Source organism: Pedococcus sp. P2_E2, from assembly GCF_056403955.1.
In genome coordinates this window covers 172124-228992 of sequence record NZ_JBFUEM010000002.1, presented here as the reverse complement: position 1 = coordinate 228992, position 56869 = coordinate 172124, and the positions used below count along the sequence as shown (strand labels likewise).

Annotated in this window: 52 protein-coding genes (2 of these 52 cut by a window edge); 22 read left to right on the top strand and 30 right to left on the bottom strand. The window is 67.8% G+C overall.

What is annotated here, in order from left to right; genetic code table 11:
• The 10 genes from AC1DWR_RS06595 to AC1DWR_RS06550 all read right to left on the bottom strand — a co-directional run.
• Nucleotides 1-21, bottom strand: partial view of a nuclear transport factor 2 family protein gene (locus AC1DWR_RS06595; protein ID WP_477623990.1) — the 5' portion only. The gene continues 759 nt to the left of window position 1, outside the view; only the first 21 of its 780 coding nucleotides appear in the window; the start codon lies at nucleotides 19-21; its stop codon lies off the left edge, out of view.
• Nucleotides 18-1565 (bottom strand): GMC oxidoreductase, encoded by a 1548-nt coding sequence (locus AC1DWR_RS06590; protein WP_477623989.1) that lies wholly within the window; start codon nucleotides 1563-1565, stop codon nucleotides 18-20. Before AC1DWR_RS06590 ends, AC1DWR_RS06595 begins: the two co-directional genes overlap by 4 nt.
• Entirely contained in the window at nucleotides 1562-1759 is a 198-nt protein-coding gene (locus AC1DWR_RS06585; protein ID WP_477623988.1) for a hypothetical protein, read from the bottom strand. The genes AC1DWR_RS06590 and AC1DWR_RS06585 overlap by 4 nt, the downstream gene beginning before the upstream one ends.
• 2 nt (nucleotides 1760-1761) lie before the next feature.
• Nucleotides 1762-2769, bottom strand: coding sequence for a sugar phosphate isomerase/epimerase family protein (locus AC1DWR_RS06580; RefSeq protein ID WP_477623987.1), 1008 nt, complete (start codon nucleotides 2767-2769; stop codon nucleotides 1762-1764).
• A 17-nt stretch (nucleotides 2770-2786) separates the two neighbouring features.
• The gene (locus AC1DWR_RS06575) at nucleotides 2787-3929 is read right to left on the bottom strand and encodes a Gfo/Idh/MocA family protein (RefSeq protein WP_477624235.1); all 1143 of its coding nucleotides are present in this window, start codon (nucleotides 3927-3929) and stop codon (nucleotides 2787-2789) included.
• 35 nt (nucleotides 3930-3964) lie between these two features.
• A complete protein-coding gene (locus AC1DWR_RS06570) occupies nucleotides 3965-5482 on the bottom strand; it encodes a GMC oxidoreductase (protein ID WP_477623986.1) in 1518 nt (505 codons plus the stop codon).
• A gap of 22 nt (nucleotides 5483-5504) precedes the next feature.
• The gene (locus AC1DWR_RS06565) at nucleotides 5505-6419 is read right to left on the bottom strand and encodes a thioredoxin family protein (protein WP_477623985.1); all 915 of its coding nucleotides are present in this window, start codon (nucleotides 6417-6419) and stop codon (nucleotides 5505-5507) included.
• A 120-nt stretch (nucleotides 6420-6539) separates the two neighbouring features.
• Nucleotides 6540-7181, bottom strand: a complete 642-nt coding sequence (locus AC1DWR_RS06560; RefSeq protein WP_477623984.1) for a TetR/AcrR family transcriptional regulator — start codon at nucleotides 7179-7181, stop codon at nucleotides 6540-6542.
• Between the two features lie 9 nt (nucleotides 7182-7190).
• The gene (locus AC1DWR_RS06555; RefSeq protein ID WP_477623983.1) at nucleotides 7191-8300 is read right to left on the bottom strand and encodes a sugar phosphate isomerase/epimerase family protein; all 1110 of its coding nucleotides are present in this window, start codon (nucleotides 8298-8300) and stop codon (nucleotides 7191-7193) included.
• Nucleotides 8293-8628, bottom strand: a complete 336-nt coding sequence (locus tag AC1DWR_RS06550) for a C-glycoside deglycosidase beta subunit domain-containing protein (protein WP_477623982.1) — start codon at nucleotides 8626-8628, stop codon at nucleotides 8293-8295. Before AC1DWR_RS06550 ends, AC1DWR_RS06555 begins: the two co-directional genes overlap by 8 nt.
• 364 nt (nucleotides 8629-8992) lie before the next feature.
• Between AC1DWR_RS06550 and AC1DWR_RS06545 the strand changes: the two genes are divergently transcribed.
• The 4 genes from AC1DWR_RS06545 to AC1DWR_RS06530 all read left to right on the top strand — a co-directional run bounded on the left by AC1DWR_RS06545 (nucleotide 8993) and on the right by AC1DWR_RS06530 (nucleotide 14470).
• A complete protein-coding gene (locus AC1DWR_RS06545) occupies nucleotides 8993-10351 on the top strand; it encodes an MFS transporter (RefSeq protein ID WP_477623981.1) in 1359 nt (452 codons plus the stop codon).
• Between the two features lie 132 nt (nucleotides 10352-10483).
• The gene (gene xylA / locus AC1DWR_RS06540) at nucleotides 10484-11662 is read left to right on the top strand and encodes a xylose isomerase (protein ID WP_477623980.1); all 1179 of its coding nucleotides are present in this window, start codon (nucleotides 10484-10486) and stop codon (nucleotides 11660-11662) included.
• 3 nt (nucleotides 11663-11665) lie between these two features.
• Nucleotides 11666-13156, top strand: coding sequence for a xylulokinase (locus AC1DWR_RS06535; protein WP_477623979.1), 1491 nt, complete (start codon nucleotides 11666-11668; stop codon nucleotides 13154-13156).
• A 66-nt stretch (nucleotides 13157-13222) separates the two neighbouring features.
• A complete protein-coding gene (locus tag AC1DWR_RS06530; RefSeq protein ID WP_477623978.1) occupies nucleotides 13223-14470 on the top strand; it encodes an FAD-binding protein in 1248 nt (415 codons plus the stop codon).
• A 58-nt stretch (nucleotides 14471-14528) separates the two neighbouring features.
• Here the strand turns inward: AC1DWR_RS06530 and AC1DWR_RS06525 are convergent, their stop codons facing one another.
• The 5 genes from AC1DWR_RS06525 to AC1DWR_RS06505 form a co-directional block, all read right to left on the bottom strand.
• Nucleotides 14529-15338: an SDR family NAD(P)-dependent oxidoreductase gene (locus AC1DWR_RS06525; protein WP_477623977.1), complete on the bottom strand. Its 810-nt coding sequence runs from the start codon at nucleotides 15336-15338 to the stop codon at nucleotides 14529-14531.
• Complete coding sequence (locus tag AC1DWR_RS06520; RefSeq protein WP_477623976.1) at nucleotides 15335-16324, bottom strand: cyclase family protein; 990 nt, start codon at nucleotides 16322-16324, stop codon at nucleotides 15335-15337. The genes AC1DWR_RS06525 and AC1DWR_RS06520 overlap by 4 nt, the downstream gene beginning before the upstream one ends.
• 23 nt (nucleotides 16325-16347) lie before the next feature.
• Nucleotides 16348-17127, bottom strand: coding sequence for an SDR family NAD(P)-dependent oxidoreductase (locus AC1DWR_RS06515; RefSeq protein ID WP_477623975.1), 780 nt, complete (start codon nucleotides 17125-17127; stop codon nucleotides 16348-16350).
• The gene (locus AC1DWR_RS06510; RefSeq protein WP_477623974.1) at nucleotides 17124-18170 is read right to left on the bottom strand and encodes a Gfo/Idh/MocA family protein; all 1047 of its coding nucleotides are present in this window, start codon (nucleotides 18168-18170) and stop codon (nucleotides 17124-17126) included. Before AC1DWR_RS06510 ends, AC1DWR_RS06515 begins: the two co-directional genes overlap by 4 nt.
• A 319-nt stretch (nucleotides 18171-18489) precedes the next feature.
• The gene (locus AC1DWR_RS06505) at nucleotides 18490-19410 is read right to left on the bottom strand and encodes a helix-turn-helix transcriptional regulator (protein WP_477623973.1); all 921 of its coding nucleotides are present in this window, start codon (nucleotides 19408-19410) and stop codon (nucleotides 18490-18492) included.
• 152 nt (nucleotides 19411-19562) lie between these two features.
• Between AC1DWR_RS06505 and AC1DWR_RS06500 the strand changes: the two genes are divergently transcribed.
• The 4 genes from AC1DWR_RS06500 to AC1DWR_RS06485 all read left to right on the top strand — a co-directional run bounded on the left by AC1DWR_RS06500 (nucleotide 19563) and on the right by AC1DWR_RS06485 (nucleotide 22484).
• The gene (locus tag AC1DWR_RS06500) at nucleotides 19563-20465 is read left to right on the top strand and encodes an SDR family oxidoreductase (protein WP_477623972.1); all 903 of its coding nucleotides are present in this window, start codon (nucleotides 19563-19565) and stop codon (nucleotides 20463-20465) included.
• Between the two features lie 113 nt (nucleotides 20466-20578).
• Nucleotides 20579-20746 carry a hypothetical protein gene (locus AC1DWR_RS06495; protein WP_477623971.1) on the top strand — a complete coding sequence of 56 codons (168 nt, stop codon included), beginning with the start codon at nucleotides 20579-20581 and terminating at the stop codon, nucleotides 20744-20746.
• Nucleotides 20747-21195: 449 nt separating this feature from the next.
• Nucleotides 21196-22323, top strand: coding sequence for a glycosyltransferase family 2 protein (locus AC1DWR_RS06490; protein WP_477624234.1), 1128 nt, complete (start codon nucleotides 21196-21198; stop codon nucleotides 22321-22323).
• Nucleotides 22324-22328: 5 nt separating this feature from the next.
• Complete coding sequence (locus AC1DWR_RS06485; protein ID WP_477623970.1) at nucleotides 22329-22484, top strand: hypothetical protein; 156 nt, start codon at nucleotides 22329-22331, stop codon at nucleotides 22482-22484.
• 66 nt (nucleotides 22485-22550) lie between these two features.
• Here the strand turns inward: AC1DWR_RS06485 and AC1DWR_RS06480 are convergent, their stop codons facing one another.
• Complete coding sequence (locus AC1DWR_RS06480; RefSeq protein ID WP_477623969.1) at nucleotides 22551-23399, bottom strand: glycoside hydrolase family 26 protein; 849 nt, start codon at nucleotides 23397-23399, stop codon at nucleotides 22551-22553.
• 769 nt (nucleotides 23400-24168) lie between these two features.
• Between AC1DWR_RS06480 and AC1DWR_RS06475 the strand changes: the two genes are divergently transcribed.
• The gene (locus AC1DWR_RS06475; RefSeq protein ID WP_477624233.1) at nucleotides 24169-24321 is read left to right on the top strand and encodes a DUF3263 domain-containing protein; all 153 of its coding nucleotides are present in this window, start codon (nucleotides 24169-24171) and stop codon (nucleotides 24319-24321) included.
• A 97-nt stretch (nucleotides 24322-24418) separates the two neighbouring features.
• On the opposite strand, the gene AC1DWR_RS06470 is transcribed toward AC1DWR_RS06475, so the two are convergent.
• The 4 genes from AC1DWR_RS06470 to AC1DWR_RS06455 form a co-directional block, all read right to left on the bottom strand.
• On the bottom strand, nucleotides 24419-26119 hold the full coding sequence (locus AC1DWR_RS06470) for a mannitol dehydrogenase family protein (RefSeq protein WP_477623968.1): 1701 nt from the start codon (nucleotides 26117-26119) through the stop codon (nucleotides 24419-24421).
• Nucleotides 26120-26152: 33 nt separating this feature from the next.
• Nucleotides 26153-26968 carry a carbohydrate ABC transporter permease gene (locus AC1DWR_RS06465; protein WP_477623967.1) on the bottom strand — a complete coding sequence of 272 codons (816 nt, stop codon included), beginning with the start codon at nucleotides 26966-26968 and terminating at the stop codon, nucleotides 26153-26155.
• Nucleotides 26965-27903, bottom strand: coding sequence for a carbohydrate ABC transporter permease (locus tag AC1DWR_RS06460; protein WP_477623966.1), 939 nt, complete (start codon nucleotides 27901-27903; stop codon nucleotides 26965-26967). Before AC1DWR_RS06460 ends, AC1DWR_RS06465 begins: the two co-directional genes overlap by 4 nt.
• A 146-nt stretch (nucleotides 27904-28049) precedes the next feature.
• On the bottom strand, nucleotides 28050-29405 hold the full coding sequence (locus AC1DWR_RS06455) for an ABC transporter substrate-binding protein (RefSeq protein WP_477623965.1): 1356 nt from the start codon (nucleotides 29403-29405) through the stop codon (nucleotides 28050-28052).
• A gap of 261 nt (nucleotides 29406-29666) precedes the next feature.
• Here AC1DWR_RS06455 and AC1DWR_RS06450 point away from each other — a divergent pair, with 261 nt between their 5' ends.
• A complete protein-coding gene (locus tag AC1DWR_RS06450; RefSeq protein WP_477623964.1) occupies nucleotides 29667-30707 on the top strand; it encodes a helix-turn-helix domain-containing protein in 1041 nt (346 codons plus the stop codon).
• 132 nt (nucleotides 30708-30839) lie between these two features.
• Here the strand turns inward: AC1DWR_RS06450 and AC1DWR_RS06445 are convergent, their stop codons facing one another.
• Entirely contained in the window at nucleotides 30840-31073 is a 234-nt protein-coding gene (locus tag AC1DWR_RS06445; RefSeq protein WP_477623963.1) for an LmrA/YxaF family transcription factor, read from the bottom strand.
• A 48-nt stretch (nucleotides 31074-31121) separates the two neighbouring features.
• Between AC1DWR_RS06445 and AC1DWR_RS06440 the strand changes: the two genes are divergently transcribed.
• The 3 genes from AC1DWR_RS06440 to AC1DWR_RS06430 all read left to right on the top strand — a co-directional run bounded on the left by AC1DWR_RS06440 (nucleotide 31122) and on the right by AC1DWR_RS06430 (nucleotide 33343).
• A complete protein-coding gene (locus AC1DWR_RS06440; protein WP_477623962.1) occupies nucleotides 31122-31583 on the top strand; it encodes a MarR family winged helix-turn-helix transcriptional regulator in 462 nt (153 codons plus the stop codon).
• 193 nt (nucleotides 31584-31776) lie between these two features.
• Nucleotides 31777-32352: an NADPH-dependent FMN reductase gene (locus AC1DWR_RS06435; protein WP_477623961.1), complete on the top strand. Its 576-nt coding sequence runs from the start codon at nucleotides 31777-31779 to the stop codon at nucleotides 32350-32352.
• A gap of 58 nt (nucleotides 32353-32410) precedes the next feature.
• A complete protein-coding gene (locus AC1DWR_RS06430; RefSeq protein WP_477623960.1) occupies nucleotides 32411-33343 on the top strand; it encodes an oxidoreductase in 933 nt (310 codons plus the stop codon).
• Nucleotides 33344-33350: 7 nt separating this feature from the next.
• Here AC1DWR_RS06430 and AC1DWR_RS06425 read toward each other — a convergent pair whose 3' ends face one another.
• Nucleotides 33351-34370: an NADPH:quinone reductase gene (locus AC1DWR_RS06425; protein WP_477623959.1), complete on the bottom strand. Its 1020-nt coding sequence runs from the start codon at nucleotides 34368-34370 to the stop codon at nucleotides 33351-33353.
• 250 nt (nucleotides 34371-34620) lie between these two features.
• Between AC1DWR_RS06425 and AC1DWR_RS06420 the strand changes: the two genes are divergently transcribed.
• A complete protein-coding gene (locus AC1DWR_RS06420) occupies nucleotides 34621-35208 on the top strand; it encodes a hypothetical protein (protein ID WP_477623958.1) in 588 nt (195 codons plus the stop codon).
• Nucleotides 35209-35275: 67 nt separating this feature from the next.
• Here the strand turns inward: AC1DWR_RS06420 and AC1DWR_RS06415 are convergent, their stop codons facing one another.
• From AC1DWR_RS06415 to AC1DWR_RS06400, 4 genes are all read right to left on the bottom strand, one after another.
• Nucleotides 35276-36127 carry an alpha/beta fold hydrolase gene (locus tag AC1DWR_RS06415; RefSeq protein ID WP_477623957.1) on the bottom strand — a complete coding sequence of 284 codons (852 nt, stop codon included), beginning with the start codon at nucleotides 36125-36127 and terminating at the stop codon, nucleotides 35276-35278.
• Nucleotides 36128-36162: 35 nt separating this feature from the next.
• Nucleotides 36163-36867: an alpha/beta fold hydrolase gene (locus AC1DWR_RS06410; RefSeq protein ID WP_477623956.1), complete on the bottom strand. Its 705-nt coding sequence runs from the start codon at nucleotides 36865-36867 to the stop codon at nucleotides 36163-36165.
• 114 nt (nucleotides 36868-36981) lie between these two features.
• The gene (locus tag AC1DWR_RS06405) at nucleotides 36982-39783 is read right to left on the bottom strand and encodes an ATP-binding protein (protein WP_477623955.1); all 2802 of its coding nucleotides are present in this window, start codon (nucleotides 39781-39783) and stop codon (nucleotides 36982-36984) included.
• 229 nt (nucleotides 39784-40012) lie between these two features.
• Nucleotides 40013-40894, bottom strand: a complete 882-nt coding sequence (locus tag AC1DWR_RS06400; RefSeq protein ID WP_477623954.1) for a LysR family transcriptional regulator — start codon at nucleotides 40892-40894, stop codon at nucleotides 40013-40015.
• A 112-nt stretch (nucleotides 40895-41006) separates the two neighbouring features.
• Between AC1DWR_RS06400 and AC1DWR_RS06395 the strand changes: the two genes are divergently transcribed.
• Both AC1DWR_RS06395 and AC1DWR_RS06390 read left to right on the top strand, forming a co-directional pair.
• Nucleotides 41007-41237, top strand: a complete 231-nt coding sequence (locus tag AC1DWR_RS06395) for a hypothetical protein (RefSeq protein WP_477623953.1) — start codon at nucleotides 41007-41009, stop codon at nucleotides 41235-41237.
• A 42-nt stretch (nucleotides 41238-41279) separates the two neighbouring features.
• Entirely contained in the window at nucleotides 41280-42140 is an 861-nt protein-coding gene (locus AC1DWR_RS06390; protein ID WP_477623952.1) for an aldo/keto reductase, read from the top strand.
• Between the two features lie 135 nt (nucleotides 42141-42275).
• Here AC1DWR_RS06390 and AC1DWR_RS06385 read toward each other — a convergent pair whose 3' ends face one another.
• The 4 genes from AC1DWR_RS06385 to AC1DWR_RS06370 all read right to left on the bottom strand — a co-directional run bounded on the left by AC1DWR_RS06385 (nucleotide 42276) and on the right by AC1DWR_RS06370 (nucleotide 47416).
• Nucleotides 42276-43058: an alpha/beta fold hydrolase gene (locus AC1DWR_RS06385; protein ID WP_477623951.1), complete on the bottom strand. Its 783-nt coding sequence runs from the start codon at nucleotides 43056-43058 to the stop codon at nucleotides 42276-42278.
• 668 nt (nucleotides 43059-43726) lie between these two features.
• Nucleotides 43727-45109: a glycoside hydrolase family 130 protein gene (locus tag AC1DWR_RS06380; RefSeq protein WP_477623950.1), complete on the bottom strand. Its 1383-nt coding sequence runs from the start codon at nucleotides 45107-45109 to the stop codon at nucleotides 43727-43729.
• Between the two features lie 32 nt (nucleotides 45110-45141).
• Entirely contained in the window at nucleotides 45142-46272 is a 1131-nt protein-coding gene (locus tag AC1DWR_RS06375) for a glycosyltransferase (RefSeq protein ID WP_477623949.1), read from the bottom strand.
• A 1-nt stretch (nucleotide 46273) separates the two neighbouring features.
• A complete protein-coding gene (locus tag AC1DWR_RS06370; protein ID WP_477623948.1) occupies nucleotides 46274-47416 on the bottom strand; it encodes a glycosyltransferase in 1143 nt (380 codons plus the stop codon).
• Between the two features lie 348 nt (nucleotides 47417-47764).
• Here AC1DWR_RS06370 and AC1DWR_RS06365 point away from each other — a divergent pair, with 348 nt between their 5' ends.
• The 6 genes from AC1DWR_RS06365 to narI form a co-directional block, all read left to right on the top strand.
• A complete protein-coding gene (locus AC1DWR_RS06365) occupies nucleotides 47765-48901 on the top strand; it encodes a glycosyltransferase family 4 protein (protein ID WP_477623947.1) in 1137 nt (378 codons plus the stop codon).
• 253 nt (nucleotides 48902-49154) lie between these two features.
• Nucleotides 49155-50405 (top strand): MFS transporter, encoded by a 1251-nt coding sequence (locus AC1DWR_RS06360; RefSeq protein WP_477623946.1) that lies wholly within the window; start codon nucleotides 49155-49157, stop codon nucleotides 50403-50405.
• Between the two features lie 35 nt (nucleotides 50406-50440).
• A complete protein-coding gene (locus AC1DWR_RS06355) occupies nucleotides 50441-54157 on the top strand; it encodes a nitrate reductase subunit alpha (protein ID WP_477624232.1) in 3717 nt (1238 codons plus the stop codon).
• Nucleotides 54157-55806, top strand: coding sequence for a nitrate reductase subunit beta (gene narH / locus AC1DWR_RS06350; protein ID WP_477623945.1), 1650 nt, complete (start codon nucleotides 54157-54159; stop codon nucleotides 55804-55806). The genes AC1DWR_RS06355 and narH overlap by 1 nt, the downstream gene beginning before the upstream one ends.
• Nucleotides 55803-56510 carry a nitrate reductase molybdenum cofactor assembly chaperone gene (gene narJ, locus AC1DWR_RS06345; protein WP_477623944.1) on the top strand — a complete coding sequence of 236 codons (708 nt, stop codon included), beginning with the start codon at nucleotides 55803-55805 and terminating at the stop codon, nucleotides 56508-56510. The genes narH and narJ overlap by 4 nt, the downstream gene beginning before the upstream one ends.
• Nucleotides 56507-56869: the 5' end (the start) of a respiratory nitrate reductase subunit gamma gene (gene narI, locus AC1DWR_RS06340; protein WP_477623943.1), read on the top strand. It continues 366 nt past the right edge of the window; 363 of the gene's 729 nt are visible here — the first part of the coding sequence; it begins with the start codon at nucleotides 56507-56509; its stop codon lies beyond the right edge, outside the window. Before narJ ends, narI begins: the two co-directional genes overlap by 4 nt.

Genomic DNA, 56869 nt, shown 5'->3' with positions numbered 1-56869 from the left:
GGTGTCGTCAATGGTGGTCATCGTGTCTCTTCCGTCGGTGCCGGGTCTGGGGTGCTGGCAAGGCGCTCGATCAGCGCATCGGCCCCGCGCACAGCGAGGGCAACGCTGGTGAGCGTCGGGTTGCAGGAGTTCGCCGTGGGAATCAGGCCGTTGCCGGCGAGGACGAGCCCCGGCACCCCCCACACCCGGGAGTCGGGGTCGCAGACGCTGGTGCCGTCGTCGAGGGGCCCCATCCGAACGGTGCCCATGTAGTGCAGGGAGCTTCCGGGTGGCATCACGACGGGCATCCCGTCGATGAAGGTTCCCAAGGCGGCTGCAGCGCGGGCCAGGAACTCCCGCGCGTGGTCGAGTTCCGCCTCCTCGCGCTCGGTGACCTCGTAGGCGATCCTGATCCCTGGCAGCTGGTTCTCGTCGGGATCATCGTCAGCGAACAGGAGTCGGTCCTCGGCGCGCGGCCACTTCCTGACCCCCCAGCCCATGCCGACGTAGCCTCCGACGTTGCCGATGAAGGGGCTGTCCGGTGGGAGCGGGATCGGGCAGACCGGGCTGTAGATGAGCTGTGCGTGGAAGGGGTGAAGGTCCTGGTCGAACCGGATCCCCACCACCACGCGAACGGGGTCGATCGGAGCATCCGTGGCAGCGACGGGCGGGAGCAGTCCTTCCTTCACTGCCACGACACCGAAGATGAGCGGGTGTTCGGTCAGGTACCGACCCAGCGCCTGGGGCCTGATCCCCGATGCCCACAGCAGCTGTGGGGTACGCAGGGCGTCTGCCGCCACGACCACTTCGTCAGCCCTCTCCTGGGATTCGTCTCCAGTGGCGAGGTCCCGCAGGACGGCACCCACGACGTTGCCGTCCTCGACAAGGAGGCGCACGGCAAGGGTTCCCGTCCGGAGTTCGAAGCGACCCGCCTTCGCACCCGGTGTAGAGAGCTCCCCCAGCACGACATCCGTGCCAGACCAACGCATCGAGCCGTCGGCCCGGGGATCGCCGGCAACGGGGAGCGGCTGGACGAGCAGGCCGTCGTCAGCGAACTCGTCTGCGACGAGTCCCAGAAGTGCCGCCGCCTGCGGGGCCCCGCTGAACGCTTCATGCGTGGTGTGCAGGAGTCGCTCGGCCTCGTCGAGCAGCCCGTCCAGCTCCGCGTCGAGGAAGTCGATGCGCTCGGTTCCTATCGGCCGGGGGGTTGCGCACGTCCAGTGGGCCCCTTGACCTCCGACACACGTCGCAGCCGCAGCTGCCGGCATACCTGTGCTTCCCTCAGCAGCGCGACCAACCAGGTGGGTTCCCTGCCGTGCCGTGACCGTGCCCTCCATGCCCCCCGTGGGGATACCGGCCAGCCCGGCGCGACCAGCTGCGGGCCCTTGCGATGCGAGCTTGGCTGCCGTCTGCTCCGCCTTGTCTTCGATGTTGCGCACGTTCATGCCGAGGGGGTCACTGAGCGCGGGACCGGCCTCGACCATCAGCACCGAGACGGATTCGCTTCGCTCCATTAGACGACGGGCGTACACGGCTCCCGTTGGTCCGGATCCGATGACGATGACCTTGCGGTGGTCGCTGCTCATGCGCGGCTCTCCCTAGCCCCCGCCAGCCAGCTGCGGAGCTCCTTTCGATCACGGCGGATGCAGCTGACGATGTTGCCGATGACGACTCCGAGCGCGGCAGGTCCCGCGGACGGGCCGGCGTTGACGAGCAGTGAGGTGAGCTGGCGTTCGTCGAACTCTGCGGTCAGGACTGCCTGCCGGATGGTGGAGATCATGGTCACTCCCCCGACGAGAAGGCTGCGTCGAACGAGGCTGAAGGCGCGTCGAAGGCGAGCCGGCGCACGAAGTCCAGTGCCTCGGGAGCACCGACGAGGCGGTCCATACCGGCGTCCTCCCACTCGACGGAGATCGGTCCGTCGTAGCCGATGGTGTTGAGCATGCGGAAGCACTGCTCCCACGGCACGTCACCGTGACCGGTGGACACGAAGTCCCAGCCGCGGCGGGGGTCTGCCCAGGGGAGGTGGGACCCGAGGCGTCCGTTGCGGCCGTTGCCCACCAGCCGCTTGGCGTCCTTGCAGTCGACGTGGTAGATGCGGTCCTTGAAGTCCCACAGGAAGCCCACGGGGTCGAGGTCCTGCCACACGAAGTGACTGGGGTCCCAGTTGAGTCCGAACGCCTCACGGTGGCCGATGGCCTCGAGGGTGCGGACTGTGGTCCAGTAGTCGTAGGCGATCTCCGACGGGTGCACCTCGTGGGCAAACCGAACGCCGCACTCGTCGAAGACGTCGAGGATCGGGTTCCACCGGTCGGCGAAGTCCTGGTAGCCGGCGTCCACCATCTCGGTGGACGCGGGCGGGAACATCGCGACGTACTTCCAGATCGCCGAACCGGTGAATCCGATGACGGTGGAGACCCCGAGTCGCTGAGCCGCGCGGGCCGTCATCTTCATCTCCTCGGCAGCGCGTTGGCGGACGCCCTCGGCGTCACCATCGCCCCAGATTCGGGACGAGAGAATGCCCTGATGACGGGCGTCGATCGGGTCGTCGCAGACGGCCTGCCCTGTGAGGTGGTTGGAGATCGCAAACACCTTCAGGTCGTACCGGGCCAACAGGTCCAGCTTGGCCTGGACGTACTCGTCGTCCTCGGCGGCCTTCCACGGGTCGAGGTGGTCCCCCCAACAGGCGATCTCCAGTCCGTCGTAACCCCATTCGGAGGCGAGTCGGGCGACCTCTTCGAAGGGCAGGTCGGCCCATTGACCGGTAAAGAGGGTGACAGGGCGAGTCATGGTTGTTCCTTACGTCTTCAGGCGGGGACGGTCTGCCAGGCCCGCGAAGCGGAGCTGGTCTCGACCGCATCGAGGACACGCTGTACTTGGAGGCCGTCGTCGAACGAGGGCGTGGGGTCATCACCGGCGGCGATGGCTGACACCAGGTCGACCACCTGGTGACTGAAGCCGTGCTCGTAACCCAGGCCGTGCCCCGCCGGCCACCACGCGGCGACGTACGGATGCTCCGGCTCGGTGACGAGGATGCGGCGAAAGCCCGCCGTGTCCGAGGACTCGGCTGCGTCGTAGAACTCGAGGACATTCATGTCCTCGAAGTCGAAGGCGAGGCTTCCCTTGGACCCGTTGACCTCGATGCGTAGTGCGTTCTTGCGCCCGTAGGCGAAGCGCGTCGCTTCGAACACACCCATGGCGCCGCCGGCGAACTGGGCCAGGAAGCTCGCTGCATCGTCGACGGTCACCGGTCCCCGCTCGGACCCTGCTGTGCCCGCCAGGCCCGCGTGGTCGCTCGCGATGGGGCGTTCGGTGACGAAGGTCCGCAGGTTTCCCGAGACGTCCGTGACGGTGTCGCCCGTCAGAAACTGGGCGAGGTCCAGCGCGTGCGCTCCGATGTCTCCCAGCGCCCCCGAACCAGCCTTCTCCTTGTCGAGCCGCCAGGAGAGGGGTGCTTCGGGATCCGCGATCCAGTCCTGGAGGTACTGAGCCCGAACGTGGCGCACCTGGCCGATGCGCCCCTGATCGACAAGTCGCTTGGCGAGCGCGATCGCCGGCACCCGGCGATACGTGAAGCCGACCATCGACCGCACACCACGTTCGCGCGCCACTCGAGCTGCGTCAGCCATCCGTTCTGCCTCGTCGACGGAGTTCGCCAACGGCTTCTCGCAGAGGACGTGCTTGCCGGCCTGCAGCGCAGCGATGGCGATCTCGGCGTGGGTGTCACCGGGCGTACAGATGTCGATGAGGTCGACGTCGTCCCGTTCGACCACGCGGCGCCAGTCGGTCTCGGTGGTTGCCCAGCCCATCCTCCGGGCCGCGGCGGCGACGCGGTGCTCATCACGGCCGACGAGGACGGACATCTGGGGAGCGAGTGGGAGGTCGAACATCCGGGGCGCGGTCCGCCAGGCCTGCGAGTGCGCGGTACCCATGAAGGCATAGCCCACCATGGCCACGCGGAGGGGTCTCTGGGTCGGGTGCTCCGTCACGGGACGGTTCCTTCCTGCTTCGGATAGGTGCTGGCGATGTCGCGAGCACCTGCCACGGCCAGCGCGACCGAGGTCAGGGTGGGATTGCATGCCGTGGACGTGGGGATCAACCCGTTCCCGGCCACCCTGAGGCCGTCGACACCCCAGACCCGGGACAGCGGGTCGCACACCGAGGTGCCGTCGTCGGTGGTCCCCATGCGCACGGTGCCCTGGTAGTGCAAGGACGCGCCGGAAGGCAGCGTGATCGGGTCTGCGTCGAGAGGTTCACCGAGCGCCTCAGCCGCCTTTCGAACGAGCTGGCGGGCCTGTTCGAGCGCTGCCAGGTCCTTGTCCGTGAGCGTGTAATGGACACGGATGGCCGGCATTCCGAATGCATCCGTGCTGTCATCGTCGAACTCGAGTCGGTCTGTCTCCTGGAGGTCCTTGGCACAGAACCAGCCCAGGCCGACGATGCTGCCGGGCTCGACCACGTCATCGGCCGCGAGCGGCACGGGTGAGGCGTCCAGCTGCATGACCTGGCCGTGGAACGGCTCCGCATCCGTGAAGGGAACCCAGCTGACACCGCTTTGACGGGCGATTCTGGGCTTCTGCGAGTCGCCGCCCTGCAACGCGTCCCCAGCGACCACATCGCGGAGCCGTGCCGCGAAGATGACCTGGGCCTGGTCGTTGAGGTAGCGGCCCAGAGCCGGCGGACGGATACCCGACGCCCACAGCAGCTGCGGGGTACGGACCGCATCAGCCGCCACGACGACCTGGCCGACCGCCACCTGGTGCTCGGTCCCGTCCTGGAGGTCGCGGACCACGACGCTTGACACGCCACCGTCCTCCAGCCGGAGCACACGAACCTGCGCTTCGGGGAAGAGGATGTGTCGCGGGTTGGACCGCGTGGCCTCGCCGTAGACCACGTCGGATCCCGACCAGGTCACCCGGCCGTCACCGTGCGTCTGTACCGCCAGGGGCATCGGCTGGACCTTGCGACCCCCAGGGCGTGAGTCGTTGAAGACAGTGCCAAGCCGGGCTCGCACTTCGTCCGTGAAAGGAGCCCCATCGAAGGCGTGGGTTGACACACCGAGGAGGCGCTCTGCTTCATCGAGGAGCTCGTCGAGGTTGTCGACGAACCCGATGACCTCGCTGTCGCCTGGCCGCGGACACGCCGCGGTCCAGTGCGCGCCCATGCCGCCGACATTGCTCGACATCGCGAGCGACGGTATGCCGTCCTCGCCCGGCTGTTGGAAGCCGTCGGGAAGCAGGTGGGTGCCAGGTCGCCGGAGCCGCCGGTCCTCAGAGTCCGCGCCGACGAGGCCTTCTGAGCGGCGCTGCGCGGACGTCCTCTCCTCCGCATCGATGATGTTCTTGACATGGATCCCGGGCGGGTCTGCCAACAGCGGTCCCACCTCGAAGGTGACGAGGTCAAGGTCTGGGCGCAGCTCGCTGAGGACGCGCGCGTAGGCAGCACCGGTGGGACCACTTCCGACGATGGCGACATCCACGCGTGAGGGGAACTTCCGCGACATTGGGGATTCCTCGATGGTGGGCTCAGGCGCCCGCGGTGGAGCTGGAGGCGGCGCGGAAGTCGCGCCAGCCGGGCAGATCCCACGGTCGGGCGAGCGAGTCCCGAAGGTGGGCGACGAGTTCGTCCTTGGCCGGGAGGGGAGAGATTCGTCCGTCCGGGTGGCGGTAGGTCCGACAGGCGAGCGCGGAGGGAGCTTCGACGGTGAAGAGGTCGCTGCCGCCAACCTGGAAGGTGGGGGAGCCAGGGAAGGACCGACTGGCTGCCTGCTCAGGGCTGCTGACCTGGACCCGCTCCACACGGACGTCTGTGCGGCCGATCTCGGCGAGGCAATTGGTCAACAGGATCTCGGCGGCTCCGTGGCTGGGGCAGCCGTCGTACCAGAGCAGCTCGACCCGCCACTTGACCGAGCAACCCGCCGGCGAGGTGGTGGGTCGCTGCACCGGCTCGCCCGCCAGCACGCTTTCGAGGGCGTCGCGGACGAACCGGGCGTTCTGGGTGGGGTCGTCGTGGTCCCCGTCAGGTGCGCCGTGGTAGCGAATCACTCCATCGGCGTCCACCACAAAGACCTCGGGGGTCGCCGTGGCACCGAAGGACGCGGTGACCGACTGCTGAACATCCTTCAGGTAGGCGCCGGCGACCTCACCCGCGGCGACGCGTGCCTGCATTCCTTCGAGAGAGTCCTTCGGCTGGAGCTCCTCGTCGTTGCTCACGATCTGGACGAGCTGGACGCCACGCCCCGCGTAGTCGGCGGCGATCTTCTGGATGCGGTCGTGCCACGCGAGGGCATAGGGGCAACCGTTCGAGGTGAAGACCACGACGGTGGCCGAGTTCGCGGAGTAGTCCGCGCTGACGGTCTGTCCCTGGGAGTCCGGGAGGCTGATGCTGGGGGCACCATCCCCGGCAGTCCTCCTGCGGACCTTCGTGGTCGTGTCGGACACCGGGTCTCCTCTCGACGTCCCACCACTGCGGTGGGCACTCGTGGAGAGTCTTCATCCTCCGGAACTAAAACAACAGTTCTAGTTCGTGATGCGGGGCATCGCTGGGAACGATGCCCCGCATCAACCCGGGCTCAGATATGCAGCCACCATCTCGACGAGGACGGCCAACAGTTCTTCCCACGGTTGATCCATGGCCGCTTCTGGGTCACTGCCCAGGCCCAACTGCCTGGCGAGGACGCTGTAGACCACCGTGCAGGACCACGTGACGGCCGCCTCCGGATCCGGGCGGGTGATGGCATCGCCGGCGGACAGCAGCGCCTTGGAGAAGGCCGACACCATGTCCTCGTGCGCGATCTTGCCTCCCGCGGCGATCACCGGGTCGTTGTGGGCGAGCCGCATGAAGGGTGCCAGCTCATCGGCGTGCCTGCGCAACAGCTCCGCGAGCGCGCGAACCGCGCGCCCCACCAAGGCATGCAACGTCTCCTGGGACGAGGCATCCAAGCTCAGGGCGCGATGGGTCTCGATCGCGAGGCGTTCCATCAGCCGTGCATGGGCAACCCGAATGAGGTCGTCCTTGCTGGCGACGCGAGCGTAGATGGAGCCGGTGGAGACCCCCGAGCGCGCGGCGACCTCGGCAACCGTGATCGCGCCAGAGCGCCGCTCCACCATCAGCGACATGGCACCCTCGACCGCCCGGTCGAAGGACTGACGGCTGCGCTCCTGCTTGGGTTTCTTGACGAGTTCGCCACCAGGGGGCGTCATGCGCCGAGCCTACTGAACCGCGCCCCGCACCGATCCGTGATGGGCGTTCAGCTGCTCACGGGCCTCGGCTGCGGACGTGACCATGCGCGATCCAGCGAACTCGGCCGCCGACCGCTGAACGGCCTGTTCCCCGGCGACGATCGGGAACGCGTCGTCCCAGTGGTTCCAGTGCCAGCCTTCGTACTCGGTGGAGATGGCGCCCTTGTACCCGGCATTGACGAGCTGGGTGACGAGGCCGCGGACAGGCACCGAGGGCTCTTCGCCGCTCTCGTCGATGCCGAAGAACTTGCCGTGGACGTGCCGGATCCACGGCATGATCTCGAGCCAGGAGCTGACCTCGGCTGGTCCGAACAGACCCGTGCCGTTGATGGCCAGGTCGACGCCGAGATCCGGACGCCCGTGGCGCGCGGCAAGTCCGATGAAGGCACCGAACCGCTGGCCGTGCTCGGAGTCGGTGTTCGGCGGCCCCTGTCGGTAGTAGTCGCGCCAGAGCTCGACCGCCGCGGAGATGAGGTCCTCGCTGGCGCCGCGCCGACGGTACGCCTCGACCGCGGACGGAGCGAAGTCGATGACCGTGGCGCCCCAGTCGGCCACGAACCCCAGCAGTGGGGATCCGAGCTTCTCGTAACGGTCGCGGAGCGCCAGGACCAGGTCAGCCTTCGCGTGGTGGTGGGCGTGGACCTCGATGGCGAGGGTTACCCCGTAACGCTCGGCGATGGGGAGCAACGCCTCCATCGAATCTGGCGTCAGCGAGATCTGGACACGGGCCAGGGGGAAGCCGAGCTTCGCCGCCGACTCGATCTGGCGTCGCATGTACTCCACCAGCTCGGTGTCCGTCATCAGGCCGTCCCGGCGGATGCCGACGTCTGTGTTGATGGCCAGCGAAGTCTGCACCAGACCGGCATCATCGACCAGGCCGCGGAACCACTCGGCATACTCGTCGGTGACCTCGGGGAAACCGCGGAAGGCGGAGAAGCCGATGATCTCCAAACCGGGCCCGTACCCATCAGCGGACACCCGACGGATCAGCCCCTCGAGATCGTCCTGGCGCGCGTGGAACGCGCGCGTGAAGCTGTAGAGGGTCACGCCTTGGATCGGGGTACCGAGGGAGTCAGACATCTGCAGCAACCTCCATGGTCTTCCGGCCGTGCTCTTCGATGAGCAGGACGCCGTGCGCGGTCACGATGTAGGGGATGTACAGGTGGAGGTCGACCTCGACATCGTGCGACTGGCCGTCTGCGACTGCGAGGTCCCCGGACAGGACGGCGGAGTCGGTGGTGAACCACCACTCATCGACCGTCTCGGCCAGCTCCCCCAAGCGGAAGTCGCGGCCGTTCAGGTTCCAGACGAGGCTGTCCTTGGGTGCGGCGACGCCGTCGATGCGGAGCTCGACGTCGGCGATGCATGACGCGGGCAACGCCCGATACCAAGGGATTCGGACCTCCACGGAGGCGCGTCGCCCGGTGGACCTGAGGGTCCCGTCCTCCACAATTCGATCGGGGATCATCGACTCTCCTCGCTAGGCCGCGCATTCCAGGACAGCGTCATTGAAGCCGGGATCCAGCGAGCGACGAAGGCGTGAATGCCGATACGAGGCATCACCAGAACCGATGCCCGCCTTCAACAATTCGACAGAGCGGACGCCTGCCGGAGCCTCGGAGGGTCGGATATGGTTCGTGCGGATGCCGGGGTGAGTTTCGCAGTGCAGCGACCGCCCGTCGGGCTCGTCGTGGACGGGCTACGCGCACACTGCCGCGTCCTCGTCAGTCAGGCAGGCCTGCTCCGTGCCCCATGCCACTGTGCTCTCCCCAGTGAACCCATCCACGCGCCACCGGCGACTCCAGATCGCGCTCCTCGTCGTCACGTTCCTGACAGCCATGGACCAGACGATCGTCGCGACCGCCCTGCCAGCCGTCGTCCACGAGGTGGGGGGCCGATCAGCGATGGGGTGGGTCTTCGCCAGCTACACCCTGGCGATGACGATCTCGATGCCCGTGTACGGACGACTCGGCGACCTTCGCGGACGCCGGTCGATGTTCCTCCTGTGCCTCGGGGGTTTCGTGACCTCGTCGGTCGCGTGCGGGCTCGCGACCACGATGCCCCAGCTCGTCGGGCTTCGTGCCCTTCAGGGTCTGGCCGGCGGCGGGGTCCTCGTTCTGTCCCAGGCAGTCGTCGCCGACGCCGTCCCGGCTCGTCAGCGTGGACAGTTCATGGCGCCTGTTGGTCTGGTCTTCGCGGCCGCGAGCGTGGTGGCCCCGCTCATCGGGGGAGCCCTCACTGACTCCCTGGGGTGGCGGTGGGTTTTCTGGGTGAATCTGCCACTGGGCCTGGTGACCATCCTTCTGGCCACCAAGTCCGTTCCCCGCACCCAGTCAGAGACCCCGAGCGGAAGGTTGGATGTTCCCGGAGCCGTCGTCTACGCCATCGCCGTGACCGCTCTGGTGTCAGTGGTCGGCACCGTCGGTCAGACCAACTGGTTGACGCCGGCAGGTGGGGCCCTCACGACAGTGGCGGTGCTCGCTTCCGCCGTGTTCATCAGGCGCATGTTGCGTCACGAAGACCCGCTCATCCCCATCACGGTGTTGCGCGACCGCACCATCAGGGTCAGCGCCTGGTTGGGTTTCACCGTCGGCGCAGCCGTGTTCGCGCTTGTCGGTTTTCTCCCCACCATCGTGCAGACCGTCCTCGACGTCCCCGCCACCGCATCGGGCGCGCTACTGCTGGCCCTGATCCTCGGGATGATGGCCTCGGTCACCGCCACGTCTGCCCTGATCTCCCGGACGGGGAGGTATCGCCGGCTCCCCCTGGTGGGATGTCTGGTCGGCGCCGGCGCGATGCTGGCCCTCTCCGGCCTGGACGCCTCCTGGAGCCTGCCGCACACCGCGATCTGGATCGGCCTCCTCGGCGTCGGAACAGGGTGCTACATGCAACTGGTGACCACCATGGCGCAGGATTCGGCACCGCCGGAGCTGGTGGGTTCGGCGACGGCAACCGTGTCGCTCGGACGGGAGCTCGGAGTCACCATCGGAGCGGCCTCGATCGGCAGCCTGCTGGCGACGCGGTTCGACGCAGGGACCCTGTTCCTGGCTCTCGGGGGGGTCCTCGTGGTCGGCGCCCTGGTGTCACTCCTTGTCCCGAACCAAGAGTTTGCCCAAGAGCCCTCACGCTGACCTCGGCATTGCTCTGGCCGATGGAGTCCATCACGAACTGGAACTGTCATTCTGATTTGGGAAGGGACAGACTCTCAGCGGCGCACCGACCCGCTCGCGCCACGCCAGTCTCTATGCGGAAGTGAGTTCACCGTGGCTCGTCAGCCCCAGCCTGAAGACAAGTTCTCGTTCGGTCTCTGGACCGTCGGCTGGACCGGCGCCGACCCCTTCGGAACCGCGAGCCGCCCCGCGCTGGACCCGTGGGAGTATGCCGAGAAGCTGGCCGAGATCGGCGCCTGGGGGATCACCTTCCATGACAACGACGTCTTTGCGTTCGACGCCGATGAGACGACGAAGCAGGACCGTCTTGGCCGACTGAAGTCCGCCACGGATGCCTCAGGGTTGGTCATCGAGATGGTGACCACCAACACCTTCTCGCACCCCGTCTTCAAGGACGGTGGGCTCACTTCGAACGACCGGTCGGTCCGGCGGTTCGGGCTGCGCAAGGTCCTCGGCGCTGTCGACATCGCCGCGCAGATGGGGGCGACGACCTTCGTCATGTGGGGCGGCCGCGAGGGCGCAGAGTACGACGGGTCCAAGGACCTGTACTCCGCGTTGGACCGCTACAAGGAGGGCCTGGACACGGTTGCGTCCTACATCAAGGAGAAGGACTACGACCTGCGGATTGCGCTGGAACCAAAGCCGAACGAGCCGCGCGGAGACATCTTCCTTCCGACCGTCGGGCATGCTCTCGCGCTGATCGCAGAACTGGAGCACGGTGACATCGTGGGCGTGAACCCGGAGACGGGTCACGAGCAGATGGCCAACCTCAACTACACGCACCAGCTCGCCCAGGCGCTCTGGAGCGGCAAACTGTTCCACATCGACCTGAACGGACAGCGCGGCCTGAAGTACGACCAGGACCTGGTCTTCGGGCACGGCGACCTCCTGTCCGCCTTCTTCACCGTGGACCTGCTGGAGAACGGCTTCGTCGGCCGACCCGACGCCCCGCGGTTCGATGGCCCCAGGCACTTCGACTACAAGCCCTCTCGCACCGAGCACCTCGCCGGCGTGTGGGAGTCCGCGAAGGCCTGCATGTCGACATACCTGCTCCTTGCGGAGAAGGCGAAGGAGTTCCGCGCGGACCAGCGGGTCACGGAGGCACTGGAGTACTCCGGGGTGACCTCCCTCGCGACGCCGACCCTCGATGCTGGAGAGTCACTTGCCGACTTCCTGTCCAAGGACGACAAGTTCGACGTCGAGAAGGCAGCCGAGCGCGACTACGGCTTCGTCCGGCTCAACCAGCTCGCCCTCGAGCACCTCATCGGCTGACGGATGACGCTGGTCGCCGGCGTCGACTCGTCGACGCAGTCGTGCAAGGTCGTCATCCGGGATGCGGCGACCGGTGCCCTTGTCCGACAGGGCAGCGCAAGGCACCCGACGGGGACCGAGGTCCACCCAGATGCGTGGTGGGACGGGTTCGTCGAAGCAGTCGACACTGCCGGCGGGCTGTCCGACGTCTCTGCGATCTCGGTCGCAGGACAGCAGCACGGCATGGTGTGCCTCGACGCAGACGGCCAGGTGATCCGCCCCGCTCTGTTGTGGAACGACACGCGCTCCGCTTCGGCCGCCTCTGCCCTGGTTCGCGAGCTCGGCGAAGGCGATGAGGCCCTCGGTGCCGCGAGATGGGCGGAGGCCGTGGGCAGTGTCCCTGTCGCCGCTCTGACCGTGACGAAGTTGCGATGGCTCGCCGACGCGGAGCCCGACAATGCCGCCAGGGTTGCGGCGGTCGCCCTGCCCCATGACTGGCTGACGTGGCGGCTGACGGGAGCCGAGTCGCTCGGCACCTTGGTGACCGACCGATCCGACGCTTCTGGGACCGGCTACTTCGACGCTGTCTCGGGGAGGTACCGTCGGGACCTGCTCGCCCTGGCGCTCAGACGCGAGGAGAGCGACGTTTCCCACATCGTCCTGCCACGCGTCCTGGGACCACACGAAGCAGCCGGTCGCGGCTCCGCGGCGCTGAATCTGGCGCACCTCGTGGTTGGGCCGGGCTGCGGCGACAACGCCGGGGCCGCTCTGGGACTGGGCCTCGAGGCTGGGGCGACCCTGGTGTCCCTCGGCACGTCCGGTGTGGTCGCCTCGGTCTCGGACACCCCCACCAGCGACGCCAGTGGGACCGTTGCGGGGTTCGCCGATGCCACGGGAAGATTCCTGCCACTCGCGTGCACCCTCAACGGGGCCAGGGTCATCGATGCAACGGCGCAGCTGCTCGGCGTCGATCATGCCGAGCTCTCACAGCTCGCCCTCAGCGCGAATCCGGGGTCGGGCGGACTGGTGCTCGTGCCGTACTTCGAGGGAGAAAGGACACCCAACCTGCCCGCGGCGACCGGTGAGCTCCATGGGGTCACGCTGGAGAGCCTCACCGCTTCGAACCTCGCCCTGGCCGCCTTCGAGGGACTCGCGGGACTCCTGGGCGCCGCGATGTCTGGCATGCGGGACCAACGTGTGGCGATCAAGTCCGTGACCCTGGCCGGTGGCGGGTCACGGTCGGAGGCCTTCCGCGTCGTCAGTGCGCGGACCTGGGGCCTGCCGGTGACCGTGCCCGATTCCGGAGAGGACGTGGCCGACGGAGCCGCCCGACAGGCGGCCTGGGTCCTCATGGACTCGTCCGAACCACCGGTCTGGCATTTCAGGGAGGCAACCGAATACACCCCGCCGCCTACACCGCAGGTTCAGACCGGCTACGACAGGGCGGCGGTTCGCGTCCGCCGGGCCGCCGACGACGCGGCATACCCCTCAGCCGGGTCCGACCGGTCACCGTAGGCGCACACAGGCACGGACGAAACGTCTACCAGCAGGCCGTCGCCGGCCGGAGGGATGAGGTCAGCTGTGGCATCCGCCATTGGCACGAACTGGGCAGGCAACCACGCATACGTCGCCTCCGCGCTGGCGGAGCCATCGAGTGTCGCCGAACTCCAAGGACTCGTCGCGCGCTCCCCACAGATCCGCGCTCTTGGCTCGCGTCACTCCTTCTCCGACCTCACGGACACGCGCGGGATCCTCGTGGACCTGGCAGGGCTGCCCGCCGATATCCGGATCGACGAGGAGTCGTCGTCGGTCTCCGTGTCAGCGGGGACGCGCTACGGCGACCTCGCCGCGGCCCTCGACCAACGAGGTCAGGCGCTGGCCAACATGGCATCACTGCCACACATCTCCGTCTGTGGGGCCGTGGCCACCGGCACGCACGGCTCCGGAGATACGAACCAGTCCCTCTCCAGTGCCGTTCGTGCCCTCGAGATCGTGGGGCCCGACGGCTACCTCCGACGCCTCGACAGGGCAGACTCCGACTTCGACGGCTCCGTGGTGGCGCTGGGTGCGCTGGGCATCGTCACGCGAGTGGTGCTGGACATCGGGCCCAGCTACGGGCTACGGCAATACGTGAGCACGGGCCTGACCTGGTCAACCATCGAAAGTCGATTCGACGACCTCACCGCGGCGGGATACAGCGTCAGCATCTTCACGCGCTTCGGCGACGAGTCGGAGAACCAGCTGTGGGTCAAAGCCCTGGCCGATCGGCCGGCGACGCCGAACACATTCGGCACGACACCTGCACTCACGCCCACGCACATGCTCACGGGTGGTGCCGTCGAAGCCCTCACCGAACAGGGCGGAGTGCCGGGGCGGTGGATGCACCGACTCCCCCACTTTCGCATCGACTTCACCCCCAGCCGGGGCGAGGAGCTGCAGAGTGAGTACTTCCTCCCGCGCGAGCACGCCTTGCGAGGCGTGGACGCCCTTCGCCGGCTGAGTCCGCAGTTCCGGCACGTGTTGCAGGTTGCTGAGATTCGCACCATCGCCGCAGACTCGCTCTGGCTCAGCGGCGCATATGACCGCGAGACAGTTGCCGTGCACTTCACGTGGGTGCAGGACGAGGCCGCGGTCAGGGTTGCGCTGCGTGAGATCGAGGGTGCCCTGGCGTCGTGGGGGGCGCGACCTCACTGGGGGAAGCTCTTCGGCTTCGACCAGGCCGCCGTGTCAGCCGTCTTTCCGAGGTTGACTGACTTCAGGGGGCTTCGCGATCGAGTGGACCCCGACCGAAAGTTCGGCAATGCCTTCCTTGACCGCTGCCTGCAGTAGTCCCCAGCGGCAGATGCATCAGCGCTGACCACAGGATTTGGGGTTCGCCCGGGGTTGCTCACAGTCCCGTGTCGCGCACCTCAGAAACCCACTGGCCGGGAAGTACTGCTGACCAACCGCCATCAACCACCAGGTTCGCGCCCGTGACGTACGACGCGTCATCGGACGCGAGGAACAAGGCACAGCGGACCACCTCGCGAGGGCTTCCGACTCGGCCGAGCGGGATGTGTCGGGCTATGTCTCGCATCGGATGGTCGGGCGCGAGCAGGTCCCCCTGCGTGGCTGGAGTGGCAACCATGCCGGGGCTCACGCAGTTCACCCGAATGCCGTGCGGCGCACCTTCGGCGGCGAGCTGCTTGGTCAACGCGACGATGCCACCTTTGGTGACCGTGTGGGCGACTCGGGTGTTCGTCATGGACCCACTGATGCCTGCAGTCGATCCGACGAGCACGACCGCGCCCGAGCGCGGGGCCTTGAGGTGCTTCCAAGCGTGTCGGATGGGCAGGAACGTCACGTCCAGCTCGTGAGCCAGGACGAAGTGCCACTCCTCGACAGAGACCTGCTCGACGGGGTTGAAACGCGTGGCGCCGGCGTTGGCATACACGATGTCGACACCGCCATGACGCTCCGCAGCATCGTCCACCCAGGCGCGAACAGCTGCGTCGTCCGTGAGGTCCACCGGCTGCGTGCTGGTCATGACTCCCCCGGCTGCGCGCACGAGCTCGACCGTCTCGGCCGCGCCGTCGGCCTGGATGTCGCAACCCACGACGATGGCACCCTCCGCCGCGAAGAGCAGGGCTGCTTCGCGGCCCTGACCGCCGGCCGTGCCCGTGATCAGGGCGACCTTGCCCTCGAGTCGTCGCGTCACTTGACCGCGACTGGGTTCACCGGCGCACCAACGGCACCCGTGAACGGGATGGGCGCAGCGGTGAGCCAGAACTCGTAGACACCATCGGCGGCGCAGTCAGCGCTGAGCGCCTCGAGATCCCACATCTCCCCGAGGAAGAGCCCGATGTGCGGGATCGCCACCTGGTGCAGCGGCTGGAACGCGACGTCGAACTCGTTGGGTCGCACTTCCAAGCCCCAGGTGTCGGTGGCAATGGCCGAGATCTCTGAGCGGTGCAGCCAGTCGACCGTGGTGAACGACAGACCCGGCGAGTCTCCGCCGGCGTAGTCCTTCCACCCTTCGCGTCGCGCGCGCGTGAGTCTCCCCGTGCGGACCACGACGATGTCGCCGCGACCGACCGTGGAGCTGGGCCCCTGCGCGGCGATGGTGGCCTCGAGGTGCTGCTCAGTGATGGCAAATCCGTCGGGCAGCTCGCCGTCCGTGCCGAACTGGCGAGCGACGTCGAGCAGCACCCCGCGCCCGGCGACGACGTCCGCCACCGTCTCGATGCCCGTGAAGCTGTCGCCGAGGCTTGTCACCACCTGGTCGGCGGGGCGCCCGTTCCAGGCCTTGCCGTGGTCGAAGATGTGACCCAACCCATCCCATTGGGTCGAGCACTGGAGCGGCATCGTCACCACATCGTCCGCGCCGCCGAGACCGTGGGGGAAACCCTGTACACCTGCCACGGCGTCGGTTCCGGTGTCGAGCATGACGTGGATCGGGTTGGTCCTCCGCCGCCACCCCTTCTGTGGCCCTTCCATGTCGAACGACTGCGACAGCGAAAAGCTTCGACCGGTGACGACCAGGGCGGCGGCCGACAGTCGCTTCTCCTGGCTCAGGAAGTTCATGGTGCCGCGAACGTCGTCGGGCCCCCAACGCCCCCAGTTCGAGACCCGCTTTGCTGCCGCCGCGATCGCGCCGGCAGGGTCGGAGGCGTCGAGCTCATCAGGCGTCATGGTGATGTCCATTCGTCGAGGGTGGTTGCGCGGCACTAGGTTCCGTCGCGCATCGGCGGGAGGTACTGCGGCCGGAGGATGTCGGAGACTGCCTTGGCCCCACCGTGGGAGCTGGTGCCGCCGTCCACAGGGATCTCAGCACCGCTCACGTAGGAGGCGGCGTCGCTGAGCAGGAACGTCACGACGCTCGCGACCTCGCTGCTGGTCCCTGCTCGGCCCAGTGGTGCAGCATCGATGGAGGCAGCTCGGAACTCCGCAGGGGCCGACGCCGTCATCGGGGTGTCGATGAATCCGGGGTGGACGATGTTGACTCGGATTCCCCGCGGCCCCAGTTCCAGGCACGCCGCATGGGTCAGGCCGCGGAGCGCCCACTTGCTGGAGGTGTAGGCGACCGCGTAGTGACCCTGGAGTGCGGCGAGCGAACCGATGTTGACGATCGACGCGCCGGGGCGCATGAGGGGAACCAGAGTCTTGATCCCGAGCAGCGGACCCACGACGTTGACGTCCTGGACCACGGCGAAGTCATCGCGCGTCGCGTCACTGAGCCGCGCGCGCCAGGTCGTGCCCGCGCAGTTCACCAGGCCGTGGATCGTCTGACCGGCGTTCGAGAGCTCTGCGGCCAGGGCTTCCCACTGTGACTCGCTGCGAACGTCGAGGGCACGCACGCCCTCCGTGGAATGCTGGTCGACCGCAATGACGGTCGCGCCGGCGGCTGCTGCCCTTGCCGCCACGGCCAAGCCGATCCCCGAGGCTGCTCCGGTGACGACCACGGTTCTGCCCGAGAGCGAGAACTCTGCAAATGCCGCCGGCGTCATGGTCCGTGTCGGCTCGACGTGCCGAGTTGGCCACCGTAGTCGGCGCTGTCTCGCGCTTCCGAGAGTTCCGCTCGAACCTGTTCCAGGATTCGCAGGACTGCCACCGTGTCGGACACCGGATGGAGGGGATGCTCGAGGTCGCTGCGGAGAATGGCCTCGGATGCCGCACGGAACATGGGGACGTAGCCGGCGCCCTCCTGTTCGAAGTCGAGCTCCTCAACCGTCGGTGGCTCGGGAGGCTGTCCCGTCACCACGCGAAGGGAGCGTGGGGCGAAGAGCGGCTCGCCGAGGGTGATGCTCCCTCGCGTTCCGCCGATCCAACCGGCGGGGGGAATGAAGGTGGTGAGCGAGTTCATCAACTGTGCAAGAGCACCGGAGTCGTACCTCAGCGTGTACGCCTCCTGCTCGTCGACCCCGTCGTCACGGACCTCGCCCACGGCGAGCACCTGGTCGGGAGTACCGAGGACGGTATGCGCGAGCGCGATCGTGTACACGCCCAGGTCATACAGAGCGCCCCCGCCCAGCTCGGCGACCCAGTACCTGGCCGGACCGTCCGGGGGCACTGGAAATCCGGCACCGGCCTGGATCAGCCGCGGCTCGCCGATGGTGCCCGACCGCAAGAGTTCGGTCATGGCTCCAAACGCCGGAGTGAATTTCATCCACATGGCCTCCATGAGGAATGCGCCATTCTCGCGCGAGAGACGTTGCAGCTCCTCGGCCTCTGCGGATGTCATGGTCAGGGGCTTCTCACACACCACGTGCGTGCCGGCCCTCAAGGCGCGTGCGGCATAGTCGAAGTGCAGCCCGTGCGGAATGCCGATGTAGACCGCGTCGACCTGCCCTGAGGCACAGAACTCGTCGAAGTCTGCGGACGCGAACGGGATCGCGTGCTCTGAGGCGAACTTGTCGGCCCGGTCCTTGTCACGCGAGCAGATGCCGACCAGCTCGACGTTGTCGCACAGCTGAAGATCGCCGACCGTTCGCCGAGCTATTCCGCCGGTCCCGACGATGCCCCACCGCACCCTCGCGTGCACGCTGCTCACTTCCTTCGTGTTTGCAGTCAGCGGCACACAGCCCGCGCAAACTTGAGTGATGGTTCATCGGTCTCAGGACGACACCATTGAAGCCGTGATCCCCCGGCGGACGAACGCCTGAATGCCAATGCGAGGCATCACCCAAACCGATACGTCGCTCGCACCATCCAGCGCCCCAGCCCGACATCCGCGAGCGTCAGAGGGGTGGCGATGCGCCCGTCATCTTCAAGTGACAAACACCCCTAGGGGCAAAGGCCAAAGCGCCCCTGCCTGCGTTTCCGCTGGTCAGGGGGCGGGCGGTGCGCCCCCTGGGGGGAGCCCTGTTGGTTCAGGGTCGTTGTTCGTCGGCTGGCCTGACGAGGGTGGGGCCCGTCTCGGTGGCGGCCCAGCTGGCGAGCAGAGCGAGTGCATCCTGGGTGGGCGTGCCCGGCTCTGGGAGGTAGGTGACCAGGCTCGTGCTGTCGCCGGCCCGGAGTGGCAGTGACTCGAACGGAAGGTCGAGGTCGCCGACGACCGCGTGGTGCAGCTTCTTGACGCCGGTGTTGTGGATGCGGACGTCGTGGGCGGCCCAGCGGACTCGGAAGTCCTGGCTGCGGGTGGACAGCTCACCGATCAGGTCGGAGAGTTGTCGGTCGTACGGGCTGCGTCCCGCTTCGGCCCGAAGCAGGGCGACGGTGTCGTTGGCGACGGTGTCCCAGTCGCGGAAGAGGGATGTCGCGTGTGGGTCGAGGAAGACGAGGCGGGCGTTGTTCACGGGCTGCCCGGTCTCGTACCAAGGTGAGAACAGTGCGCGGCACAAGGGGTTGAATCCGAGCACGTCGAGGCGCCCATTGAGGACGACCGCGGGCACGGTGGGCATCGCGTCCAGAAGTCGTTGGATGGTGGGGCGAACGCGGGTGGGCGCCGGTGGCCGACGTTTCATGGCCCGCTCCGGTGTGCCAGCGGTCCGGAACAGGTCGAGCAGGTGCGCTCGTTCGGCGTCGTCCAGGCGCAGCGCGTGAGCGACACCGTCGATGACGCTCTCGGAGACGCCGGTGGCGTCGCCGCGTTCGAGGCGGATGTAGTACTGCGGGGAGACTCCGACGAGGAGGGCGGCCTCCTCCCGCCGTAGCCCCGGCACGCGGCGACGGTCATTCCCGTAGGTCGGCAAGCCGGCCTGCTCGGGGGTGATTCTGGCGCGTCGGGTGCTCAGGAACTCGCGGATCTCGGCCCGTACAGAGTCCCGGGGGCTGGGCTCCGGTGCGGTCATGTCGTCCACTGTACGAACGCTGGCGGTCCGGTGGGGGTCCCTGTCAGTGGCTCCCACGACAGGGACTGCCACAACTCCTCGTGCGCTGGTTCTCTGGTGGACGGCGCCTCATCCAGGGCGCAGACCGAATTCTTCACGAAAGTTCAGCAGCAATGACCGACCAGACCCAGACCACCGACACGATCCCTACCGCCGACGAGGTCACCCAGCCCACGTTGAAGACGGTTTGGTTGGTGACCGGAGCGGGCCGCGGCCTGGGCGTCGACATCGCCAAGGCCGCCCTGGCCGCGGGGCACTCGGTGGTCGCCAGTGCTCGCACCGTCGAGAGCATCACAGCTGCTCTGGGGCAGCACGACGACCTGTTGGCCGTCGCCCTCGACGTCACCGACCCGGGTGCCGCCGACGCCGCGGTCGCAGCGACCGTCGAGCGCTTCGGACACCTGGACGTCCTGGTCAACAACGCCGGCAGTTTCCAGGCCGGGTTCTTCGAGGAGATGAGCCCAGCGGCGTTCCGGTCCCAGATCGAGACCACGCTCTTCGGGCCGGTCAACGTCACTCGAGCGGCCCTCCCGCAGCTGCGGGCCCAACGCTCCGGACTGGTGATGACGATCTCCTCGACCGCTGGCATCGCCTCGACCGGTGACTTCCTGACCGCCTACGCAGCGTCCAAGTTCGGGGTGGAAGGGTTCATGGAAGCGCTGGCCTCCGAGATCGCCCCGTTCGGGATCCGCACCATGCTGGTCGAGCCCGGCTTCTTCCGCACCGAGCTCCTCACCCCGCAGTCCACCCAGTACGCGAAGCCCTCCATTGCGGACTACGCCGACCGCTCCGCGGCGACCATCGAGGCGTGGCAGGGCATGGACGGAAAGCAGGGCGGTGACCCGGCGAAGCTGGCCGCCGCCCTCGTGCAGTTGGCCGCGCTCAAGCAGCCACCAGCACGCTTCGCTGCTGGCGCCGACGCCGTGAGTCTCTTCGAGACCAAGGCCCAGACCCTCCTTGGCCAGGCCGACGCCCACCGAGAGCTGTCCTCCAGCCTGGCGCACGACGACGCCTGACGCTGGCTTCCGTGCCCGCTGCTTGCCCGATCGCGGATCTCAGACCCATGCAGCAGCAACGGGTCCGGGATGCGTTGGTCTTCATCGGCCGGCATCCCCGCAGCCTTCGGAGGATGCCGTTGCGCACCTTCATCCACGACGCCGCGGTCACACAGGCGCAGGCGTTGTCCACCGAGCAGATCGTCGCCGAGATCACCAACAGCATTGGGTCACGTCGACACAATCCCGGGATCGCTCCCCTGGAGACGCTGGCCGACATCCTTGTGCACAGCCAGGGGTAACCGCCAACGGCGGCCGCTGGCACACACCTTCCGAGACCGGGCCACGGTGTGCCAGCCAGCGCCTCAGCAGATGCGCCCTTAACACATCCTGGCGGATCAGGCATCGCCCGTCGGGCGGAGCTCCTTCGACTGCATTCGCATCGGTACACCGAGGCTGCCGGCGCTTACGCTCCACACGAAGTAAAGAAACGGTAAGGCGAAGGTAAAGGGAAGGCAAAGCGACGCAGCACGGAACCTCATTTGCTTGAAGGCCTCGTCGGCGGGCCGAACCGCATGGCCGGCGTTGCGCAGGTCACCACGACTGCCCCGGGACTGCAGGGGTCACCGGAAGCATTGACGAGTGTGGGGAACACATGGGCAGCAGGGGGCTTGTCGATTCCTCGCGCGGCGCGGCAAGGACTGACGCCGCTCTTGAGAAGCGCGAACCGCCGGGGCCTGAGCCACGCCGGCTGCAGTTCGCCGTCGCGCCGTCGCGCCCCACATCGGGGTCGTCGCGGACGCACAGTCCGCGCGTCGTCGCACTGGTGCCGGCCCACGACGAGGCGGGCACCATCGGCCGCACCCTCGCCGCGCTCGAGGCACAGACTCGTCCGCCGGATGCGGTAGTGGTGGTGGCCGACAACTGCACCGATGAGACCGCCACCATTGCCAAGGCTGCCGGAGTGGCCGTGGTCGAGACCGTCGACAACCGGCACAAGAAGGCTGGCGCCCTGAACCAGGTGCTCACCGAGCTGCTACCCCACCTCGAGGACAATGACGTGATCCTCATCCAGGACGCCGACTCGTTCCTCGACCCAGACTTCGTCGAGGGCGGCCTCCAAGCATTTGCCGCGCGGCGGGCCCTGGGTGCGGTGGGTGGGACCTTTCGCGGCCAGCGGCCCGATGGGCCGACCAGTGCTTCTGAGCGCTTCTTGGCCCACCTGCAGGACAACGAGTTCGCCCGCTATGCCCGGGACGTGCGGCGCCTTCGCGGGCGTTGCCTCGTGGTGACTGGCACGGCTGCCATGTTCAGGGTCGGAACCCTCCGACAGGTCAGCCGCGCCCGCCTCAGGGGTGTCCTGCCGCCCGGTGACGGCCGAGGCGGCGTCTACGACACGTCCGTGCTGACCGAGGACAACGAGCTGTCATTCGCGGTCCAGACGCTGGGGCTGCGTCTGTTCGCCCCTGCCACGATGACGCTGGTCACCGAGGTGATGCCGACCTGGCGCGCATTGTGGAGGCAGCGGCTGCGATGGAAGCGCGGAGCGCTGGAGAACTGCGCGCAGTACGGCGTGACCGCGGTCACGTGGCGCTATTGGGGCCGCCAGGTCCTCACGGGCGCGGGCGTGCTCGTCACCACGCTCTACCTCCTGACCGTTGTTCTTGCCCTCGTCACGGGCCGGTTCGGGGTCCACCCGTTCTGGGCTGCGCTTACCGGGGTGTTCTGTCTTGAGCGTTTCGTCACGCTGAAGGACAAGGGGTGGCGGCACCAGCTCACTGCCATCTTCATGTACGAGCTCCCTTACGAGCTCTTCCTCCAGGCAGCACACGCGAAGGCATACGCCGACGCGTTCTTACGAAGAGAAAGAAAATGGTGACTTTCATGTACAGCAACCCCACCCCCGTCATGGCCGCCGGCGCCGCTGGCGCCTTGGCCTTTACCGGCTCGAACGTGATGTGGTCGATCCTCGCGAGCTTCGCGCTCATCGCAGCGGGATCGGCGATCAACCGCATGCTTCCGCGTCGCGCCGACCGGTAGCCGAGAACCCGAGCTGCGGGCGAAACCCGATGTCAGCTCCCCTCCGGCCCAGTCCCGAGCGCCGCCTCAGAAGGTCCGCATGGTCGACATTGCCCCTCGCAGGCCAGTGAGGGCGGCCGTGGAGGACGCCGCCCGCCAGTCGCGTTCCTTGAGCACGTCGAACAGCACGACCGCGCGCACCGCGGGCATCCGCCCGACGGTGGTCGCAGCGTCCCGCCACCATGTCGCCTTGCTCGCCCCGGAGGGGGCGGTGACGCGTGTGCCATACGGACTCGCGGGGTCCGCGCAACCGACCTCGCAGATCCACACCGGTCGCGTGGGCGCCAGGGCCACCAGTCGCCCGTACTGGGCCGCATAGATGTCCGCGAAGGAACGCCAGCGCAGGGCACCGGCCGTCCCCCAGTTGTAGCCGTCCAGGCCGAGCACGTGGACGTACGAGGAACCGGGCCAGATCCGGCGGACGTCGGTGGTCTCGGCGTAGGTGTCGGTCGTCGGGTTGAATACCCACCTCACGTTCGTCACACCCTCGGCGCTGAATACGGAGACCAGGTTCCGCCAAGCTGCGATGAAGGCGGCGTAACCGCTGGCGTAACCGGCCACCGGCGCCGCTGTCGGCTGGAAGGGCTGCCAGTCCCCGTTCATCTCCGCCCATGGGCGAATTGCGACCGTGCGGCCGAAGGCCTTGACCCGCCGAGCAACTGCCGCTATCTCAGCCCGGGATGAGGAGGATGCCCAATAGGAATAGCTGCGGTAGTCCAAGTGCCAGGAGACCAGCAGGGTACCCCCCGTGGGGGTGAGCGCTGCCTCGACCGGACCGGGCCAGACGTCTCCCTGACCCCGGAAGACCGAGGCGATCGAGAGTGTCTGACCCAGCGTTCTACCGAGGGCCGGCAACCGCCCCGGGGTGGCGTCCATGCCGGCGGTGTATGCGCCGAACGAGACTCGTCCGGCTGCTGAGGCGACCGATGGCGTGACGGCTTGCAGCGCCAATGCGCCTGCGGCGGCCGAGCCAGCAAGAAGACTACGACGAGTGACCGTTGACGGCATGGCGCTCCTGTGCTGGCGGGGTGGCGACCCCAGCGTGACGCATCCAGCGAGGGCAAGTGGGGACCTGACGCGCTTTTTGACCGTGTCTTGGTTGAAAGAGAACCTGCACTTGAGCGCCGTGGCGGGCCTTGGCCTGCACGAGCCTTGGGGGCAGGGGTGGTCTCGCTCGATGGTTCGACACTTGCACGCGCGGCGGTTGACGGCGATTCCCTGGACGCCTACTTCGGCGACCCGCATGGCGGTAGTGTCATCACAGCCTCAGCGTGGGGCCCATGCCCTCTCGCCAGCGAGAGGAGATTGCTGGTCCAACCGTGGACACCAACTCACCCGCTACGCCTGCTGCTGGCTCGAGAACCTCGGCAGTCGCTGAGGTGCACAACTCAGCGGTCAACGAGGCCGCCGCCCTGCTAGGTGGTTGCGGCCAGGTGCACCTGCAGAGCGGACGCATGTGCGCATTGCAGAACGGCCACGACGGATCCTGTAACTTCACGGCTGCCGAAAACGTGGATGCTCTGCTGGCCGAGCACAGGGTCGCCGGAGACTGGTGACCCAAGGCTGCTATCCGCGCGACCAGGACGTCGTGGGCCCCAGCCGTTGATGCCGCAACTCCCGGTCGAAGGGCGGGGAGGGGAGCCTCATCTCCTCCGCGAATTGGCCATCCTCGACTTTTGAACGCGAATGGTGGCGCCACGCTGGCGCCAGGGACCAAGAGTTCGCGCAGCGGTGGGGCATGAGTGCCTCCGAGTACGACCGTCGCCCGATCGCGATTGCTATGCGTCCCGGCAGGTGACGGATTCGAACCTTCGCCGTGGCGGCAGCGCAGCCGAGTCACGGGAGCGCCGTGTGGCGTCGGCCTGCGTAGTTGGACTGGGCAACGGAAGACACCATCATCGACTCCTGGCGCCACGCTTGAGGACTGCTTGGGTCGTGACCACAGCGCCATGTGTGTGAAGGTCCGCGAGGGCCTGGGTATAGGCGCGGGTGAAGCGGTCGGCATCGGCCAGATCGCCGAATAGATCGCGGTCGCGGATGAACGCCAGGGCGTCGTCGCTCTGCCGCGCCGCTGCTGCGACGACTGTGTCCTTGCGACGGTCGACCACCTCGATGGCTTGTCCCTCCTCATCGACTCCCTCGGCGTATCGTGCCCAGGACGCCACGACGAGCGCGGAGACGTCGATGGCCCCATCGGTGCGTAGGTTCTCCTTGATGATGGGCACCAGCCATTTGGGGATGCGGTCACTGGAGTCTGCACACAGCCGGCTGAGCGGGTCGCGGATCTCTGGGTTGGCGAACCGGTCGACGAGCTGGCGCCGATAGGCGTCGAGGTTAACTCCCGGCACCGGCCGCAGGGTGGGGCTGGCCTCCGTCTCCATGAAGGTGGTCAGCAGCTGGGAGAAGAGCGGGTCCTGGCACACCTCATGGACGTACCTGTACCCCGCGAGATGGCCGAGGTAGCAGAGGGCTTGATGGCTGGCGTTGAGCAGCCGCAGTTTCATCAGCTCGTACGGGACCACGTCGTCGACGAGTTGGACCTCAGCGTTCTCGAGTGGCGGCCGACCCTGGGTGAAGCGGTCCTCGAGCACCCACTGGCTGAATGGCTCGCACACGACCGGCCACAGGTCGATCACTCCGAACTGGTCGGCCAGCCGGTCGATGTCGGCCTGCGTCGTGACGGGGGTGATGCGGTCGACCATGCTGTTCGGGAAGGCAACGTGCTCCTCCATCCAGTCCGCCAGGTCAGGGTCCTTCAGCCGGGCGAAGGCACAGATCACTCGGCGAGCAACGTCGCCGTTGTCGGGGAGGTTGTCGCAACTCATGACCGTGAAAGGCTCGAAGCCGCCGGCACGTCGCCGGGCCAGTGCCGCTGTGATGTAGCCGAAGACGGTGCGGGGCAAGGCGTTCGGCTCGAGGTCGCAGCGAGTGTCGGGGTCCTCTGCGTCGAACTCCCCTGTCTCCTGGTTGACCAGGTAGCCGCCCTCGGTGATGGTCATCGACACGATGCGGGTCCGTTCGTCGGCGAGCCGATCGACGACATACGCCCGGTCGTCCGGGGCGAAGATCACCTCCACGATCGAGCCGACGACGCGCGCGGCCCACTTTCCGTCGGAAGGCTTGACGACCAGCGTGTACAGGCCTCGTTGTGCGGCCAGGGTGCTGATGATGCGTCGGTCGTGAGGCAGCACGCCGACCCCGCAGATGCCCCATTCAAGCGCCTGGCCTCGGTTCATCAGGTTGTCGAGGTAGACCGCTTCGTGGGAGCGGTGGAACCCGCCAAGGCCGAAGTGGACGATCGAGGCCGTGACCTGCGACCGATCGTAGGTCGGCTTGGCGATCCACTCGGGGATCACCGGGAGCAGGGGTGCCGCAGCCGAAACACGGTGCTCGGTGCTGTGGCTGTGGGCCGCGATGCTCACGCGACCAGGGCTGGCGGTTCGCAGCCGTTGAGCGGCGGTATTCGGCGTGAAATGTAGCTGCTCGACGGCGGACTGGACGCGTAGGCGGGTGTGGGGCGCGACTCCGGGCTCGCCATTGACGACGCGCGAAACGGTCTTGATGCTCACGCCCGCGACCAGAGCAACGTCGCGCATGGTTGGCGGCGCCATCTCCATCATGACCGGGCCCTACTTGATCGCACCCATGGACAGCCCACGCACCAGCTGTTTCTGTGCGACCCAGCCGGCGAGAACGACAGGCAGCGCCGCGATGGTCGCGGCTGCGGAGAGGACCGCCAGGAACTGGCCGCGTCCGTCGACGAAGCTGCCGAGGAATGGGGGCGTTGTCCGGGCCGCGTTGCTGGTCAGGAGGGTGGCGAGGAAGTACTCGTTCCAGCTGAAGATGAAGCTGATCAGGGCGGCGGCGGCAACGCCGGGAAGCACCAGCGGCAGGACGACGCGCACGATCTCGCGGTAGAGGCCAGCCCCGTCGACGCGGGCCGCCTCGACGATCTCGAACGGCACCTCGAGGAAGAACGACCGCATCATCCACACCGTGACGGGCAGGTTCATCGCTCCGTAGACGACGGCCAGCATGTAGATGTTGTCGAGCAGGCCGAGGTTCTTGAGGATGATGTAGAGCGGCAGGACGACTGCAGCCATCGGCATGAAGCGGGTGGAGATGAAGAAGGACAGGGCTCCCTCGACGTTCTTCACCCGCCGAATGCTCAGCGCGTACGCAGCCGGGATCGCGAGCACGACAGCGATGATCGTCGCGGTGACCGATGCGGTGAGGGAGTTGAGCAGGTAGCCCTTCATCCCGCGGTCCATGGCGAGCTGGTAGCCGGTGGTGACCGGGCTGAAGAAGACCTTGGGGTTGATCGAGGAGGCGATGGACTCGGGCTTGAAGCCGTTGATGATCATCCAGAAGACAGGGAAGAAGAAGACCAGCACGAGCACCCACGTGAGTGCGGTGACGAGGCTTCCCCGGACGGTGCGTGTCATCGACTTCCTCCAGCCATGAAGACCTTGAACAGGGTGCGGAGCGCTATCGTCGCCACGATGATCGTGAGCACGACGGTGATGACGCCGTATGCCGCGGCCTGGCCGACGTCGAGTCCGATGAAGGCGCGTTCGTAGAGCAGGTAGGCGAGCGTCTTTGTCCCGCCCGTGCCCTTGGTCAGGATCGCGATAGGGTCGAAGACCTGGATGATGATGACCGCGCCCAGCAGGACGCCGATCTCCACGTACATCCGCAAGTGCGGCAACGTGATCCAGGTGAAGGTGCGCCAGGGTCCGGCGCCGTCGACCTGGGCCGCCTCCAGGATGCCGCGGTCCTGACCCTGTAGCCCGGCCAGCAGGATGAGCATCATGAACGGCGTGAACTGCCACGTCAGCACGATGACCACGGCCAGGAGCGGGTGCTCGGTGCTCCAGGAGACGACCGGCAGGTGAAGGGTCCGCGAGAGCCAGTTGAGCATGCCGATGTTTGTGTCGAACATCGAGTACTTCCAGATCAGCGCCGAGGCTGCGGGCATGATCAGGAAGGGCGTGATCATGAGCGTGCGCGCCAGCGCTCGCCCACGGAACTGACGGTCGAGCAGGAGCGCGAACATCAGGCCGAACAGGAGCGAAGACACCACAGCCGACGCGGTGATGACGACAGTCGCGATGATGGATGGCCACAGGTCACCGGACGACAGCGCGGTCCCGTAGTTCTTGAACCAGGTGAGACCCCGGTCATTGGGGTAGAGCAGGTTCCATTTGATCGCCGAGTAGCCGACGGTGGTGAGGAACGGGATCTGGGTCAACAGGATGAGGAACAGCACAGCTGGCAGCAACAGCCACCGTGCGGTCCACACCTCCTTGGAGGTGGTCTTGACCCGTCGTTTGTCGGTCGCGGTCTGCGCGACGACTGTGTCGAGCTCGGTGACAGCCATGAGGGAACTCCCCGTAGTCGTGGGGTGGGGTGGACGGCTTGGGTGGGCGAGTGCCGGGGTCGAGCGCGAGAGTCGCGACCCCGGCACCCTGTCCGTTCCATCCGTGCGAGACGGGACGGACGGCCTGCGGGAGAACCGGGCGGGCACTACTTGTGTGCGTCGCCCGCCTTCTTGGCGACGCTCTGGCACTTGCCAAGGGCGTCGTCGACGGTGCCGCGGTTGGCGAGATAGTCGGCGATCAGCTGGGCGCACTGGTTGCCGACGTCCTGGAACTCGGGGATGGACACGTACTGGATGCCGACCCAGGGCTGCGGGTTCACGCCCGGCTGCTTGGGATTCACGGACTTCATGACATCCAAGGTGATTGGCGCGTAGGCCGCGGCGGCCCTCTTGTACTCCGGGAGGTCGTAGGTCGACTGGCGGGCACCGGGCGGGACCAGCGACCAGCCGAGCTTCTCACCGACGAGCTTGTGGTAGTCCTTGCTCGTCGCCCACTTCACGAAGTCGATCGCGGCGTCCTTGTTCTTCGTCGTCGCCGGGATCGCGAGGTTCCAGCTCCACAGCCAGCCGGACTCCTTGGTCTTGTCGACCGGCATGTGGGCATAACCCATCTTGCCCTTGACCGGGGAGTCGTCCGCCTCGAGCATCGAGGCAGCCACGGAGGCGTCGGCCCACATGGCCGCCTTGCCCTCCTTGAGTGCGGTCAGGCACTCGTTGAAGGAGTAGGAGACCGGGTCCTTCTCGCCCGAGGTGTCGAGCAGCGTCTTGTAGAACGTGACCGCCTGCTTCCACTGTGCCGAGTTGACGGTGGCATTCCAGCTGTTGTCGTACCAGTTGCCACCGAAGGTCTGCACCACCGTGGTCAGGGGCGCGAACAGGTCACCCCATCCGGGCTTGCCGCGCATGCAGATCCCCGCCATCGACGAGGAGTTGACCTTCTTCGCAGCGTCCGCGACCTGCTGCCAGGTCGGGTTCGCGGAGAGCGTGACACCGGCCTTGTCGAGGACTTCCTTGTTGTACATGAGGATCGACGACTCGCCGTAGAACGGGACGGCATACTGCTTGCCGTTGTTGGAGATCGCCTCGCGCACCGGGGCGAGCAGGTCATTGACGTCGTAGTTCGCGTCCGACTTCAGCGGCTCGGTGAGGTCCACGAGCCAGCCGTTCGCGCCCCACTGGGGCGTCTCGTAGGCACCGATGGTGACGATGTCGTACTGGCCGGCCTTGCTCGCGACATCGGCAGTGACCGCCGCGCGCAGGTCGCCCTCCTCCATGACCTGGAAGTTGATCTTGGTTCCGGCGTGCGCCTTCTCGTACTCCCCCTTGAGCTTCTCCATGTCCTTCATCTGGCCGTTGTTCACGGTGGCCAGGTTGAGAGTGACGTTCTTGCCGTCGCCTCCGCCGCCACCACTGGACACGTTGCCCGACGAGCAGGCCGCCATGGCGAGCGCGGCTGCCACCACGCCCGCACCGGCGGTCAGGGCGCGCTTCGAACAGAGCATGCCTAACTCCTTTGGTAGGTGAGCCTTTGGAATTCGAGCTCCCGCCGTCCGCAGGGGACGAGGTGGGCTCACCTGGTCCTGGCCGCGGTGCCGGGATGACCACAGCGTGGGCGCGACGGATGCGACCGGACAATGACGCCTCCACCAGTCTTTCGATACTTTCCCGCCGCGCTCATCTGAGCAGGCCACTTCACGCCTGAGCATTCGTGCGGCAGACTGGAGTTCGATCCGCTCTTTGCCCCGGGGACACAGCAGGTGGAGGTGAGGACTTCGTATCAGTCAACGGGCACACCCCGGCGCCACCTCAAGGGCTTCCCCTCCACCGAGATCAGTGAGCTCCCGGCCGCGCACCGCCTCAACAGCCCCTACCCACCTGCTCCCAGGCGTGAGGTGATCCCGCCTCACCCGCAGCACGCCTTTCGCGCGCTCACCCACGACTTTCCAAGCGAGATCTGCGGTTGGGGCGCCCACCCGGAGTACGAGATCCACCTCATCACCAAGACCCATGGCAGCTTCATCGCCGGCGACCACGTCGGCACGTTCGCCCCGGGCCACGTCAGCATCATGGGCCCGTCACTGCCGCACGACTGGGTCAGCGACCTCCCTCCAGGACAGGTCGCAGTCGACCGCGACGCGGTCATCCAGTTCACCGACGAGTGGATCCGCGAATGCATGCGGCTCATTCCCGACCTGCAGGAGATCGACCACGTCCTGGCCGAGTCTGCAAGGGGCGTCGTCTTCTCTGGCGCCACCGCATGGCGGGCCGCCGAGAACATCCTCGAGGTGGTCCGCAGCGACGGCGCGGAGCAGGTCGCCAGCCTGTTCCGCCTGCTGTCGATCTTCGCCCGCGCGCCGCGCGACGAGCGTGACGTCGTGGCCAGTGAGTGGCTCGGTCGCCCCACTGACCCCAACTCGCTCAACGCCGTCGAGGCGGGGCTGGCCTACATCTTCGAGAACCTCACGGACGACATCCGACTGTCGGTGGCGGCCCGGCTCGCCTACATGTCGGAGCCGACCTTCTCCAAATACTTCCGCAGCGCCACCGGCATGACGTTCAGCAGCATGGTCAAGAAGCTGCGGATCGCGCACGCACGTCGGCTTCTCGATACCACGAACTCATCCATCGCCCAGGTCGCGGAGATGAGCGGCTACCGCAACATGGCCAACTTCAACCGCCAGTTCCTCGCCGAGGTCGGTGCCACGCCCACCGCATACCGCAAGCTCGAGTCATCGCAGAAGCCGAAGGCGGAGCTCTTCAGCCTGGGCCTTCGCGCACGCGCCGCAGCCAGCGCGCACGGTTGACCGACCATAGGCAAGAAACGATCGAAAGTCGCGCACTTCCTATCAGTGCTCGCATGGCCGGGTCCGACTGCAGGGCATCTGTGGCTGGCACCAAGGGGTGGTCGATCAGATCCAACACGCCGCGAACGTCGATCAGCTGGCGCCAACCTCGGTGCGGATGCTGCTGCTGGCGTCCTGGGCGGGTGGCGCGGCGAGGAGCGTCAGTGCTGCCTGCTTGGCGTGGTCGAGGGGGCTGAGGTGCCCGCTCACCCGAGCGAGCAGGAGCGCACCTTCAACGAGGGCGAGGGCTGATGAGGCTGCCGTCGACAGCGACTTCTCGGGCCAACCGTCCGCGCGCAGTCGCGCCGCAATCAAAGCCGACCCCACGTAGCGCTGCTGCCGCTCGATGCTTGTCGAAGCAAGTAGGGTGCTCGGGTGGCCAAGGTCGAACCGCTGAACGCAACCGAAGAGGCCTTCTGGCGGGCCCTCATGCGGATCGTCCTTTCGCTGCCGCGTCGCCTTGACGCCGACCTCGTGCGGACGGCCGGCATCACGGCCAACGAGTACACCACGCTCATGTGCCTGTCGGAAGCTCCCAAACGCGAGCTCCGGATGAACGACCTCGCCAGCGCTGCGGCTCTGTCGGCCAGCCGGATGACCCGCCTTGTCGATGCCCTCCAGACCCGCGGCCTGGTCACGAAGCGGACCTGCGCAGATGACGCTCGAGGCACTGTCGCGAAGCTCACGCCGGAGGGACTGTCGCGGCTGAGGAAGGCGTGGCCGGTCCACCTGGCGAGCGTCCGCGACCGGGTGTTCGACCACATCGACCCCCGCACCGTGACTGATGCGGCGCAGGCGCTTTCTGAGATCGCCAAACAGCTCGAGACTGGTCGCTGACCGACTCGAATCACCATGTCTCTCAGTTACTTCCAGACATTTGCTTGCCAAAGCAAATTGTCTGGCGTAGCGTCGAAGACATTCCCGAAGACGCGCCTCCAGCGGGCTCGTCTCAGGCGAGGGCGGCAGCGATGAGGGCTCACAGCACGCATCGTCGCCAGCCCGTCCCTGACACCAAACCCAGGAGATGACCATGTCTCGTATCGCCGTCATCCTCGGAAGCACCCGACCCGGCCGCCGCGGCGAGCAAGTGGCCCGATGGGTGATGGACCGGGCCCGACAACGCACCGACGCGGAGTTCGAGCTCATCGACCTGATCGACCACCCGCTCCCCCACCTGGACGAGCCGCTGCCACCCAACATGGGCCAGTACCAGAACCCGCACACCCAGGACTGGGCGGCCACCATCGGCCGGTTCGACGGGTTCGTCTTCGTCACGCCGGAGTACAACCACTCCACCTCCGGGGTGCTGAAGAACGCCATCGACTACGTGTATGCCGAGTGGAACAACAAGGCGATGGGCGTGGTCTCCTACGGTGCCACCGGTGGCACCCGGGCTGCCGAGCACCTGCGGCTCATCGCGGGCGAGCTGCAGATGGCCGACGTCCGCACCAACGTCGCGCTGTCCCTGTTCACCGACTTCAAGGACTTCACGGAACTGACTCCCGTCGCCCACCAGGCCCAGGCCCTCGACACTCTGCTGGACCAGGTTGTCGCCTGGAGCCAAGCACTCGCCCCCTTGCGCCAGCTCGCCACCCAGGCCGCCTGACGGGACCAACATCCCAACCCACGAAACCAAGCGGCCCGAGCGGCAGCATGGGACCACCATGACGTCCAGTGCTCAGGGCAGCGAGCCCCTACCCTCGCCGGGCGCGGCGAGGCGCAGCCTGGGCACTAACCGAGTGAACCCGATCGGCTACGGGGCCATGCGCCTGACCGGGCCCGGCATCTTCGGGCCACCATCAGACCCCGACGACGCCGTGCGCCTGCTCCGGGAAGCCGTTGACGCCGGCGTCGACCACATCGACACCGCCGAGTACTACGGTCCGCAGGTCGTGAACAGGCTCATCCGCGCGGCGCTCCACCCCTACCCACCCAGCCTGGTCCTGGTCAGCAAGGTCGGCGCCAGACGCGACGACCACGGTGGCATCTTCCGTGACGACGCCCCGGCCCAGCTGCGCCAAGGCATCGTCGAGAACCTGAGAACACTGGGTGTCGACTCCCTCCCGGTGGTCAACCTGCGCCTCATGGGGGGCTCAGGTCCCGACGCGTTCTTCGACGACCAGCTTGCCGCCATGGTGGCCGCCCGCGACGACGGGATCATCGGCGCCGTCGGCCTCAGCAACATCACTCTCGCGCACCTGCTCCATGCCCTCCAGCACACGGACATCGCGTGCGTGCAGAACGCCTACCATCCCACGGACCGCCGCTCGCAACCGGTGCTCGAGGAGTGCGCCCGCCGCGGCATCGCGTTCGTCCCGTTCTCACCGCTCGGGTCTGGCGCCACCGGCACGGGATCCCCCCTGGAGTCGCCGGCGGTTGTGCGAGTCGCAGCCCAGCTCGGATGCTCCCCGGTCCAGGTGGCGCTGGCGTGGGCCCTCGACGCCGCGCCAAACGTCTTGTTGATCCCGGGGACCGCATCTCGCGCGCACCTTCGAGAAAACCTCGACGCAGCCGCCGTTCGCCTCGACGACCAGGCGCTGCTCGCGCTGTCCGTGGCTGACGGTCCACGAGCGAGGGGATCTGAGTGGCGCCCGTGATGATCGCTCAGGTCGTCGGCACGACCTCGATGAGGACTTTGCCGACGACTGCGTTCTCGACGGCGCTGTGTGCCGCCGCCGTGTCCTCCAACGCGAACCAGTGCAGTGGCATGCCCGCCTTCTCCCCGACCCGCAAGGCCCCATCCTCGAGAGCTGCACGCACGCCTGCGATGGCGTTGGCCTTGGCCTGCTCCGAGACGGTGTAGACAAGGACGCCTTGCCAGCGCAGATTCTTGGTCATGGCCTCCCGGATGGGAATGCGGACATCGGTGCCGTCGTCCGCGTAGAAGGCGATGCTCGCGTTCGGTGCGGCAACCGCGTGGTTCAGAACGGCGTTGTTTTCCGGTGCCACCTCGACGAAGAGGTCGACTCCCTCGGGCGCAAGGGCGCGAACCAGCTCGACCGCGTCGCCGCTGCGGTAGTTGACCACGTGGTCGGCGCCGGCTGCCGAGGCCAGCGAGGCCTTGGCGGGACCGCTCACGGTCGTGATCACCCGCGCGCCGGCCCAGCGGGCGAGCTGGATGGCGGCATTGCCCACCGCTCCCGCGCCGCCTGCGACGAGCACCGTCTTGCCGGACAGGGCGCCCGGGGCAAGACGCTCTGGGCCACCTTCGGCCACTGTGAGGGCGCGGTGCGCGGTCACCGCCGGGATACCCAGCGATGCGCCGAGTGCGAAAGAAGCGCTCTCCGGTAGGGGCACGCACTGTCTCCCGGGCAACACGGCATACTCCTGCGCGGTGCCGCCGGGACGCTGCCACGCGGCCTCCCAGATCCAGACCCGCTGACCGAGCCTCGACGGTGGCGCCCCTGGGCCCACCGCGTCGATGACCCCGGCGCCGTCCTGGTTGGGCACCTGTTCGACGATCCCGGGAGGAGGCCCGGTGGCGCGTCGCTTCCAGTCGGTGGGGTTGACGCCGGAGACGTGAAGCTTCACGCGGACCTCGTCCTGTCCCGGCTCGGGGATGGGCCTCTCGACCAGGTGGAGGACATCGGGGCCGCCGGCTGAGGTGTAGACGATCGCTTTCATGACATCTGCCTTCCGGGTCTGGGTCGTCCCCGTCGCGGGCCGGCCTTCGAACACTAATGGCGCGGCCAATCACCCGGCGGCAGGCGCCGCCAGCGGTCCAGGAAAACGGCGGACTCGCCTCGCGCACCTGACGCCGCCGGCATCCACACCCACCTGCCAAAGCCTTGACAGGTCGCGCATATCCCGGGCCGCCACTGTTTGGCCAATGGCCACCACCGACCACCAACCACCGCGAACAAGGAGCACCACGATGAGCACCAACAGAATCCTCACCGGCGTCGCAGCAATCGTGGCCGCCGCTGGCCTCCTGGGCACCGGCGCCGCACTGTCCAACGCCGCCTCCACCGGCCCCTCGACGACCTCGAGCACCACCGCCTCCGGCACCACTCAGGACGGGTCGGCCAACCCCAACAACGACACGGCCATCACCGGCACCGAGCTCGCCAACGTCACCGCCGCAGTGAAGGCCAAGGACTCCGCTGTCACCGTGACCTCGGCCCGCAAGGACGCCGACGGCTCCTACGACGTCTTCGGGACCAAGGCCGGCGCCAACGTCCGGTTCGAGGTCAGCAAGGACCTCAAGACCATCACCGCCGGCGGCGGTGGTGGCGGACACCACGGGGGTGGCGGCAACGACACCCCCGTCACCGGCGCTGCGTTGGCCAAGGTCACCGCCGCGGTCAGGGCCAAGGACTCCGCCGTGACCGTCACGTCCGCACGCACGGACCCCGACGGCTCCTACGACGTCTTCGGCACCAAGGCCGGCGCCACCGTCCGGTTCGAGGTCAGCAAGGACCTCAAGACCATCACCGCCGACACCGGCGGCCAGCAGGGCTGACGCCCAACCTCGCCCGGAACTCGCGGGTGCCCCGGCCCGCGGTCGCGGCCCGGGGCACCCGCCGAAGCTAGCTGGTTGCCCTGGCGGCGTCCTGGATCAGGTCAGCGACAGCCTTGGGGTGGCTGATCATCACGACGTGAGACGCGGTGGGGACTTCGACGACCTTGCGGGCGTTCGCACGGCTGTACATGAAGCGCTCGGTCTGGGGCGGGATCGCCTTGTCCTGACCGGCGACCAACCCCCACGACGGGATCGTCCGCCAGGCCGCGGCCTGCGTCGGGTAGACGAAGGAGGCGGCATCGAACGGCCGCTGAGTGGCCTGCAGGACTCGGAACGCAGCTTTGGGTATGTCGGCTGCGAAAGCCGCCTGCCCGTCCTTGCTGAGGTAGAGGTCGGTTCCGGTGGTGCCGTCCGGCTTCGTGTAGGGGACCGCCACACTGACCGGTCCGACGATGCTGCCCGGGAACTTGGTGATGAGCTCCCCCTGTGTCTCGCCCACGTCGGGCACGAATGCTGCGATGTAGACCAACGCTTTGACGTTGCTCTTTCCGGCAGCGGCGTTGGTGATGACAGTTCCACCCATGGAGTGTGCGACCAACACGATCGGCCCACTGATGGAATCAAGCAGGCTGGCGATGTAGGGCGCGTCGGTGGGGATTCCCCTCAGCGGGTTCGACCCTGCGATCGTGGAGTAACCCTCTTCCTGCAACTCCTGGATGACTTTGTTCCAGCAGGACGAGTCGGCGTAGCCGCCGTGCACCAACACGATGGTCGGCTTGACGGTCGGCGCCCGGTTGGACGCGCGGCGAGTGGTTGCGGCTGCCGCCTCCGCCCCGAGCGGCGTGGCCATCAGTGCGGCTGACCCGGCCAGCGCCGCGCCGGTCGACAACACCTGTCGGCGAGAGATATTCGTACTCATCGTGATCTCCTCGTTTTCGCTAGCAGGGTCGTCGGTCACGCGGCGGCCTTGATGGCCAGGACGGCCTGCCGAATGAGGTCGGCGACGGCCTCCGGGTGGGACACGTACACCGAGTGGCTCCCGGGAACCTCGGCGACTTTGGCGCCGGCGCGTTCGGCCATGGCGTGCTGCGCGGGCGGCGGGATCATCCGGTCGTCGGAGGCGACGAGGTACCAGCTGGGCTTGACCCGCCAGCCGGGCTCGCTGACGGTGCCGCCGAGCGCCTCGACCCCCCAAGGGACTTGGGCATGGGCCATGAAGGCTGCCTGCTCGGCCGGCAGGTCGCCGGCAAACGAGTCGGCGAACTTGTCCTTGTCGAGGAACAGGTAGCCGTCGCGCGGGGGCAGGATGGGCGGAACAGGCGCGCCGGGAGGCGGGTCGGCGATGAGCGTGTTGACAGACTCTCCCTTGTCCGGGGCGAAGGCCGCGATGTACACGAGCGCCTTGACGCGTTCGTCGGTGCCGGTCTCGGTGATGACGACGCCGCCGTAGGAGTGGCCGACGAGGATGGCCGGGCCGTCCAGGTCGTCCAGGACCTGCTTCGTCGCCGCGACGTCACCCTCGAGGGACAGGGTCGGATTCTGGACGACGGCTACCGGGTAGCCGTCCTTGCTGAGGGCGTCGTACACGCCCTGCCATCCGGAGCCGTCCACGAAACCTCCGTGGACCAGGACGATGTGGGGAATCTGCGAGCTGTCCATGACGAGTCCCTTGCTGTGTGGGGGTTGGTGTCATGGACCGTAGGAGCGCGCGCCTCACGGCCGCTTGCGTCATGTGACTTGACTTGTGACTCGACACGGTTCGTGATGAGGACCTCAGGTATGTGACCTGCCCTCGGGTTGCCCCGCGTCTTCGTCGACTCGCTCGAGGGCGTCCCGAAGGGCGGCACGGCTGGTGATGCCGAGCTTGGGGAACAGTCGGTGGAGGTGTCCACTGACGGTGCGGTGCGAGAGGAAGAGCTTCTCGCCAATCTGTTTGTTGGTCAGCCCGGCGGCGGCCAGCTCGGCGATTTCGTGCTCCTGCGGCGTGATGCTTGGCAGTGAGGCCACCGCGGGCTTTCCCCTGGACGGCCCGGCATACCCACCTTGAGCCCGGCGGCCAGTGGCGCGCAGCTCGGCGTTCGCTCTCGCCAGCCACGGCGTGGCGCCGAGTCGCTGAAAGATCTCGGCAGCCTGCTCGAGCTGGTCGGCGGCCTGCCCTGTACGCCGCAGCCGCCGTAAGCGCTCGCCGTACGCGAGCCGGACTCGCGACAGGTAGAACGGCCACTGGTCAACGCCGACGGTGGACACGGCTTCGTCGAAGAGCACGGGCGCGTTGTGGTCAGTCGCGACCATGGCGCTGGCTGCCCGGGTCAGCATGCCCAGCCGAGGAGAGAGTTCCGCGACACCAGCCTCTTGCAGCATGGCCACGTGGGCCTGCGCCTCGGGGAGGCGCCCGGTGCGGACACAGCTCTCCACCAGGTCCATGAGAACCCAGAGGGCGAACTGTGCGTGTGACGCGAGCTCGCCGGGTTGACTGATCCTGCTGGACCCGCGGTATGCCGCCTCGAAGTCTCCTCGTCCCAGCGCATCGACCGATCGTGCATGGGCTTCCATCTGGGCGGCCAGGCCAGCACCCCTGGGTGTCCCCCAGGCGACCAGAGCCCCGATGGTCTCGTCCAGAGCAGCGGCATCTCCTCGCGCGGCGGCCACGGCGGCGTGGACGTGTCGGGCTGACACGGCGAACAGGGGAAAGCCGTGTCCCTCACTGAGCTGGATGACCTCGTCGGCGCGTTGCACCGCGTCGTCCCAGCGTCCTGTCCAGTAGGAGTCGAACGCGAGCAGCACCTGTGCCTGGATGACGAGACCGGCGGCGCCACTGTCGCGTCCGACCTGGGCGACTCGCTGGAGGGCCGGACGAACCTGCCCCAGTCGGTCCACGACGTTTGCGACGAAACCGACCTGCAGGGTCACCGTCGGGTCACTCTCGAAAGCCAGGTCGGCCACCGCCATGTCGAGGTTCTCCACTCCCTGGCGCGTCGTACGAGCCGGGTCGGCGAAGGTCTGGCTGACCAATCGGAGACTCGGCGGAACATGGGGTTCCAGACGCTGCAGCGCCCGGTAGAAGGGCTCCCACAGGTCTGCGCGTGCGCCGAAGAAGCAGACCATGGTGAGCGTGCTGAGCGCGTGCGCCAGGGCCATGTCGCTGGCTCCCTTGCTGGTCTCGATGGCTCCGACCAGCAACCGGTGCGCCGTTTCCACCTCACCGTCGCCGTTCACCAGGACGAAGGCAGCCGTCGCCGCCGCCTGGAGCGTGTCGTCGAGCTGAGGGTCCGCATTGTGCGCGTCTGCAAGGAGGCGTGCGGCATTCTGCACCTGACCGGAAATGCCAATCCCCGCGTATGCCGCCTCGGCGAAGCGTCGCCCACGGTCCGGCCCCGCGGGCGAAAGTTCAGCGGCCCGAGTCAATGCGTCGACCGCACCCACCCCGTCTCCCCGAGCAAGGCTGCGATGCGCCACCGCCTCAAGCAGAGCCGCCACACTCTCATCCGCGCCGACTGACGCCCGCGCAAGGTGCCACGCCTGCATGTCCGGACGGTCGGACGTGTGCGCCGCCAGTGAACGATGGGCTGAACGCCTCTGTTCGCTGTTCGCCATCTCGACCACCGCCGAGCGGGTCAGGGGATGCCGAAAGGCCAGCTTCCCTCCTGCAGTGTCCACGGACACGACGTGGATCCGCTCGGCGGGCACGAGGTCCTTGAGTCCGGCTGACGGCTCCGCCTCGCGTGCAGCTGCGCTCAGCACCGCCAGCTCCCCGGAGCCGTCCAGCGCAGCGAGGAGAAGAACGGTCCTGGTCGACTCGGGTAGGTCAAGGACGCGGCTGGCAAACAGGTCCTGCAAGCGTTGCGTCAGCGGCAGAACTGATGGGAGGTTGCCGGCGCGCTGTGACGAGCTGAGAGCAGCGGGAAGCTCCAGCAGGGCCAGCGGGTTACCGGCGGCATCAGCCAGGAGCCGCTGACGAGTCTGCGGAGCAAGCGCGGGGTAGTGCGCGTGCAACAACTCCAACGCGGCCTCGTCGGTCAACGGCCCGACGGACAGCGTCGGCAACCCGGCCCGGTCAAAGAAGCTCTCCTCCGTCGGGCGCGCTGCCGCAAGCAGTCCCACCTGACTTCCGGCGAGGCGTCGCGCCACGAAGGCCAACACGATCGAGCTCGAGCGGTCGAACCACGGGACGTCATCCGCCATGACCAGCAATGGCTGGTTTTGGGACTCTTGTCGAACCAGAGCCAGTGCCGCGGCACAGACAGAGAGCTGGTCCGGGGACCCGCCACCACCCATTCCGAGAGCGGAGGCAAGGACTTCGGAAGACTTCGTGTCGAGCCGGTCCAGGGTCGGGAACAGCGGACTCAGGACCTGATGCAGCCCGGCGTAGCTGACGTCTGCTTCGAACTGGACCCCGCTCGATCGGATGACGCGGCCCCCGGCTGTGGTCCACCGCCTGTCCGCAGCCGCGAGGAGTTCGGTCTTGCCAATGCCCGGGTCCCCAGTCACCAGTAGCGCGGCGCCCCCGCCGCGGGCTTGGGTGATGAAGGCCTCGAGGGCCTGCATCTCCAGGCTGCGCCCGCTGAGGAGGTTCATGATCACCGTTTCCCGAGGAGGCCGTTGAGGGACGTTGCTGCCCTGCCGGAGGGCAACTCCTTGGCTGTGGCACTTGGCCTGTCCCTACCCCGCAACTCCACTCATCCGGACCTGCCCCCGCAGCGCTCGATGGTCCTACCAGTAGAGCGCAACCGGCCAGTCCCGGCTAGATCGAATCGGCGGCCACCACATCGAAGGCAGTCCGTCGAAACCCGCCGAGACGGGCCGATCAGGCGTCGAACCGCTTCCGGATGGGGCCGAGGAAGGTCTCGCCGGCGGCCGTGGTGGCACCGGCTGGCAGGGCGATGGTGACGTCCCAGGTGGGCGCGTCCGAAGGCAGCGGGAGGGCGACCAGCTTGCCGGCCTTCTTCCGTGCGATGTGCTGGGGGACGATGGCGATGCCGAGGCCGTGTTCGACGAGGTCGAGCAGCGTGTGGACGTCGTTGACCTCGGACGCGATTCGCCGCGCCACCCCGGCCGCGACGAAGGCCCGGTCGGTGACCTGACGAGAGCCCCAGTCGGTGTTGAAATCGACGAACGGTTCGCAACCCAAAGCCTTCCAGCCGACGCGCTTGGCGTGGGTCAGGCCATTCTCTGGCCGGCAGACCAGCGTCATCGGCTCGCTCGCGAGCCGCTCGAACCTCACGTCGTCCGGGGCGCCGGGCGACCCCGCGACGAAGGCGATGTCGAGCCGGCCGGTGTGGACCTCGTCGACCAGTCTGGCCGACCCGGCCTGCTGGACGACGAGCTCGACGCCCGGGTGCTCGATATGGAACTCCGCGAGTTCCCGCGGCACGTCGACCGCGCCAAGGCACTGCTCGGTCCCGACCCGCAGTCGGCCTCGTCGCAGGCCCTGGACGGCCGCGACCGCATCCCGGGCCGCCACGACGCTCGCGAGGGTCCGTCGGGACTCCTCCAACAGCGCCTGTCCCGCGTCGGTCAGCTCGACCCTGCGCGTGTTGCGATCGAACAGCTCCGCGTCGAGCTCGCGCTCCAGGGCTCTGATCGAGGCTGAGAGCCCGGACTGGGAGATGAACAACCGCTCGGAGGCGCGGGTGAAGTGCCTTTCCTCGGCCACCGTGACGAAATGCTCGAGCTGTCGCAGGTCCATGATCCAGAAGTCTAAGTGGATGCTGCCAGCAGTTTCTACTGTTGGACATGTCAATCCGAGACGGGGACTCTTGAGGACATCAGCAATCCGCCCATCAAGAACGGAACGTCCCATGCACGACCCTGAGCCCCTGACTCACGTCCCCCAGCCCCTGACCGTCGAGGAGTCCAGCCGCCTGGCCGTCACCGCCACCGTCACCGACCTCGAGTACTGGGCGCGCGGCGTCGCCGTCGACGGACGTCTCGAGCTGCTCGACCTCCTGCGCGTCTTCGACGCGGTCCGCGCCAGCAGCGTCCCCCAGAGCGCCGGCCAGCCCACCTCACTCGCCATCCTCGCCAGCTGAACCCCCCCCATTCACCTACCCCCACCACAGGAGCCACCACCCATGCACCTTCGCACCATCGGCGACACCAAGGTCAGCGCCATCGGCCTCGGCGGCATGCCCATGTCCATCGAGGGACGACCCGACAGGTCCCGTTCCATCGCCACCATCCATGCCGCCCTCGACGCGGGCATAACCCTCATCGACACCGCCGACGCCTACCACCTCGATGAGAGCGACATCGGCCACAACGAGACCCTCATCGCCGACGCGCTGGACTCCTACGGGAGCGACACCTCCGACGTCCTCGTCGCCACCAAGGGCGGACACCTGCGCCCCGGCGGCGGGGCCTGGACCGTGGACGGTTCCCCCGCACACCTCAAGGCAGCGTGCGATGCATCCCTCCGCCGCCTCAGGGTCGAGGCCATCGGGCTCTACCAGTTCCACCGACCCGACCCCACCGTCCCCTACGAGGACTCGGTCGGCGCCATCGCCGACCTGCTCGACGCGGGCAAGATCCGCATGGCCGGTATCTCCAACGCCAACCCTGACCAGATCCGCACCGCTCAGACCATCCTCGGTGGGCGGCTCGTGTCGGTCCAGAACCAGTTCTCGCCCGCATTCCGGTCCAGCGAGCCCGAGCTCCAACTCTGCGACGAGCTGGGAATTGCCTTCCTGCCGTGGAGCCCGCTGGGAGGCATCAAGAGCGCCGCCGACCTCGGCAGCGCCTTCTCCCCATTTGCACAGGTCGCCGAGGAGGTCGGCGCCACCCCGCAGCAGGTCACCCTCGCCTGGATGCTCGCCAAGTCGCCGGTGGTCATCCCGATCCCCGGGTCCAGCCGGCCCCAAACCATCCACGCCTCCGCCTCAGCGGTCGAGATTCAGCTCACGCCGGAGCAGATCAGCCGGCTCGACTGCTCCTGAATGACCTGCCGGGCGCGGCGGCCCGGCGCCCTACGGACGACACACCTGCGCAGCGTGGGCTCGGCCCGCGATTGCCCCCGCCACGCCTCACTCGTTGCGCCTCTTCGCGGCCCCTGCCAGCCGACCATGATCGAGTCAGGTCGCCTGCGCCAGGGCGGCAGCGATGACTTCAGCGGTCTGTTGCGGAGCCTCGTCCGGGAGGAGGAACACCGCACCAGGGATGGTCACCAGGGTCACGTGCGCAGCCGCCTGGAGGGTGGCGCGCTCGGCATCGGTGAGGCCACCGTCCCCCTTCTCGGCGTGAACCACCCACGCCGGTATGCCGGACGCGGCCAGCCTGGTGGCGTAGTCGTTGTCCGCGGCGATGTAGTCGAGGTACTCGCGGCTGGTCCGGACCGAGTCTCCGGCCTTGTTCTGCTTGAGGTCCTCGATCAGCTCTCGCTTGTGTGGCTGGGGTGTCTTGGCAGACCTGGCCAGGAGGGGCAGGAGCCGGAGCATGGTGGCCATTGGCCAGCTGCCCACCTTCTGCGATGTCCGGACGACGGCGCGGAAGAACCTGGCCTCGTCCTCAGTTGTCAGGCTGATGCCGAGGAGGACGACCGGGCCGCGGAAGTGACCGGACAGGTACGCCTCCAGCGCGACCGTGGCGCCGTGGGAGAAGCCGACGATCACGTCACAGCGCTGTGCTTTGGCCAGTTCACCGACCAGGCGGGCCAGTCCGGGGATGGACACATCCCCGACCAGCGGGGCGCCGGCCATGCCCGGCAGCGTGGTGGCGACCAGACGAACACCGGACAGCGCCGGCTCAGCCATCACCAGATCGAACGAGCGGGCCGCGTTGGCTCCGCCCGGTATGAGCAGGACCGACTGGTCCGCATCCTCGGGTCCCGCGGTGACAAGCTCCCAGGCTTCCCTCATGGCATCTCCGCAACGACGGCTCCTGGTCTCGACGGTAGGCCAGGACGGCTCCTTGCGGAACGGTCTGGGGCGCAGTGGCTGCAGAGGAGCTCGTGGCTGGCCTGACGGCGCGGGGCAGCATCTACCTCTTCACCCTTCGGCATCACGCGGCTCGACCGGGCCGCGTCCGAGAGGCGGTATCTCGCCCGAGAACAAGAGCGCACACCAAAGCAACTCCGCCACTGTCCGACGGGAGCTGCCCACAGCGAGATATCCACGCCCAGATCCCCTCCGGCGTGGATACCTCTTCCCACCGGACAGCATGCGCCCTCGCCGACCAACCCACAATGACCACTTCTGGGCATGTACGCCGCGGCGCATCGGTGGGAGCGTGAGCGTGCGCGTCCCCCCGCCCTCCCTGCGGGCGGGGGGACGCGTCTTCGCCCCGCATTGACCGCAGGGTTTCGACCCTTCAGTACCCACCGACTTCCGGGCGCACCATGGACGACAACCGCAGCGGCCCTGATGGAGACCCGACCTGTCGATCTCGCGCTGCACCTGGTGAGGTTGGCCGAGCAGGAAGCCACGGCAGCACGGTGGGCCGACAGGGATCACCGTCAGAGGTGAGGTTGTGCTCCTGACAATCCCTCGACATCAAGAACAGCGGCGGCGCCCCCAACGGTCCGAATCTACGGCCCCGCTTGCTGCAGAAGCTCGAGCAGGGGCTCGAGGTCCACGAAGGCAAACCGCACCTCGGCATCGCTGCAGCCGTATGGCAGCACCAGCTGTCCGTCGTGGACGAGGCCGCCGCAGGAGTAGACGACGTTGGGAACGTATCCGTCACGCTCTTGCTCCGTGGCGGTCAGCATGGGCTTGGCGAGCGAACCCAGGACCCGCGAGGGGTCCTCGCGGTCAAGCAACATGGCGCCGAGCCCGTAGGTGCGCATTGGTCCGACGCCGTGGGTGATCACCAGCCAGCCGACCTCTGTCTCGATCGGCGAACCGCACTGGCCGAGCTGCACGAGCTCCCATGGCCGCTCGGGACGGATGAGCGTCGTCGATGCTGCCCACGTGACGGCATCCTTCGACCGCGTGAGCCCCAGCGTCTCGCGGTCCCAGCGGGTCAGCGCGAGGTAGTCTCCGCCCACCCGCCGCGGGAAGAGGGCCATCCCCTTGTCGCGGGCGGACGGCCCCATCTGATGTCGGCTCTCGAAGGTCACGAAGTCCTCGGTCGTGAGCAGTCGTGGCGCGACGTTCGAGCCGTCGTAGGCGGTGTATGTCGCGTGGTAGGTCACCCGCCCGTCGTCGGTGAAGCGGACGAAGCGTGCGTCCTCGACGCCGTTCGCCTCGACCGGGACCGTGGGGAACACCACGCGTGAGGAAAGGGGTCGCTCGGCGTCGAAGCGCAGGCGATACGTCGCGTCGGGTGGCGCTTCGACCGTAGCCGCTGGAAGTGGGGCCGCTCTGCGGTTGCTCGACATCGTGCCGGGGGTCACGACGCCTGTGTCGGGGTGTGGGTCTGGCTCATCGAGACGCACCTCGCGAGCGCCGCCGGCACCGTCAGCAGCGCCAAGGCCAGAAGAGCCGAGGACACCGGTACGGAACTCGATGCTCGAGATGTGACCCTCACCGACGGCGCGCAGGCTCATGACGAACCGCAGCTCCCCGTCCGCGAGCCCGCTCTGGTCAGGGTGTGCGACGAGCGAAGGGTTGAACAGGGCGGCCGCCTCGAGCGCGTACTCCTGGGTGAAGTAGGCGCCGAGGAGGTGCCGTCGAGTGCTGGAGAGGTCGCCGGCACCGTCGATCCGGTGGGCAACGAGGTCGAAGTGCTCGCGGAACATCGCGACCAGGTCGTGATGTCGGTGCGCGAACCCGGCAACCGTGTCGGCGAGCACCCGCGCGGCTTCGTCCTCGTCGAGCGACAGAACCCGGGCAATGACCGCGTCGACCCGCGACTTGCCGGTGGTCAGCAGCTCCTGGCCGGGGAGGAACAGCCGCCCCAGCACCCGGCTCGGGTCCGGCCGAAGGGCGAGGGCGCCCCGGTGCACCCAGGCGTGGTCGTCAGGTGCCACGCGCGCTTCGGTATGCCGGCCGCTCACCGCGGTCACGACGCCGCCGACGACGACGCGAAAGCGAGCGGGAAACCCGGGCCGTTGGTCACCCCGAGCCGCTGCGCCTGCTGGAACGTCGAGATCATCGCGATGGTCGACTCGGCGCCCTGGTTCTCGTTGCGACCGCCTGGTTCGAGGCCGTCGCAGCCACCCCCGCTGATGGGGTCGTGCAGGGAGGTGCGGGAGTCATTCGCCCCCTGGAACCAGGCGGAGCACCGGGAGACGGCAGCGCTCCAGCGCGGGTCCGCCGTGACGTCGAATGCCCGCGCGCAAGCGTCCGCGAGCGCCGCGACCTCGATCGGCTGCTGGTCGAACTGGGGTCGGGTTTCGCCGAGGCCCCACCCGCCGGCCGGTGAAACCGACAGGTGGCCTCCGGCCGTTTCGGTGTCGAGCAGCCAGCTCAACATCCGTAGCCCCTCCGTCAGCCACTTCCACACCCCGAGCAGCGAGCCTGCGGCGACCAGGGTCTCGGCGAGGGCCGCGTTGGCGTAGCTGAGCCGTGACTCGGGCCAGTGCCAGCCGGCCACAATGGTTTCCGTCATCCCGAGGAGGCGGTCGGGGCGTGCGATGAGGGTTGCGGCATCCGCCAGCAACGCCTTGGCCACGTCGTCTCGTGGTCGCACGGTGAGGACCTCGGCCGCCCCCAGACCGGCGAACGCCATGGACCTCGGCCATGGTGAGCGGAGGGCGGCTCCTGCGCTGAAAGCCTGAGTAACCCGCCAGTCGACGACCTCGGGGGCCCGGGCAACGCCGGTGCCCAGCGCCCAGAGGGCACGCCCCCAGCAGTCCTCGACCGTCGGTTCATCGGACCACGATCCGTCGACGGCCCGGCGGTTGCGGAACTTCCCACTCTCACCTTGGGCGTCGAGCACGAAGTTCAGGTAGGTCGATGCGAGCGCGGCGAGCTCGACCGTGTGGTCGGGCTGACGGACCGTGACGATGAAGGCGCGAGCGACGTCGTCGAGGCAGTAGCCGTGCTCGCGGCGGGGGACGGTCAGCTCGGCGTGTTCGAACAGTCCGACGTCGTCGGAGAGGTGGTGGAGGTGCCGGAAGGAGACCGGTGCCAGCGTCAAGGGCACGGCGGGGGCGTCGGTTGCCAGTGACGACGTGGTGAAGGTCGTCATGTCAGACCCTCACCGGGGCGGACGAGGCGATGACCTCGCGGGCGAGGGCGTCGTACTGCTGGGCGACTGCAGGCCAACGCATCTGAGGCGCGATCCGCTCGGCCTGGGCCGACATCGCGGCAGCGAGCCCCGGCTCGGTCAGCACCCTCCGCAGTCCCCGGGCGATGGCGCCCGGGTCTTGCCGTTCGACGAGCAACCCGGCACCGCGACCAAGCAGTTCTACGGCGTGGGGAAAGGCGGTGGACACCACCGGCCTGCCTGCCGCAACCGCCTCGGCGAGGACCCCCGAGGTCACCTGCTCCGTGGAGTCGTAGGGCAGCAGCACGACATCCGCGGCTGCCACGGCGAGGCCCAGCGCGTCCGCGGTGAGGTATCGCGCGTCGAACTCGACGAGTTCGCCGACCCCGAAGACGCGGGCCCGTTCGACGAGGGCGTCGCGGTAGCGCTCCCCCTCGTGCTCGATGATCTTGGGATGCGTCTGGCCGACGACGCGGTAGAGCGGCGCGAGGTCACGTAGCTGGGCGAGCGCCTCGATGGCCCACTCGATGCCCTTGCCTTCGCCGAGCAGGCCCCACGTGAGGACGACGGGGCGGCGGTCGGCCGGCCGGGGAAGGTGCGCGTGGGCCGGCAGCACGCCCGGGGGCGCTCCATGGGGCACGACGCGGATCCGGTCAACGTCGAGGCCGTAGTGCGCGACCAGCCGGTCTCGGGCGGTACGGGTCATGGTCACGACGACTGCGCTGCGCTCGGCGAGCTCCCGCACGATCTCGCGCTGCCGGTTCGACGGCGCGACGAGGACGGTGTGGACGACCAGGACCATGGGCGCGACCAGCTGACGGGTGACGCCGAGGACGTCGATCCCGTCCTGGCCGCCGAAGATGCCGTACTCGTGCTGCACCACGACGACGTCGAAGCGGTCGAGGACGGCGGCGGCGGCCTCCGCGCCGCCCGCACTGCCACGCACCCACTGGTGGACCACCTCAGGCAGCGGGACCGGCTCCTGAACATCCACGACCTGCACGACTCCGACGGCGCCATCGCCACCGCCTTGACCGGCGAGGGACTCCGCGAGGGACCGGCTGAAGGTCGCCAGCCCACAGGGAGTCGGGGGGTAGGTGCTGAGGACTCCGTATGACACGGACATGGCGAGCCTTCCTTTGGTCGCCCCGCGTCGACAGCCGACGTGGAGCACAGCCACCCACAGGGGCGGCGACCTGCACGCACGGTGCGCTGGGGCCTACGCGGCGTGGTCACACGCAGGCCAGTCGAGACATCTTTGTCGCGATGCGTCTCGTTTCCTGACGAGACGGCGAGACTTCGACGGTAGCACCCTGCGGGCTCCCGCCCCCGGGACAATCATCCCTCGGGACCCTCGTGGGCGGGGTGGGGCGCTCCACGACGACTAGGGTGATGACGACGCCCCGTACCGCCCGCAGCCTCGCCGTAGCCGCGACCACGTCGGCACGTGCCGCGCACCGACGGACGGAGCTCCATGAGGATCGGCGTCATCGCCTCGATCGCCCACAGCCTGCCCCCTGTCGGCTACGGACCGTGGGAGCAGATCGCCTCGACCCTCACCGAGGGGTTCGTCGAGCAGGGTCACGACGTCACCCTGTTTGCGACGGCAGACTCGACGACCTCCGCTCGACTGCACGCCACGGCACCGCACGGCTACGAGGAGTCCCCCGGCCTCGATGCCAAGGCCTGGGAAGGGCTGCACAACGCAGCCGTGTTCGAGCGGGCAGACGAGTTCGACGTCATCGCAAACCACTTCGACTTCATGCCGCTGACCTACAGCCGCCTGGTGCGCACCCCCGTCGTGACGACGATCCACGGGTTCTCCTCGCCCCGCATCCTCCCCGTCTACCGGGAGTACGACGACGTCGCCCACTACGTAGCCATCAGCGACGCCGACCGGCACCCCGACCTGCACTACGCCGCCACGATCCACCACGGCATCGACATGACGGCGTTCACCTTCGTCCCCGAACCGGGCAGCTACCTGCTGTTCCTCGGCCGCATCCACCCCGACAAGGGCACCCACCTATCCATCGAGGTGGCTCGCCGCGCAGGGCTGCCACTCGTCATCGCGGGAATCGTCCAGGACGAGGACTACTTCGCCGAGGCAGTCGCGCCGCACGTGGACGGGATGGCGGTGACCTACATCGGCCCGGTAGGCCCCAGCCAGCGTGACGCCCTTCTGGGCGGCGCACTCGCCCTGCTGCACCTCATCGACTTCGCGGAGCCCTTTGGCCTCTCCGTGGTTGAGTCGCTGGCCACGGGCACACCAGTCATCGCCACACCCCTCGGCTCGATGCCCGAACTACTCCGAGACGGCCGGACCGGGTACCTCGTCACCGACGTCGAGGCCGCAGTCTCCGCGGTGGCTCACGTCTCGCAGCTCGACCGGCAGGAGTGCCACCAAGAGGCGATCACGCGCTTCTCCTCCGACCGCATGGTCCGCGACCACCTCGCCGTGTTCGACCGGGTCGTTCGAGCCGGTGATGAAGGCCGCGCGACCGCATCGCCGCGGTCCGAAGGATTCGGCACCGCACGAGTCGGCGCCAGTCGGCTCGGCAAGGGCTATGGTCGGGACAGGTCCAACTCGTCGTCGCCCTGGACCCGGTGACTTCAGCTGCTGCACCGCTTGGCAGAGGAGACACCGTGTGGCACCACCCGGGACCAGCGTCCCGACAGGCTCGAAGAGCCGACCGGGCATCTCCGACGAGCAGGACCTTTGGCCCTGATACGCATGCACCGAAGCCACTGTGCTTGTTTCCGCGCCGCCCCACCACCGCCGGTGGGCCGAGAAGGAGACCAGCCATGGCCGAACAGGCCACCGCAACGCCCGTCGTCAACAGCTCCGTCGTCAGAGCACGACAGTGACCACTCCGATCACCACCACCCCGTTGACCTCGGACCATCAGCCCCGAGCGGCAACCAGATCGCCCTGGCTGATGCTGGCGATGGCCACCCTCGGCTTCGCGGTGAACTTTTGGGCCTGGGCCCTGATCAGCCCACTCGGACCACTCTTCCGGGCCACCGGGTCCCTCGGCACCCTGACCGAGTCCGACGTCGCCCTCCTCGTCGCTGTCCCCGTCGTGGTGGGCTCCCTCGGCCGCATCATCGTGGGCGGGCTGACCGACCGGTACGGCGGACGGGTCATGTTCCCGATCGTCTCAGGCGTGACCATCATCCCGACCCTCTTCATCGCCTTCTTCGCCCTCGACTCCTACGCCCTGCTCATCCTGGGCGGCTTCTTCCTCGGCATCGCCGGCACCGCCTTCGCCGTGGGCGTCCCGTTCGTGAACGCGTGGTTCCCGCCAGAGAAGCGCGGTCTCGCGGTCGGCATCTTCGGCGCCGGCATGGGCGGTACCGCGATCAGCGCACTGACCACCGTCAAGCTCACCGGCCACCTGGGCGCAAAGGCACCCTTCCTCATCACCGCGGTGGTGCTGGCCGGCTACTCCCTCGCCGCCTGGCTGATCCTTCGGGACGCACCCGACCGAGTGGTGCCCACCACCTCACTGGCCTCGCGGATCTCTGCCAACGCCCGGCTCCCGATCACGTGGCAGGCGTGCCTTCTCTACGCGGTGGCCTTCGGTGGGTACGTCGCCTTCTCGGTCTACCTCCCGGCATACCTCAAGACCGCCCACCACCTCACCCCGGAAAGCGCGGCCAACCGGATGGCCGGCTTCGTGCTCATCGCGGTCATCCTGCGCCCCGTCGGCGGCTGGCTCGCCGACAAGGTGGGTTCGATCCCTGTGCTGGCCACGGGGTTCGGCGTCGTCGTCGTGGGCGCCGCCATCTCCGCCGGCACACCACCATTGCACGGCATCGGCACCGTCGCGTTCCTCGCGATGGCCGCCGCGCTCGGCTCCGGAAGCGGCGCCACGTTTGCCCTCATCGCCAAGGTCACTGAGCCCTCTCGGGTCGGGGGCGTGACCGGACTCGTCGGCGCAGCCGGAGGTCTGGGCGGTTTCGTGCCGCCACTGATCATGGGCTACGTCTACGGCCGCACCGACTCCTACGCCATCGGGCTGTGGATGCTCAGCGTCACCGCCGCGCTGGCACTGCTCCTCACCGTCACGGTCGTCCGCCGAACCGCCGCCCAAGGACAGGAAGCTCGTTGACCCCCTCGCACAAGAAGTCCACGTCCGACATCGGGATGGACGGCTCCCTCACGGAGGCCCTGGTCCGCACCCGGAGGTTCTTCACCAAGGGAACCGTCTCGGACGACCTCCGGACCATCTCGCAGGTCGGAGGGCGCGAAGCCGACGACTTCTACCGCGACCGCTGGAGCCACGACAAGGTCGTGCGGTCCACCCACGGGGTGAATTGCACCGGCTCCTGCTCGTGGAAGGTCTACGTCAAGGACGGGATCATCACCTGGGAGACCCAGCAGACCGACTATCCCTCGGTCGGCCCGGACTCCCCCGAGTACGAGCCCCGCGGCTGCCCCCGTGGGGCGGCCTTCTCCTGGTACACCTACTCCCCCACTCGAGTTCGCTACCCGTATGTGCGAGGCGTCCTGCTCCAGATGTTCCGCGAGGCCAAGTCCCAGCACGACGGGGACCCGGTGAAAGCCTGGGAGCACATCGTCGAGAACCCGTTGCGGGCCAAGGCCTACAAGTCGGCGCGCGGTAAGGGCGGCCTGGTCCGCGCCACCTGGGAGGAAGCCAGCGAGATCGTCGCCGCTGCGCACGTCCACACGATCAAGAAGTACGGGCCCGACCGCGTCGCCGGATTCTCGCCCATCCCGGCGATGTCGATGGTCTCGCACGCCTCCGGCGCCAGGTTCGTGAACCTCATCGGCGGCTCCATGCTGAGCTTCTACGACTGGTACGCCGACCTCCCCGTCGCCTCCCCGCAGGTCTTCGGCGACCAGACCGACGTCCCTGAGTCCGGTGACTGGTGGAACGCGGGCTACCTGATCATGTGGGGCTCCAACCTCCCCGTGACCCGCACCCCGGACGCCCACTGGATGACCGAGGCCCGCTACCGCGGCCAGAAGGTCATCGCCGTCGCCCCCGACTACGCCGACAACGTGAAGTTCGCCGACGAGTGGCTGGCCGCCAAGCCCGGCACGGACGCCGCCCTCGCGATGGCGATGGGCCACGTCGTGCTCAAAGAGTTCTTCGTCGACCGACAGACGCCCTACTTCACGCAGTACGTGAAGACCTACACCGACCTGCCCCACCTGGTCCGTCTCGAGGAGACCGCCGACGGTGAGTTCACGGCGGGCAAGTTCCTCACCGCCGCCGACCTGCCGGACCACGCCGACGTCGAGAACGCCGCCTTCAAGACCGTGCTCATCGACTCCGCCACCGGCAAGCCCGTCATCCCGAACGGGTCGCTGGGCCACCGGTACGGCGAGGCTGGGGTGGGCAGCTGGAACCTTGAGCTCGGCGACGTCGACCCGGTTCTTTCCCTCCTGGACACCGCGACCGAGTCCGTCGTCGTCCGTATGCCGCGTTTCGACACCCCTGACGGCGCGGCCGCCGACCTCCCTCGGGGCATACCCGTGCGCCGCGTCGACGGGCACCTGGTCACCACCGTCTACGACCTGCTCCTCGCGCAGTACGGGGTTGGCCGGTCGCACGAGGGTCAGGCCCTTCCGGGAGTCTGGCCGACCGGTGACAACAGGGGTTACGACGACGCACAGTCGCCGTACACGCCCGCCTGGCAAGAGGCCATCACGGGAGTGCCGGCCGCCACCGCCGCTCGGATCGGGCGCGAGTTCGCCCAGAACGCCGAGGAGTCCAAGGGCCGGTCCATGATCGTCATGGGCGCCGGCACCAACCACTGGTTCCACTCCGACACGATCTACCGCGCCTTCCTCACCCTCACCAACCTCACCGGTTGCCAAGGTGTCAACGGCGGCGGCTGGGCCCACTACGTCGGTCAGGAGAAGGTCCGCCCGATCACCGGCTACACCCAGATCGCCAACGCACTCGACTGGAACCGGCCGCCGCGCAACATGATCCAAACGGCGTACTGGTACCTGCACACCAACCAGTTCCGCTACGACCAGTTCGGCGCCGACACCCTCTCGGCGACCACTGGCAAGGGCCAGCTCGCGGGCAAGTCCACTGCCGACGTCATCGCCCAGAGCGCCCGGATGGGCTGGATGCCGTCCTATCCCACCTTCGACCGCAACCCGCTCGACCTCAGCGACGACGCGGCTGCCGCGGGGAAGCCGATCGGCGAGTACGTCGTCGAACAGCTCAAGTCCGGCGAGCTGGACTTCGCCGGCGAGGACCCCGACGCGCCCAGCAACTACCCCAGGATCCTGTCGATCTGGCGGGCCAACCTCCTCGGCTCGTCCGGCAAGGGCAACGAGTACTTCCTCAAGCACCTGCTCGGCACCGACTCCTCGGTGCGAGCCACCGAGACACCTGAGGGGCAACGACCGGTCGATGTGAAGTGGAGGGACGAGGCACCGGAGGGAAAGCTCGACCTGCTCATGACGATCGACTTCCGCCAGACCAGCACCACGATCTTCTCCGACGTCGTCCTCCCCGCCGCCACCTGGTACGAGAAGCACGACCTCAACACCACCGACATGCACCCCTTCGTGCACTCCTTCAACCCCGCCATCGCCCCGCCGTGGCAGACCCGCACCGACTGGGATGCGTGGCAGACGATCGCCGAGAAGTTCAGCGAGCTCGCCGCCACGCACCTCGGTGTCCGCAAGGACGTGGTCGCCGTGCCGCTCACCCACGACACCCCCGACGCGATGGCCAACCCGCACGGGGTCGTGCGCGACTGGAAGAAGGGCGAGTGCGAGCCGATCCCCGGTGTCACGATGCCCAAGCTCGTCGAGGTCGAGCGTGACTACGGCGCAGTCGCACAGAAGATGAACGCACTCGGCCCCCTGGTGGACACGCTCGGCGCGACCACCAAGGGCGTCACGTTCGAGCTCAGTCAGCAGGTCGACTACCTCCGGGCCAAGAACGGGGCGGTCCGAGGCGGCGTGGCCGACGGCCGGCCGTCACTGAAGAAGGACGTCAACGTGTGCGAGGCGATCCTCGCGATGTCCGGGACCACCAACGGGCACCTGGCGACCCAAGGCTTCAAGACCCTCGAGAAGCGCACCGGCGTGCGACTGGCCGATCTGGCCGAGGAGCACGAGGGCAAGCAGATCACCTTCGCCGACACCCAGGGTCCGCCCGTGCCGGTGATCACCTCGCCGGAGTGGTCGGGTTCGGAGACCGGTGGGCGGCGCTACTCACCCTTCACGATCAACGTGGAGCGCAAGAAGCCCTGGCACACCCTGACCGGGCGGATGCACTTCTACCTCGACCACGACTGGATGACCGAGCTCGGCGAGGGTCTTCCCGTCTACCGGCCCCCGCTCAACATGGCGGCGCTGTTCGCGGAGCCCGCGCTGGGCACCGTGTCGGACGGTTCGGCCGGCCAGGTCGAAGGGCTGACCGTGCGGTACCTGACCCCACACAACAAGTGGTCGATCCACTCGGAGTACCAGGACAACCTGTTCATGCTCTCGCTCTCGCGCGGCGGCCAGAACATCTGGATGAGCGACCGCGACGCGGCCAAGGTCGGCATCAAGGACAACGACTGGATCGAGGCGGTCAACCGCAACGGCGTCGTCGTGGCCCGGGCGATCGTCTCGCACCGGATGCCGGAGGGAACGGTGTACATGTACCACGCCCAGGACCGGCTGATCGACGTACCGCTGGCGGAGACGTCCGGCAAGCGCGGAGGAATCCACAACTCACTGACCCGGCTGCTCGTGAAGCCGTCCCACCTGATCGGGGGGTACGCCCAGCTGACCTTTGCGTTCAACTATCTCGGCCCCACCGGCAACCAACGTGACGAGGTCACCATCATCCGCAAGCGCAGCCAGGACGTGACGTACTGATGAAGGTCATGGCCCAGATGGCGATGGTGATGAACCTCGACAAGTGCATCGGGTGCCACACCTGCTCGGTGACCTGCAAGCAGGCATGGACCAACCGCTCGGGCACCGAGTACATCTGGTTCAACAACGTCGAGACTCGGCCAGGGCTCGGCTACCCGCGCACCTACGAGGACCAGGAGAAGTGGAAGGGCGGCTGGGAGCTCACCAAGAGCGGCCGCATGAAGCTCAAGGCAGGCGGACGCCTCAAGAACCTGATGACGATCTTCTCCAACCCGATCCTGCCCTCGATCGGCGAGTACTACGAACCGTGGACGTACGACTACTCCACCCTCACCGACGCGCCCGCCCAGGAGCACACTCCGGTCGCACGACCCAAGTCCCTGATCAGCGGCAAGAACATGAAGATCGAGTGGTCGGCCAACTGGGACGACGACCTCGGCGGCTCCACCGAGACCGCGCACCGCGACCCCATGCTGAAGAAGATCGCCGACAAGGTGAAGTTCGAGTTCGAGCAGACCTTCATGTTCTACCTGCCCCGGATCTGCGAGCACTGCCTCAACCCGTCGTGCGCCGCGTCCTGTCCCAGTGGCGCGATCTACAAGCGCGAGGAGGACGGCATCGTCCTGGTTGACCAGGACAAGTGCCGCGGCTGGCGCAAGTGCGTCTCGGGCTGCCCCTACAAGAAGATCTACTTCAACCACCGCACCGGCAAGGCCGAGAAGTGCACGTTCTGCTTCCCGCGTATCGAGGTCGGCCTGCCAACCGTGTGCGCCGAGACCTGCGTGGGTCGGCTGCGCTACATCGGCCTGATGCTCTACGACGCCGACAAGGTCCTCGCGGCGGCCTCGACCACTGACGACCAGGGGCTCTACGAGGCCCAGCGCGACGTGTTCCTCGACCCGTTCGACCCCGAGGTGATGCGTGAGGCGGAGAACGCCGGCATCGCCCGCGACTGGATCGACGCGGCACAGCGCTCACCGATCTACGCCCTGATCAACACCTTCAAGGTCGCACTGCCGCTCCACCCGGAGTACCGCACCATGCCCATGGTCTGGTACATCCCACCCCTGTCCCCCGTCGTCGACGTCGTCGCAGAGACCGGGGAGGACGCCGAGGACAAGGGCAACCTCTTCGCCGCGATCGACGCCCTCCGGATCCCCATCGAGTACCTCGCCGAGCTCTTCACGGCCGGCGACGTCGAACCCGTGGACGCCGTCCTCAAGAAGCTCGCCGCGATGCGCTGCTACATGCGCGACATCAACATGGGCCGCGACCCCGACCCCTCGATCCCGGCTGCAGTAGGGATGAGCGAGGAGGAGATGTACGACATGTACCGACTCCTCGCGATCGCGAAGTACGACGAGCGCTACGTCATCCCGCCCGCGCACGCCGAGCAGGCCCACTCCCTGGAGGAGCTGTCCACGGAGTGCTCCGTGTCGGACTACGGCGGCGGACAGCAGGACCTGTTCGGCGAGGGGTCCGGAATCCCGACGCCGATCGCGGTCGAGAACTTCCAGATGCTGCAGGACCGGCAGACCTCCGACTCGCTGGCCGGACCGAGCAACACAAAGGGCCGTGTCAACCTCCTCAACTGGGATGGCAAGGGCTCCCCGCCGGGGATGTTCCCACCAACGGGCTCCGGCTCATGAGCAGCCGCCGTCAAAGACCGACCCTGCCCCCCGACCAGCTCACCATCGTGTGGCAGTCGGTCTCCCTGCTCCTCGACTACCCGGACGAGTTCCTCCTCGCCCGCGCCGACCTGCTGAGGTCCGCCTCGCAGCAGCTGACGCCGGCGGTCGGGGGCTGCATCCGGGCCTTCCTTGACCACCTCGAGTCCACTCCGCTGCCGGAGCTCCAGTCGGACTACGTCGAGACGTTCGACACCCGGCGCCGCTGCAACCTCTTCCTGACCTACTTCGCCCACGGGGACACCCGGAAGCGCGGGATGGCACTGCTCCGGTTCAAGCAGTGGTACCTCCGCGCCGGGTTCGAGCTCGACGACGGGGAGCTGCCCGACCACCTCTGTGTGGTGCTCGAGTTCGCCGCCACCGTCGACCAGGACATCGGCCGCGACCTGATGCTCGACCACCGGGCCGGCCTCGAGCTGCTGCGACTCTCGCTGCGGGACATGGGTTCGCCGTGGGCGCACCTGATCGATGCAGTCACCGCCACGTTGCCGCCGCTGCGTGGCGACGAGCGCGATGCCGTCCGGCGGCTCGCTGCCGAGGGGCCACCCGAGGAAGAGGTCGGGCTCGCCCCGTTCGCCAACCCGCAGTTCAGCCCCGGCGCGGACACCCGTGCCACGGCATCCATCGCCCTGCCCATGCCGTCGTTCCCGGGAGCCCGCACATGAACGAGTTCCTCTTCGTCATCCTCCCCTACCTGTGCCTGACGACCTTCGTGGTCGGTCACCTGTGGCGCTATCGCTACGACAAGTTCGGGTGGACCACGCGATCGTCCCAGCTCTACGAGAACCGCCTGCTGCGCATTGGCAGCCCGCTCTTCCACTTCGGGATGCTCGGCGTCGTCGGCGGCCACATCATCGGCCTGCTGGTGCCGCAGTCGTGGACGGACTGGGCCGGCGTCAGCGAGCACGCCTACCACGTGGTGGCCGTCACGGGAGGCCTGCTGGCCGGCGTGATGGCGGTGGTCGGCATGGCGATCCTGATCTACCGCAGACGCACCGTCGGCCCCGTCTTCTCCGCCACCACG

Excerpts from the sequence above, each read along its gene's own strand:
- narJ (WP_477623944.1), top strand. The coding sequence starts at position 55,803 with ATGAGCAGCCGCCGTCAAAGACCGACCCTGCCCCCCGACCAGCTCACC.
- AC1DWR_RS06585 (WP_477623988.1), bottom strand. The coding sequence starts at position 1,759 with ATGATCTCCACCATCCGGCAGGCAGTCCTGACCGCAGAGTTCGACGAA.
- AC1DWR_RS06355 (WP_477624232.1), top strand. The coding sequence starts at position 50,441 with ATGGACGGCTCCCTCACGGAGGCCCTGGTCCGCACCCGGAGGTTCTTC.
- AC1DWR_RS06590 (WP_477623989.1), bottom strand. The coding sequence starts at position 1,565 with ATGAGCAGCGACCACCGCAAGGTCATCGTCATCGGATCCGGACCAACG.
- AC1DWR_RS06390 (WP_477623952.1), top strand. The coding sequence starts at position 41,280 with ATGCACCTTCGCACCATCGGCGACACCAAGGTCAGCGCCATCGGCCTC.
- AC1DWR_RS06425 (WP_477623959.1), bottom strand. The coding sequence starts at position 34,370 with ATGAAAGCGATCGTCTACACCTCAGCCGGCGGCCCCGATGTCCTCCAC.
- AC1DWR_RS06365 (WP_477623947.1), top strand. The coding sequence starts at position 47,765 with ATGAGGATCGGCGTCATCGCCTCGATCGCCCACAGCCTGCCCCCTGTC.
- AC1DWR_RS06470 (WP_477623968.1), bottom strand. The coding sequence starts at position 26,119 with ATGCGCGACGTTGCTCTGGTCGCGGGCGTGAGCATCAAGACCGTTTCG.
- AC1DWR_RS06515 (WP_477623975.1), bottom strand. The coding sequence starts at position 17,127 with ATGACGCCGGCGGCATTTGCAGAGTTCTCGCTCTCGGGCAGAACCGTG.
- AC1DWR_RS06455 (WP_477623965.1), bottom strand. The coding sequence starts at position 29,405 with ATGCTCTGTTCGAAGCGCGCCCTGACCGCCGGTGCGGGCGTGGTGGCA.
- AC1DWR_RS06505 (WP_477623973.1), bottom strand. The coding sequence starts at position 19,410 with ATGACCGCACCGGAGCCCAGCCCCCGGGACTCTGTACGGGCCGAGATC.
- AC1DWR_RS06555 (WP_477623983.1), bottom strand. The coding sequence starts at position 8,300 with ATGTCTGACTCCCTCGGTACCCCGATCCAAGGCGTGACCCTCTACAGC.
- AC1DWR_RS06570 (WP_477623986.1), bottom strand. The coding sequence starts at position 5,482 with ATGTCGCGGAAGTTCCCCTCACGCGTGGATGTCGCCATCGTCGGAAGT.
- AC1DWR_RS06435 (WP_477623961.1), top strand. The coding sequence starts at position 31,777 with ATGTCTCGTATCGCCGTCATCCTCGGAAGCACCCGACCCGGCCGCCGC.
- AC1DWR_RS06560 (WP_477623984.1), bottom strand. The coding sequence starts at position 7,181 with ATGACGCCCCCTGGTGGCGAACTCGTCAAGAAACCCAAGCAGGAGCGC.
- AC1DWR_RS06405 (WP_477623955.1), bottom strand. The coding sequence starts at position 39,783 with ATGAACCTCCTCAGCGGGCGCAGCCTGGAGATGCAGGCCCTCGAGGCC.
- AC1DWR_RS06410 (WP_477623956.1), bottom strand. The coding sequence starts at position 36,867 with ATGGACAGCTCGCAGATTCCCCACATCGTCCTGGTCCACGGAGGTTTC.
- AC1DWR_RS06520 (WP_477623976.1), bottom strand. The coding sequence starts at position 16,324 with ATGGACATCACCATGACGCCTGATGAGCTCGACGCCTCCGACCCTGCC.
- AC1DWR_RS06535 (WP_477623979.1), top strand. The coding sequence starts at position 11,666 with ATGACGCTGGTCGCCGGCGTCGACTCGTCGACGCAGTCGTGCAAGGTC.
- AC1DWR_RS06460 (WP_477623966.1), bottom strand. The coding sequence starts at position 27,903 with ATGGCTGTCACCGAGCTCGACACAGTCGTCGCGCAGACCGCGACCGAC.
- AC1DWR_RS06500 (WP_477623972.1), top strand. The coding sequence starts at position 19,563 with ATGACCGACCAGACCCAGACCACCGACACGATCCCTACCGCCGACGAG.
- AC1DWR_RS06580 (WP_477623987.1), bottom strand. The coding sequence starts at position 2,769 with ATGACTCGCCCTGTCACCCTCTTTACCGGTCAATGGGCCGACCTGCCC.
- narH (WP_477623945.1), top strand. The coding sequence starts at position 54,157 with ATGAAGGTCATGGCCCAGATGGCGATGGTGATGAACCTCGACAAGTGC.
- AC1DWR_RS06485 (WP_477623970.1), top strand. The coding sequence starts at position 22,329 with ATGTACAGCAACCCCACCCCCGTCATGGCCGCCGGCGCCGCTGGCGCC.
- AC1DWR_RS06575 (WP_477624235.1), bottom strand. The coding sequence starts at position 3,929 with ATGGTGGGCTATGCCTTCATGGGTACCGCGCACTCGCAGGCCTGGCGG.
- AC1DWR_RS06400 (WP_477623954.1), bottom strand. The coding sequence starts at position 40,894 with ATGGACCTGCGACAGCTCGAGCATTTCGTCACGGTGGCCGAGGAAAGG.
- AC1DWR_RS06370 (WP_477623948.1), bottom strand. The coding sequence starts at position 47,416 with ATGTCCGTGTCATACGGAGTCCTCAGCACCTACCCCCCGACTCCCTGT.
- AC1DWR_RS06495 (WP_477623971.1), top strand. The coding sequence starts at position 20,579 with ATGCCGTTGCGCACCTTCATCCACGACGCCGCGGTCACACAGGCGCAG.
- AC1DWR_RS06375 (WP_477623949.1), bottom strand. The coding sequence starts at position 46,272 with ATGACGACCTTCACCACGTCGTCACTGGCAACCGACGCCCCCGCCGTG.
- AC1DWR_RS06480 (WP_477623969.1), bottom strand. The coding sequence starts at position 23,399 with ATGGACGCCACCCCGGGGCGGTTGCCGGCCCTCGGTAGAACGCTGGGT.
- AC1DWR_RS06385 (WP_477623951.1), bottom strand. The coding sequence starts at position 43,058 with ATGAGGGAAGCCTGGGAGCTTGTCACCGCGGGACCCGAGGATGCGGAC.
- AC1DWR_RS06395 (WP_477623953.1), top strand. The coding sequence starts at position 41,007 with ATGCACGACCCTGAGCCCCTGACTCACGTCCCCCAGCCCCTGACCGTC.
- AC1DWR_RS06420 (WP_477623958.1), top strand. The coding sequence starts at position 34,621 with ATGAGCACCAACAGAATCCTCACCGGCGTCGCAGCAATCGTGGCCGCC.
- AC1DWR_RS06465 (WP_477623967.1), bottom strand. The coding sequence starts at position 26,968 with ATGACACGCACCGTCCGGGGAAGCCTCGTCACCGCACTCACGTGGGTG.
- AC1DWR_RS06415 (WP_477623957.1), bottom strand. The coding sequence starts at position 36,127 with ATGAGTACGAATATCTCTCGCCGACAGGTGTTGTCGACCGGCGCGGCG.
- AC1DWR_RS06430 (WP_477623960.1), top strand. The coding sequence starts at position 32,411 with ATGACGTCCAGTGCTCAGGGCAGCGAGCCCCTACCCTCGCCGGGCGCG.